Below are 56,895 nucleotides of genomic sequence, written 5' to 3'. Positions count from 1 at the left end.
CGAACCGTCCCATCGGCATCAGTCGGCGTCCACACGCACGTGCGGCGACGACACGTAACTCGAGGCGAGAGGCCTTCGACGTGGCAGCACCGCAGAACTACCTCGCAGTCATCAAGGTCGTCGGCATCGGCGGCGGTGGCGTGAACGCCATCAACCGGATGATCGAGGTCGGGCTCAAGGGCGTCGAGTTCATCGCGATCAACACCGATGCGCAGGCGCTGCTGATGAGCGACGCCGACGTCAAGCTCGACGTGGGCCGCGAAATGACGCGCGGACTCGGCGCCGGCGCCAACCCGGATGTGGGCCGCAAGGCGTCCGAGGACCACCGCGAGGAGATCGAGGAGGTCCTCAAGGGGGCCGACATGGTCTTCGTGACCGCGGGTGAGGGCGGTGGCACCGGCACCGGCGGCGCCCCCGTCGTCGCCAACATCGCCCGCTCGCTGGGCGCCCTGACGATCGGTGTGGTCACCCGGCCGTTCACCTTCGAGGGCCGCCGTCGCGCCAACCAGGCCGAGGACGGCATCGCCCAGCTGCGCGAAGAGGTCGACACCCTCATCGTGATCCCCAACGACCGGCTGCTGTCCATCTCGGACCGTCAGGTGAGCGTGCTCGACGCGTTCAAGTCCGCGGACCAGGTGCTGCTGTCGGGTGTCCAGGGCATCACCGATCTGATCACCACCCCGGGTCTGATCAACCTCGACTTCGCCGACGTCAAGTCCGTGATGTCGGAGGCCGGTTCCGCGCTCATGGGCATCGGCTCGGCACGGGGCGACGACCGCGCGGTGGCCGCCGCGGAGATGGCGATCTCCTCGCCGCTCCTGGAGGCCTCCATCGACGGCGCCCGCGGGGTGCTGCTCTCCATCTCCGGTGGTTCCGACCTCGGTCTCTTCGAGATCAACGAGGCTGCGCAGCTGGTCAGTGAGGCCGCGCACCCGGAGGCCAACATCATCTTCGGTGCGGTCATCGACGACGCGCTGGGTGACGAGGTCCGGGTGACGGTGATCGCCGCCGGCTTCGACGGCGGCCAGCCGCCGGCCCGCCGCGACGCGCAGTCCGCGCTGTCGTCCCAGAAGCGCGAGGAGCCCGCCCCGGCCCCGAGCCGTCCGGCCGCTCCGCCGGAGCCGCGTTCGTCGTCCTTCGGCGGCCTGGGTTCGGTGCCCGTACGGGACGAGGAGCCGGCCCCGGCCGAATCCTCGGCGCTGGGCGAGGTTCCGTCGCCCCCGGCGAGCGCCCCGCAGGTTCCCCCGGCCCGTCCGTACTCGGACTCGGCGGCCGAGGAACTGGACGTCCCCGACTTCCTGAAGTGACGTAAAGCACCGAAGTGATAGGGCAACAGCACCACGAGAGCGGCGCGCACTTCGCCTTCACCGACAGGTGGGGCGGGGTGAGCGCCGCTCCGTACGATCAGCTCAACCTGGGCGGCGCGGTCGGCGACGACCCGCAGGCGGTACGCGCCAACCGCGCCCGCGCCGCCGCGGAACTCGGCCTCGACCCGGCCGCGGTGGTCTGGATGAACCAGGTGCACGGCCGGGACGTCGCGGTGGTCGACGGGCCATGGCACGGCAACGACATCCCCGGTGTGGACGCGGTGGTGACGGATCGCCGCGGCCTCGCCCTCGCCGTTTTGACCGCCGACTGCACCCCGGTCCTGCTGGCCGACCCGGTCGCCGGGATCGCGGGGGCCGCGCACGCGGGCCGGCCCGGTCTGGTCGCCGGGGTCGTCCCGGCGGTCGTCGGGGCGATGGTGGAGCGGGGCGCGGTACCGGCGCGGATCGTCGCGTACACCGGACCCGCGATCTGCGGGCGGTGCTACGAGGTGCCCGAGGCGATGCGTTCCGAGGTCGCCGCGGTGGTGCCCGAGTCCCGTGCGACGACCGGCTGGGGCACCCCTTCGGTGGACGTCACCGCAGGTGTACGGGCCCAACTCGCCGCGGCGGGCGTCCCGGTGCGTGAGGATTCCCACATCTGCACCCGCGAATCCGCGGACCATTTCTCTTACCGGCGCGACCGTACGACGGGGCGGCTCGCGAGCTATGTATGGCTCGGGGACACCCCCGGCCCGCGGCTGGGGGAGGCCGACAGTGACGGATGACCGCAAGACGCAACTGGCGCAGAACATGGCGCTAGTGGAGGAACGTATCTCCGCTGCTTGTGCCAGGGCCGGCCGGCCGCGTGACGAGGTGACCCTGATCGTGGTCACCAAGACCTACCCGGCGAGCGATGTCCGGCTGCTCGCCGAGCTGGGGGTGCGCCAGGTCGCGGAGAACCGCGATCAGGAGGCGGCCCCCAAGGCTGCTGAATGCGCTGATTTGCCCCTCACTTGGCATTTCGTTGGGCAACTTCAGACGAACAAGGTGCGGTCTGTGGCCGGTTATGCCGGAATTGTTCAGTCGGTCGACCGGGCCCGGCTCGTCACCGCGCTCTCCAAGGAGGCGGTGCGTGCCGAGCGTGAACTGGGGTGCCTGATCCAGGTGGCGCTCGACGCGGAGTCGGGGGAGCGGGGTGAGCGCGGCGGGGTGGCGCCCGACGGGGTCGAGGCGCTGGCCGAGGTGATCGCCGGGGCCCAAGGGCTGCGGCTGGACGGTGTGATGACCGTTGCGCCGCTGGCCGGGCCCTATGCCGGACGTGAACTCGCCGCTTTCGAAGGGCTCATGGAAATCTCATCCGACCTGCGCGCGGCCCATCCTGCTGCCAACATGGTGTCAGCAGGCATGAGCGCGGACCTCGAAGACGCCGTGACGGCCGGGGCGACACATGTGCGCGTCGGCACTGCGGTACTCGGAGTCCGACCACGGCTCCGGTAACGTCGCCAAGCAAGTCGGACCACAGCACAAAATATGGTCATTCCCGCAAAAAGCGGGCAGGCCGCGTGGATCCAAGGCCCCTGGTGACGGAGCCGATCCACCACAGAGCGGAGGACGCAGAGAATGGCCGGCGCGATGCGCAAGATGGCGGTCTACCTCGGCCTCGTGGAGGACGATGGGTACGACGGCCGGGGGTTCGACCCCGATGACGAGTTCGAACCCGAGCTTGACCCGGAGCCCGATCGGGGACGGCGGCAACAGCACCCGGTGCAGGCCGAAACGCACCCGGAACGGGAGGAACCCGTCCGCGCCGTGACACCCCCGGCGCCACGCGAACCGGCCCCGCTCGCCGCGGAAAGCGGACGACCCGCGCGAATCGCCCCCGTGGCATCCATCACACCCGAACGTCCAAATCTGGAGAAGAACGCACCGGTGATCATGCCCAAGGTTGTGTCCGAGCGGGAGCCCTACCGCATCACCACACTCCACCCCCGGACGTACAACGAAGCCCGTACCATCGGGGAACACTTCCGTGAGGGCACTCCGGTGATCATGAATCTCACGGAGATGGACGACACCGACGCGAAGCGACTTGTCGACTTTGCGGCCGGTTTGGTGTTCGGTCTTCACGGCAGCATCGAGCGGGTGACGCAGAAGGTGTTCCTGTTGTCGCCTGCTAACGTCGATGTCACGGCGGAGGACAAGGCCCGCATCGCAGAGGGCGGGTTCTTCAACCAGAGCTGAGACGCAACACCGGGCACACCGAGGCCGTCAGGCCAACACAGGAGCAAGGCAAGGGGAGAGGGACGCGCGAGATGAGTGTCTTTGGTCAGGTGATCTACATCGCGCTGTACTGCTTCCTGATCGTGTTGATCTTCCGGCTGGTGATGGACTATGTCTTCCAGTTCGCCCGTTCATGGCAACCCGGCAAGGCGATGGTGGTCATTCTTGAGGCCGCCTACACTGTCACTGATCCGCCACTCAAGCTTCTGCGGCGGGTAATCCCGCCGCTGCGTCTCGGGGGCGTGGCGCTCGACCTGTCCTTCTTCGTATTGATGATCATCGTGTACATCCTGATCACCGTCGTGAGGTCGGTGTTGTTGGTGTGAACGATACGGTCTTGCCGATTGCCGACGACTACGTTGAGGTGAAGTAGAGATGCCGTTGACCCCCGAGGACGTGCGGAACAAGCAGTTCACGACCGTCCGCCTCCGAGAAGGCTATGACGAGGACGAGGTCGATGCCTTCCTCGATGAGGTCGAAGCCGAACTGACCCGGCTCCTGAGGGAGAACGAGGACCTTCGCGCCAAGCTGGCCGCTGCCACCCGCGCCGCCGCGCAGAACCAGCAGCAGCAGGGCATGCGCAAGGGACCGGACCAGCAGCAGGAGCAGCAGCAGAGGCCCGGGTCTCCGGTGCCCGCCGCCATATCCGGTCCGCAGCCGGTCCCGCCGCAGCAGCAGGGGATGGGTGGCCCTCCCCAACTGCCCGGCGGTGCACCGCAGCTGCCTCCTGGTCCCGGTGGCCACGGTCCCGGTCCGCAGGGTCCGCACGGCCCCGGTCCGATGGGCCCCGGCGGTCCGATGGGTGGCCCGATGGGCGGCCCCGGCGGACCGCAGCAGCTGCCTCAGGGCGGCCAGCAGGGCGGCCCCGGAGGTGACAGCGCCGCACGCGTGCTGTCGCTGGCACAGCAGACCGCCGATCAGGCGATCGCGGAGGCCCGTTCCGAGGCCAACAAGATCGTCGGCGAGGCGCGCAGCCGTGCCGAGGGCCTGGAGCGGGACGCCCGCGCCAAGGCCGATGCGCTGGAGCGGGACGCGCAGGAGAAGCACCGCGTGGCGATGGGCTCGCTGGAGTCGGCCCGCGCGACGCTGGAGCGCAAGGTCGAGGACCTGCGCGGCTTCGAGCGCGAGTACCGCACGCGGCTGAAGTCCTACCTGGAGAGCCAGCTGCGCCAGCTGGAGAACCAGGCCGACGACTCGCTGGCCCCGCCGCGGACCCCGCCGGCCGCTTCGCTGCCGCCGTCCCCGTCGATGGCCTCGGCCGGTGCGGGCAGCATGGGCGGCGGCAACCACACCATGGGCGGCGGTCAGCCGATGGGCGGCAACCACTCCATGGCCGGTCAGTCCAGCAACGGTCCGTCCTACGGCGGTCAGCAGCAGATGTCGCCGGCGATGACCCAGCCGATGGCTCCGGTGCGGCCGCAGAGCCCGCAGCCGATGCAGCAGACGCCGTCGCCGATGCGCGGCTTCCTCATCGACGAGGACGACAACTGACGTCCGCGTAGCGCGCACAGTCGGCAATCAGGGCCGGGCCCCGAGGGAACATTCCTTCGGGGCCCGGCCCTTTTGTGTGTACTTGTGCGCCGCGGGGCCGGGGCCGCGGCCGGGGAGGGCCGAGGCCACCTTCGGGGACGGCGAAGCCCCCCGGTGCGGGGTGCGCCGGGGGGCTTCGTACGCCGGGGTGAGTGCGGGTGCGGTTACGCCTTGCGCAGCTGGAACGTGAGGGCCAGGCTCTCGTCGGTGAACGCGGTGCCGTAGGAATCGTCCGCCTCGCCGGGGGTGAAGTCCTCGGCGAGCACCTCGTCGGAGATCAGGCCGGCATGGTCGGTCAGCGCCGTCCGCACCTCCTCGTCGGTGGACTGCCAGCGCAGTGCGATCCGGTCGGCGACGTCCAGGCCGCTGTTCTTACGGGCCTCCTGGATCAGCCGGATCGCGTCGCGGGCCAGGCCCGCCCGGCGCAGTTCCGGGGTGATCTCCAGATCGAGGGCGACCGTCGCACCCGCGTCGGAGGCCACCGACCAGCCCTCGCGCGGGGTCTCGGTGATGATGACCTCGTCGGGGGCGAGCGAGACGGTCTCCCCGTCGACCTCGACGCTCGCCGTGCCCTCGCGCAGGGCGAGGGAGAGCGCCGCGGCATCGGCCGCGGCGACGGCCTTGGCCACCGCCTGGACGCCCTTGCCGAACCTCTTGCCCAGGGCACGGAAGTTCGCCTTCGCGGTGGTGTCGACCAGGGAGCCGCCGACCTCCGAGAGCGAGGCCAGCGAGCTGACGTTGAGCTCCTCGGCGATCTGGGCGCGCAGGTCGTCGGGCAGACCGGCGAAGCCGTGCGCCGCGACCAGCGCACGGGACAGCGGCTGACGGGTCTTGACCCCCGACTCGGCGCGGGTGGCGCGGCCCAGCTCGACCAGCCGGCGGACCAGCTGCATCTGGCCGGACAGCGCCGGGTCGATGAACGTCCGGTCGGCGGCCGGCCAGCCGGCCAGGTGGACGGAGTCCGGGGCGTCCGGGGTGACCGGGGTGACCAGGTCCTGCCAGACCCGCTCGGTGAGGAACGGGGTGAGGGGCGCCATGAGGCGGGTGATGGTCTCGATGACGTCGTGGAGGGTGCGCAGCGCGGCCGCGTCGCCCTGCCAGAAGCGGCGGCGGGAGCGGCGGACGTACCAGTTGGAGAGGTCGTCGACGAAGGAGGACAGGAGCTTGCCGGCGCGCTGGGTGTCGTAGGTCTCCAGGGCCGCGGTGACCTGTTCGACCAGGGTGTTCAGCTCGCCGAGCAGCCAGCGGTCCAGCAGCGGCCGGCCGGCCGGGGCCGGGTCGGCGGCGGAGGGCGCCCAGTTCGACGTACGGGCGTACAGCGCCTGGAAGGCGACGGTGTTCCAGTACGTCAGCAGCGTCTTGCGGACGACTTCCTGGATCGTGGCGTGGCCCACCCGGCGGGCGGCCCACGGCGAGCCGCCGGCGGCCATGAACCAGCGGACCGCGTCGGCGCCGTGCTGGTCCATGAGCGGGATCGGCTGGAGGATGTTGCCCAGGTGCTTGGACATCTTCCGGCCGTCCTCGGCGAGGATGTGACCGAGGCAGACCACGTTTTCGTACGAGGACTTGTCGAAGACGAGCGTGCCGACGGCCATCAGGGTGTAGAACCAGCCGCGGGTCTGGTCGATGGCCTCGGAGATGAACTGCGCCGGGTAGCGCTTCTCGAACAGCTCCTTGTTGCGGTAGGGGTAGCCCCACTGCGCGAACGGCATCGAGCCCGAGTCGTACCAGGCGTCGATGACCTCGGGGACGCGGGTCGCGGTGCCCTGGCACGTCGGGCAGGCGAAGGTGATCTCGTCGATGTACGGGCGGTGCGGGTCCAGGTCCGACTGGTCGGTGCCGGTCAGCTCGGTCAGCTCGGCCAGCGAGCCGACGCAGGTGAGGTGGTTCTCCTCGCAGCGCCAGATGGGCAGCGGGGTGCCCCAGTAGCGGTTGCGGGACAGCGCCCAGTCGATGTTGTTGTTGAGCCAGTCGCCGAAGCGGCCGTGCTTGACCGACTCCGGGAACCAGTTGGTGTGCTCGTTCTCCCGCAGCAGGGCGTCCTTGACCGCGGTGGTGCGGATGTACCACGACGGCTGGGCGTAGTAGAGCAGCGCGGTGTGGCAGCGCCAGCAGTGCGGGTAGCTGTGCTCGTACGCGAGGTGCCGGAAGAGCAGGCCGCGGGCGTCGAGGTCGGCGACCAGCGCCTCGTCGGCCTTCTTGAAGAACTGGCCGCCGACCAGGGGGAGTTCTTCCTCGAAGGTGCCGTCCGGACGGACCGGGTTGATCACCGGCAGGTCGTACGCCTTGCAGGTCTTGAGGTCGTCCTCACCGAAGGCCGGGGCCTGGTGGACCAGGCCGGTGCCGTCCTCGGTGGTGACGTACTCGGCGTTGACGACGATATTGGCGCCGTCGAGTTCCACGAGGCCGAAGGGGCGCTCATAGGCCCAGCGCTCCATCTCGCGGCCGGTGAACGACTCGCCGGTGGCGGTCCAGCCCTCGCCGAGGGCCTTCTCCAGCAGGGGCTCGGCGACGACCAGCTGCTCGCTGCCGTCGGTGGCGACGACATAGGTGACGTCGGGGTGCGCGGCGACGGCGGTGTTGGAGACCAGGGTCCAGGGGGTGGTCGTCCAGATGAGGAGCCCCGCCCGGCCGGCCAGCGGACCGGAGGTCAGCGGGAGGCGGACGAAGACCGAGGGGTCGACGACGGTCTCGTAGCCCTGCGCCAGCTCGTGGTCCGACAGGCCGGTGCCGCAGCGCGGGCACCAGGGGGCGACGCGGTGGTCCTGGACCAGCAGGCCCTTGGTGAAGATCTCCTTCAGCGACCACCACACCGACTCGATGTAGTCGGGGTCCATGGTGCGGTACGGGGCGTCCAGGTCGGTCCAGTAGCCCATGCGGGTCGTGAGCTCGGCGAAGGCGTCGGTGTGGCGGGTCACCGACTCGCGGCACTTGGCGTTGAACTCGGCGATGCCGTACGCCTCGATGTCCTTCTTGCCGTTGAAGCCCAGCTCCTTCTCCACGGCCAGCTCGACCGGCAGGCCGTGGCAGTCCCAGCCGGCCTTGCGGTCGACGTGGTAGCCCTGCATCGTGCGGAACCGGGGGAAGACGTCCTTGAAGACGCGCGCCTCGATGTGGTGCGCGCCGGGCATGCCATTGGCGGTCGGGGGGCCCTCGTAGAAGACCCACTCGGGCCGGCCCTCGGACTGCTGGAGGGTGCGGGCGAAGATCTTCTGTTCCTGCCAGAACTCGAGCACGGCGTGCTCGAGGGCAGGGAGGTCTACCTGGGCGGGTACCTGGCGGTACTGGGGCTGCGGACTCATCGGGGGCTTCCTCCGGCGGACACCTGCTGTGTTTTCCGTCCGGAGGGACGAGAGCCTGCGCTCCCGCGGTACCACCCTCCTTGGCGGTGCTGCTGCACCGCCCCCTCATTGGGGTCGCGCTGCCGGTTCTACTCGCCTTGGGCGGCCCGCGGCCCGTGGGCGGAGCCCACTGTGCAAGCCCGTGGGCGGAGCCCACTGTCCAAAGCTTTCTTCCGGCGGCTCCGGGGTGATCTTCACGTCGTGCACGCCCCCGGGCTTCCACCGTCCCCGGGTCGCTGCTGGCTGCGTACGGCGCTACTCGTCCCGTCAATGCCTCTCGCTCGGCCCAGTGTACGGGGCCGGGCCGGCCGCGGCCGACCGGATTTCCGCCGGCCGGGGGGGCGGGCCGGGCAGCGGCGCCGTGCGGCAACCCCTCCTTCCGGCGTGCCCTGTCCCGGCACTCCGCCGCGCCGGGTGCGGGCTCGCGCCGTGACCCGAATGGCGAGCGGGCGGGTGCCGCGACGACGAGCGGATTACCGGCCGGGGAACAGGGCACAACCGTGACAGACCGGACGTCCGTGCGGGGTCGCAGGGCCCCCGGGGCGGTGCGTCCCGTTGCCGCGCGGCGTGTGGCGATTTATCGTTCCCGTCACGATTCGCGAACAAAGTCACCCAGGTGAAGGGGTCGCGGCCATGGTGGCGAAAAAGACCGCCGCGGAGAAGAGCACGACGCCTGCCGACGAGGCCGTCGCGAAGCAGCCTGCTCCGAAGAAGGCCGCTCCGAAGAAGGCCGCTCCGAAGAAGGCCACGGCGAAGAAGGCCACGGCGAAGAAGGCGGCCGCCAAGAAGACGGTGGCCGGGGCGACCACGCACGGGAAGACCGCGGCCGGAAAGGCGGCGCCGGCGAAGGCGGCCGCGAAGAAGACCGCGGCGAAGAAGACCGCGGCGAAGAAGACCGCGAAGAAGGCTCCGGCCGGGACGGCCGCGGTGCACGCCAAGAAGACGGGAGCCAAGACGGTGGTGGCGAAGAAGACGGCGGCCGGGGCGGCCACGGCGCACGGCGACGACTCCGCGGTGCCCCTGGCCCGGGTGGCCGCGACGCCGGGGGAACTCGCCGTACGGCCCGGTGAGGAACCCTGGACGCCCGAAGAGGTCGCCGAGGCGCGCACCGAACTCATGGAGGAGACGGCGCGGCTGCGGCTGGAGATCGTCTCGGCCGAGGACGCCATCGCCGGGCTGATGCGCGACTCCGGTGACGGAGCCGGCGACGACGAGGCCGACACCGGCACCAAGAACATCACCCGGGAACACGAGCTGGCGCTCGCCTCCAACGCCCGCGAGATGCTCCACCAGACCGAACGCGCCCTCGGCCGGCTGGACGCGGGCACCTACGGGCTGTGCGAGAACTGCGGCAACCCCATCGGCAAGGCGCGGATGCAGGCCTTCCCGCGCGCCACGCTGTGCGTGGAGTGCAAGCAGAAACAGGAGCGCCGCTGAGGCGGCCGGTACTTGTCGCGCGCGGCACCCGTACCGCCCGCGCCCGTACGCATGTGCCGTACTCTCGTGGTTCAGCCGGGCATGGCCCGGCCGTGGACCAACGGGCTGAGGGACTCACACGTGGCAGAGGCGGAACGCATCACCGGCACGCCGGAACCCGGGCCGGGTACCGGAGCGGATCCCACGACGGGCTCCGAGGGGGGAGGTCCGGTGGAGCCGGAACAGAGCGCCGGCCGCGGTAAGCGGCGGATCGGCGCGCTGCTGGTGGTCGCGCTCATCGTCTACCTGCTCGACCTGGGGAGCAAGCTCCTGGTCGTGGCGAAGCTGGAGCACCACGAGCCCATCGAGGTCATCGGGACGCTGCTGCAGTTCACCGTGATCCGTAACCGCGGTGCCGCGTTCAGCATGGGCGAGGCGCTGACGATCTTCCTCACCATCATCGCGGCGGTCGTGATCCTGGTGATCGTCCGGATCGCCCGCAAGCTCTACAGCCTGCCGTGGGCGATCGCGCTGGGGCTGCTGCTCGGCGGTGCCTTCGGCAATCTCACCGACCGGCTGTTCCGCTCGCCGGGGGTCTTCGAGGGCGCGGTGGTCGACTTCATCGCCCCGGCGCACTTCGCGGTCTTCAACCTCGCCGACTCCGGGATCGTCTGCGGCGGCATCCTGATCGTGATCCTGTCCTTCCGCGGGCTGGACCCCGACGGGACCGTCCACAAGGACTGACCGGCCGGGCAACGGCTGACCGGCCGGTCAGGGCCTGACGGGCCCCGTGTGGGCCGGCGGGCGGCCGGGGTCCGGCCGCCGGGCAGGGCACCCTGGCGGGACTGCCATACTCGTGGGGTGAGCACCGTTCCCGAGATCCGCACCCTGCCCGTACCGGACGGCCTGGAGGGCGAGCGCGTCGACGCCGCGCTGGCCCGGATGTTCGGCTTTTCCCGTACGAAGGCGGCCGAGCTGGCCTCCGCCGGCAAGGTCCGGGTCGACGGCTCCGAGGTGATGAAGTCCGAGCGGGTGAGCGGCGGCGCCTGGCTGGAAGTCGAAATGCCGCAGGCCGCACCGCCCGTGGAGATCGTCGCCGAGCCCGTCGAGGGCATGGAGATCGTGCATGACGACGATGACATCGTCGTGATCGTCAAGCCCGTCGGCGTCGCCGCACACCCCAGCCCCGGCTGGACGGGAACGACCGTCATCGGCGGCCTGGCCGCGGCCGGCTTCCGTATCTCCACCTCCGGTGCCGCCGAGCGCCAGGGCATCGTGCACCGCCTCGACGTCGGCACCTCGGGCCTGATGGTGGTTGCCAAGTCCGAGCGCGCCTACACCCTGCTCAAGCAGCAGTTCCGCGAGCGGACGGTCGACAAGCGCTACCACGCCCTGGTCCAGGGCCACCCGGACCCGATGAGCGGCACCATCGACGCCCCCATCGGCCGGCACCCGCAGCACGACTACAAGTGGGCGGTCACGGCCGAGGGCAAGCCGTCCGTCACGCACTACGACCTGATAGAGGCGTTCCGCGCGGCCAGCCTGCTCGACATCAAGCTGGAGACCGGCCGCACCCACCAGATCCGGGTGCACATGGCCGCGCACCGCCACCCCTGTGTCGGTGACCTGACCTACGGCGCCGACCCCACCCTCGGCAAGCGCCTCGGTCTCACCCGGCAGTGGCTGCACGCCATGCGGCTGGGCTTCGAGCACCCCTCCGACGGCCGCTGGGTCGAGTTCGAGAGCGCCTACCCGGACGATCTGCAGCACGCCCTCGACACCGTCCGCGACGAGAGCAGCTGACGCGGGGGGCTTCCCCACGGAGCCGACACCGCGGGCAACCGTGGGTGTCGTGGCACGCTGGGGTCGGAAAGTGATCGGATCCGACCCCGGAGCGTCGCCACCGTGGACCAGCTGGCTCTGATGTTCGTCCTGCTGCTCGGAGCCGTGGTCATGGTTCCGGTCGGCGACCGGCTGAGGCTTCCGTCACCGGTGCTGATGACTCTCGTCGGTGCCGTCCTGGCACTGCTGCCGTTCGTGCCCAACGTCGAGGTGCCGCCCGAGTTCATCCTGCCGGTGGTGCTGCCGCCGCTGCTCTACGCCGCGGTGCAGCGCACCTCCTGGCGGCAGTTCACCGCCAACCTGCGGCCGATCTTCCTGCTCGCGGTGGCACTGGTCTTCGCCACCACCGCCGCGGTCGCCGCCGTTGCCCAGGCGGTGGTGCCCGGTATGCCGGTGGCCGCCGCGGTGGTGCTCGGCGCACTGGTCGCCCCGCCCGACCCGGTGGCCGCGACCGCCGTCGCCGGCAAACTCGGACTGCCCCGCCGGATGGTCTCGATCCTGGAGGGCGAGGGGCTGTTCAACGACGTCACCGCCATCGTGCTCTACCACGTCGCGCTCGCCGCGGCGGTCAGCGGAACCTTCTCGGTGCCCGCCGCGGTCGGCTCGCTGGTGCTCTCCGCGGTGGTCGCCATAGCGGTCGGCCTGCTGCTGGGCTGGGCCACCAACAAGCTGATGGGGCTGCTCGATGACCCGACGCTGCAGATCGGTCTGACGCTGCTGGTGCCGTTCGTCGCGTACGTCCTGGCCGAGGACTTCCGGGGCTCGGGAGTGCTCGCGGTGCTGACCTGCGCGCTGTTCCTGGCCGAGTACGCGGTCGACGCCGACGATGTGATGGGCCGGCTGGCCGGCTACACCTTCTGGGAGGTCGTCGACACCCTCGTCACCGGTGTCGCCTTCGGGCTGATCGGCCTGGAGCTGCACAACATCTTCGGGGCCGCCTCTCACCGCTGGGGGCAGCTGCTCGGGGCCGGCGCAGCCGTCGTCGGGGTGGTCGTCGGGGTCCGGCTGCTGTGGCTGCTGCCCGCCGCCTGGCTGGCCAGGCGGATGCACAAGCTCCGCGACTACGACGAGGAGATCCCGATGAGCTGGCGGGAGACGCTCATCATGTGGTGGGCGGGGATGCGCGGGGTGGCCTCGGTGGCGCTGGCGCTGGCCATCCCGTACAGCATCGACGGCGGCAACGGCTTCCCGGCCCGTGACGACATCCTCTTCATCGCCTTCGCGGTGGTGCTCAGCACCCTCCTCGTCCAGGGCCTCACCCTGCCCTGGCTGGTGCGCAGGCTGCGGGTACGCGCCGACACCGATGCCGTGGACGCGCTGGAGCGGGAGCTGGCGCTCCGGGTGATCAAGGCGTCCAAGCGGCGGCTGAAGGAGATCCTGGAGGTCGAGGAGCTGTCCGATGAGGTCAGTGACCAGCTGGCCCGCCGCGCGCACGACATCGGGGCCCGGATCGCGCCGGACATCGTCGACGAGGAGCGGCGCGAGCTCTTCGAGAAGCGCATCACCCGGATGAAGAAGGTGCACCGCATCCAGGGCGAGATGCTCTCCGCCGCCCGGCACGAGGTACTGGCGGCGCGCAGTGAACCGGGCGCCGACCCGGAGATCGTCGACCGGGTGCTGCGGCATCTGGACATGCGCAGCCTGCGGGGCGCGCCGTGAGGCCGTGACGGGCGGGCTGGACCAGGGGGCTCAGCCGAGGGCGGGCCCGGCGCCCGGCTCCTCGCCCCGGCCGGGTACGGGGGTGCCCGGCGGCGCCGGCGCGGTGCTGATCCGCGGCAGCGCATAGGCGTGCTCGGCCTGCAGCCACTCCAGCATCCGTTCGCGGACCGTGCAGCGCACCGTCCAGATGGTGTCCGCGTCCCTGGCGGTGGCCAGTGCGCGCACCACGATCGTGGACGGGGTGGTGTCGGTGACCACCAGGCTCCAGGACCTGCCGTCCCACTCCGGGCACTCCTGGAGGATCTCCAGCAGCCGCTGGCGCATCTTCTCCACCGGTGCGCTGTGGTCGAGGTGGAAGAGCACCACACCGGTCATCTGCGCACCGCCGCGGGACCAGTTCTCGAACGGCTTGCCGGTGAAGTACGACACCGGCATGGTGATCCGGCGCTCGTCCCAGGTCCGTACGGTCAGAAAGGTCAGCGTGATCTCCTCGACGGTGCCCCACTCGCCGTCGACCACGACGGTGTCCCCGATCCGCACCATGTCGCCGAACGCGATCTGCAGCCCCGCGAAGAGGTTGCCCAGGGTGGACTGGGCGGCGACACCGGCGACGATGCCCAACAGCCCGGCCGACGCCAGCATCGAGGTGCCGACCGCCCGCATCTCCGGGAACGTCAGCAGCATCGAGGCGGCCGCGACGACGATCACCACGGCCGTCACCACCCGCTGGATCAGCGTCACCTGGGTCCGTACCCGCCGCACCCGCGCCGCGTCCCGGGCGCCGGCCGCATAGCGCGAGTACGACGACTCGACGATCGCCGCCGCGGCCCGGACGACCAGCCAGGCGGCGGCCGCGATCAGGATCAGGGCCAGCGCCTGGCCGATGCCCGCCGCATGCTTCTTGGCGGACGTCAGCCCGGTCTGGTCGAACGAGCCGCGCAACAGGGCCGCGCAGAGCGCCACTTGCAGGGGTATCCGGCAGCGGCGCAGCAGCCCCCACAGCGGTGTCTCCGGGTGGGCGGCATCGATCCGGCGCAGTGCCCGGTCGGTGACCCAGACCAGGATGAGGGTGAGGACGATCGAGCCGCCGATGACGGCGATCGGGCGCAGCACGGCCTCCAGGGACACGAGGTTCCTCCTTGCTGTGGTGCGGCGCGGTGTGCTCCTGCCGGTCCCCCTGACGGTAACTGGCACGATGGGGGCCAAGCGATCCAACTCCAGGGAAGTGATGTCAGTGCCGGCCTCCACCGAGCCCTCCACCGAGTCCTCGACCAGCGGACTGTCGACGATTGTCCTGATTCATTCGGTGTGCGGGCTGCGCCCCGCGGTGCACGCGGCGGCGGACCGGCTGCGCGCCGCGGGACACGAGGTGATCGTTCCCGATCTGTTCGACGGCCGGACCGCCGACTCGGTCCCGGACGGCATTCTCATCAAGGACGAGATCGGCAAGGAGGAGCTGCTCAAGCGCGCGATCACGGCCGTCGCGCCCTACTCCGAGCGCGGACTGGTCTACGCCGGCTTCTCCTTCGGCGGCTCGGTCGCCCAGAACCTCGCGCTGGGCGACGAGAAGACCCGCGGGCTGCTGCTGCTCCACGGCACCTCGGACATCGCGGAGGACACCGTCGCCGATGACCTGCCGGTGCAGCTGCACGTCGCCGACCCGGACCCGTACGAGCCGCACGACTGGCTGAACGCCTGGTATCTCCGGATGCGCCGGGCCGGCGCGGACGTAGAGGTCTTCCGCTACGCCGGCGCCGGCCACCTCTTCACCGATCCCGAGCTGCCCGACTACGACGCGGAGGCGGCGGAGCGCACCAGGAAGGTGGCGCTGGGCTTCCTCGCCGGGCTGTGAACGGCTGAGGGGGGAAGCCGCCGGGCCGCGGGGCCCTGCCGGGTCCCGGGGACGGGCCGCGGACCCTAGACGAGCGGCTGGTCCGCCCGCTCCATCTGCTGGGTGCCGGACCGGGTGCGGTACGAGCGCAGCAGTGTGCTGGTGGCGTTCGGGTCGGTTTTGTCGGAGATGCCGAAATAGTCCATCTGAGTGCGCTCGGCATTGACGTCCAGGACCCCGTAGCCGTGCGAGTCCATGTCCAGCCATTTCACATGCCGGTTGGCGGCCTTGATGGCGGCGACCCCGGCCAGGGAGACCGTGTGCGGGGCGACATGCAGGAAGTCGTCCACGTTGTCGGAGGTGACGGAGGTGACCACGAACTCCGTCGCCACCGGCCGGGTCGCGGGGTAGGTCGCCGCCTGGAGCGGCACATCGTTGGCCCACGCCATGTGGATGTCGCCGGTCAGGAACACGGTGTTGTCGATGCCGCGGTCGCTGAGGTGGCCGAGCAGCTCGTGCCGGTCGTCGGTGTAGCCGTCCCACTGGTCGGTGTTGATGGCCAGGCCCTCCTTCGGCACCCCGAGGATCTCGGCGAGCGGGCCGAGCAGCTTCGCCGGTATGGCCCCGAACGCGACCTGCGAGATCATCACCGAGGTGCCGACCAGCCGCCAGGCGGTGTCCGAGCGCTCCAGTCCGGACTTCAGCCAGTCGAGTTGGGCCCGGCCGGTGATCGTGCGGCCGGGGTCGTCGACCGCACCGCTGCCCGGCTTGGCCTGTGCGTCGCGGAACGACCGCAGATCCAGCAGATGCAGATCGGCGAGGGTGCCGAAGCGCAGTCTGCGGTAGGTGGTGCCGGCGATCGAGGGGCGCACCGGCATCCACTCGAAGTAGGCCTGCTTCGCGGCGGCCATCCGCACGGACCAGGGACCCTCGGTCTCCGGGGTGTGGTTCACCGCGCCGCCCTTCCAGGCGTTGTCGGCGAACTCGTGGTCGTCCCAGATGGCGATGACCGGGTGGGTGGCGTGCATGGCCATCGCGTCCGGGTCGGTCTTGTGGACGCCGTGCCGGATGCGGTAGTCGGCGAGCGTCAGCAGCTCGTGGGCGGGGGTGTGCGGGCGGACGACGTACGTGAAGTCCGGGTACTCGCCGGACTTGTACTCGTAGAGGTAGTCGCCGAGATGCAGCACCGCGTCCAGCTCGGTACGGGCGGCCAGATGCCGGTACGGGGAGAAGTAGCCGGACTCCCAGTTGGCGCAGGAGACCACGCCGAAGCGGACGTTGCCGGCCGCGGCGTCGTGGGCGGGGGCGGTGCGGGTGCGGCCGACGGGGGAGTGCTGTCCGCCGACGGTGAAGCGGTAGTAGTAGTGGGTGGCCGGGTGCAGGCCGCGGACGTCCGCCTTGACGGTGTGGTCGGCGGCGGCCGAGGTGGTCAGGCCGCCCCGTGCGACGACGGACGCGAAGTCCTTGTCGCTCGCCACCTCCCAGCTCACCTCGGTGGCCGGCCCCCGGCCGGAGCCCGGGGTGGCCGCGGGGGTCGGTGTGACCCGGGTCCACAGCAGGACGCCGTCCGGGAGCGGGTCCCCGGAGGCGACCCCGTGCTGGAAGAACGAGCCCTGGCCGGGCGCCCCTTGGGCGTGCGCGGTGGCGGCGCCGGCGAACGGCAGAAGGGCGGCGGTGGCGGCTACGGCCGTGACGGCAGTGCGGCGCGAGATCTGGTCATGATCGGTCACGGCCGATCACCTTACTGGCCGGTAAGCGGGCCCGGGAGGGCGAATTCCAGGTAACCCCGAGAATTCGCCCGCCCGTTGTCCGAAAGGTGCTCAGTGCGCGCCCGAGGGGTCCTTTTCGCCCTCGCGGATGCCCTTCGCGCCACCTTCGCCCGTGCTGCCGCCCTTGCCCGGGTCTCCTCCCGCGGAGCCCTTCACCGGGCCGAACTCCTTGTCGATCATCTTCTTGAAGTTGGCCTGGGCGAGCTGGTTGTACTGCGCCTGCGTCATCTGCTGCTGCGGGACGGGCGGCATCTCCAGCTTCTTGTCGCCGTGCATGAACGTGGGCGTGCCCTTGACGCCCTTGCGGCCGAACAGCGCGGTCATGTCCATCGCCCAGCGGTCGTAGGTGCCCTTCTTGACCGCCGTGGCGAACGCCTTGTCGTTCTTCAGCTCCGGCACGTCGGCGGCGACCTTGAGCAGCTCGGAGTCCTTCGCGTAGAGGTCCTCGCGCTCGTCGGGGTGGTACTTGGCGGAGTACAGCGCCGACTTGTACTTCAAGAAGGCCTCCGGGCTGACGTTCAGAGCCGCGCCGAGCGCGCTCAGCGCGTTCTTCGAGCCCTCGCCGCCGCTCGCGCCGTCGATGAAGGTGTACATGGTGAAGCGGACCCGGTACCGGCCGTCCTCGATGTCCTTGGCCAGGGCCGCTCCGCTGCTCTGCTCGAACGCCGCACACGCCGGGCAGCGGACGTCCTCGAAGACCTCCAGGGTCTGCTTGGCGTTCTTGTCACCTATCAGGATCTCGGTGCCGTTCTTGCCCTGGGTGTGCGCGGGCTTGACGAGTTCGGCCTCCTTGGCGGCTTCCCAGCCCGTGGGCTCGTTGGCCTTCATCACGGCGTAGCCGATGCCGCCGGCCACGGCCAGGACGCCGATCACCGCGCCTGCCGCGGTCAGTTGGCGGCGCAGCTTGTCCTTCTTCTTCTGGCGGTCCCGCTCGGCCCGGATGCGTTCGCGGGCGGCGGCCTTGCCGGCCTCGTTGGTGCGGTTGCTCATGGGGTTCCCCCTCAAGGGTGTGCTGGCTTCTGCGTGCTGGTCAGGCGGCGGCCGGACGGTGGGCGCACCGTCCGTGCCCGTGCGGCAACGGGGGAGGGCCGCGGCGCCGTACGCAGTGCAGGAGGAGGGGGAGCGGGCGGGCCGGCGGCAGCGGGTGCAGCGGGCGGATCCGCCGGCGGGGCGGGGTGAGCGCGGCGGTGGCCACCGCGACCGCGGTACGCAGCGGGCGGAAGGCGCCGGCCGCGGCGGCGCGCAGCAGGGCATCAAGGGCGGCATCGCCGCGGTGCAGCCAGCCGGCGGCGAGCAGGCCGACCGCGACATGGGCGGCGAGCAGCAGCCAGGGGGCCGCCGCCGGCACGGCCGGCGGCAGCGGCGAGACCGGAGGGGCGGCCACCCGGGCCAGCGGGGTGCCCCACTCGCCGGTGCGGCACAGCAGATCGACGCCGACCGAGTGCAGCGGGCCGGTGACCGGGCCGCCGGCCGGCCCGTAACAGGTGTGCTGCCCGGCGGTGAAGACGGTGTCGGCGGCCAGCTCCAGCGGCACCAGGAGCGCGGCGACGGCGGCGAAGCCGCGCTCCCGGCCGGTCAGGACATAGGCCGCGGCGAAGATGCCGGCGCAGATCGCGGCAACCGGAGCGGGCGGTAACGGGGCGTGGGAGAGCAGCACATGGGAGGCCGTGGACAGGGTGGTGCACAGGGCGGAGAACAGCGCCGCCCGCACCGCCCTGAGCTGAACCCCCGGTACGCCCGCCGGCCGGGCCGCGGGGCGCACTCCCGTCGCCTGCATGCCGGGAGTCTGCCATGTGAACGGCATGAGCCCGGGTCAAGATTCGGCATCGGCCGCGTGCGCGGAGCACGGCGGCCGAGAGGCGCGGGATGCGGCACGGCCCGGGGGCGGGGCACCGGTGTCAGCTCTTCAGCGCCTTGGCGACCATGGAGTTGAAGGCGGCCACGCTGGACGGTGCCACCTTGCCCTGCGGGCTGTCCGTGCCCAGCACCGTGTCGTTCAGCTTGATCGTCGGGGTGCTGGTGACGTCCTTGACCGCGCTGAAGGCCTTGGACATCTCCAGCGCCCACCGGTCGTACGTGCCCGACGTGACGGCCTTCTGGAAGGCCGCGTTGCCCTTGAGCGCCGGGATGGTGTCGGCGACCTTGATCAGGTAGCTGTCGTCGGCGAACTTGTCCGGGCCGGTCTCGTCCGGGTGGTACTGCTTCGAGTACAGCGCGTACTTGTACTTCAAGAAGGCGTCCGGGCTGACGTCGAGGGCGGCGCCCAGGGCGCTCAGCGCGTTCTTGGAGCCGGTGCCCTTGAGGTTGGCGTCGAGGAACGTGCCCAGGTGGTAGGACGCCTTGTACTTGCCGTCGTTGATGTCCTTCTCGACGGTGGCCCCGACGGTCTGCTCGAAGGCCGCACAGCCGGGGCAGCGCGGGTCCTCGAAGAGGTTCAGGGTGTTCTTGGCGTCCTTCTTGCCGACGACGACCGTGGTGCCGTTGGCGCCGGAGGTGTGGGCGGGCTTGACCAGCGTGGCCTTGGCGGCCTTCGCCCAGTCGGTGCCCCCGCTGCTGCCGGCGGAGCTGTCGCCGCCCATGCCGGCGACCGCCACCCCGATGCCGCCGGCTATCGCCAGGACGCCGACGATCGCACCGCCGACGATCAGCTGCCGGCGGATCCGGTCCTTCTTCGCCTGCCGCTCACGCTCGGCGCGCAGCCGCTCGCGGGCTGCCTGCTTGTTGGCCTGGTTGTTGCGGTTGCTCATGACTGTTCCTGCTCCGTGGATATCCGTGGGACGGGAGAGAGATGCGGTCTCGGGCGTACGCACGTACTTCGGGCGTACGCGGGCCGCGTGGCCGAAGGCTCACGCAGCGAGCGCGCAGGGCGGCCCACGGCGTACGACACAGTGCACGAGCAGGGGGACGGTGCGGGCAACGGGCCCGGACCGCAGACGGGCGGGCACCGGCCGGCGGGGCGCGAGGGCGGTGCCGACGACCGCGACGGCGATCAGCAGCGGGCGGAAGGCGAAGCCGGCCACCGCGCCCAGCAGCCGGCGCAGCGCGGTCTCGCCGCGGCGCAGCCAGCCCGCCGCCAGCAGCCCGACGCCCACATGGGCCGCGAGCAGCACGAGCCAGGTGGTCACGGGCGCGGCACCGTCCGGGGACAGCCGCGCCAGCGGTGCACCGACCGGGCCGCCCCCGCACAGCAGATCCACGCCCAGCGAGTGCAGCGGGCCGGCGACCGGGCCGCCGGCCTGTCCGTAACAGGTGTGCTGCCCCAGGCTGAAGACCAGATCGGCGGCCAGCTCCAGGGGGACCAGGAGGGCCGCGATCCGCCAGAAGCCGCGCTCCTGGCCGGCCAGCGCATACGCGAGGGTGAAGACGGCGGCACAGAGCGCGGCGACGGTGGCCGGCGGCAGCGGCATACGGGACAGCAGCACATGGGACGCCGAGGACAGCGTCACGCACAGCGCCGTGAAGAACGCCGCGCGCAGTGCCCGCAGGTGTGCCGCCGAGATGTCCATTGCAGCCGAGTGTGCCATGGGCCGGGATAAGCGGCGCCTAAGGGGCCCCGAAGCCGTACGCACCGGTGGATACGGTGCGTACGGCGAGGCGCCCGACGCCGCCGCGGCTCCTACAGGCCGGGGATCCGGCCGTTGCGGAAGAGGTCCACGAAGATCTGGTGGTCACCGCGGGCGCGGGCACCGTAGGAGTGCGCGAAGTCCACCAGCAGTGCCGCGAAGCCCTCCTCGTCGGCCGCGATGGCCGCGTCGATGGCACGCTCGGTCGAGAACGGCACCAGGGAGTGGCCGCTCTCGTCGTCCGCGGCGCCGTGCATGGTCGCGGTGGCCCGGCCCAGATCGGCCACCACCGCGGCGATCTCCTCCGGGTCGTCGATGTCCGACCAGTCCAGGTCGACCGCGTACGGCGAGATCTCGGCGACCAGCTGGCCGGCGCCGTCCAGTTCGGTCCAGCCCAGCCACGGGTCGGCGTGATCCTGCAGGGCGCGCTGCGAGATCACCGTGCGGTGGCCCTCGTGCTGGAAGTAGCCGCGGATCGCGGGGTCGGTGACGTGCCGGGAGACGGCCGGGGTCTGCGCCTGTTTCATGTAGATCACCACATCGTTCTCCAGGGCGTCGCTGTTGCCCTCCAGGAGGATGTTGTACGAGGGCAGACCGGCCGAGCCGATGCCGATGCCGCGCCGGCCCACCACGTCCTTGACGCGGTAGGAGTCCGGGCGGTCCAGGCTCGACTCCGGCAGTGTCTCCAGATAGCCGTCGAAGGCGGCGAGCACCTTGTAGCGGGTGGCGGCGTCCAGTTCGACGCTGCCGCCGCCCGCCGAGAAGCGGCGCTCGAAGTCGCGGATCTCGGTCATCGAGTCCAGCAGCCCGAAGCGGGTCAGCGAGCGGGCGTCGCGCAGCGCCCCCAGCAGCGGGCCCTCGGCGGTGTCGAGCGTGAAGGGCGGCAGTTCGTCCCGGTCGGAGCTCTTCGTCCCCGAGGCGAGCGCGTGGATGCGCTCCCGGTAGGCGGCGGCGTAGGTGCGCACCAGGTCGGTGATCTGCTTGTCGCTGAGCGCCTTGGCGTAGCCGATCAGCGCGACCGAGGCGGCGAACCGCTTGAGGTCCCAGGTGAACGGCCCGACGTACGCCTCGTCGAAGTCGTTGACGTTGAAGATCAGCCGGCCCGTGGAGTCCATGTACGTGCCGAAGTTCTCGGCGTGCAGATCGCCGTGGATCCACACCCGGCCGGTCCGCTCGTCCAGATACGGGCCGCTGTCCTTGCCGTCACCGTCCGCGGCGCCGGCCTCCAGGTCCCGGTAGAACAGACAGGCCGTGCCCCGGTAGAAGGCGAAGGCGGAGGCGGCCATCTTCCGGAATTTCACGCGGAAGGCCGCGGGGTCGGCGGCGAGCAGCTCTCCGAAGGCGGTGTCGAAAACGGCGAGGATCTCCTCGCCGCGCTGCTCGGCGTCCTGCGCCGGGGCGTGCTGGGACGGCATCGCTGGGTGCCTCCTGAGGTGCGGAAGGGGGGACGGTGAGCCGTGACGGAGCCCGTCGCGGCTCTGCCACTGACAACGCGCGAGGCTACTCGCCGGTGCCCGGCGATTGTCAGTCGGGAGTCGTAGACTTCGAGACCGTCTCACCCATCCGTCGCCGACTGTCCATCCGTCGTCCGACCACCGTCCCTTGCCCAGGCGCTTTGCGCCGCTTTGTTCCTTCGGAGGTCCTCCGCCGTGGCAGCCTCGTCCAGGCCCCCCTTCACACATCTGCATGTCCACACCCAGTACTCACTGCTGGACGGTGCGGCGCGGCTGTCGGACATGTTCAAGGCGTGCAACGAGATGGACATGACGCATATCGCCATGTCCGACCACGGCAACCTCCATGGCGCGTACGACTTCTTCCACTCGGCGAAGAAGGCCGGGGTGACGCCGATCATCGGCATCGAGGCGTACGTGGCGCCGGAGTCGCGGCGCAACAAGCGCAAGGTCCAGTGGGGCCAGCCGCATCAGAAGCGGGACGACGTCTCGGGCTCCGGCGGTTACACGCACAAGACGATCTGGGCGGCGAACAAGACCGGTCTGCACAACCTCTTCCGGCTGTCCTCGGACGCCTACGCCGAGGGCTGGCTGCAGAAGTGGCCGCGGATGGACAAGGAGACCATCGCCCAGTGGTCCGAGGGCCTGATCGCCTCCACCGGCTGCCCCTCCGGTGAGCTGCAGACCCGGCTGCGGCTCGGCCAGTTCGACGAGGCGCTGAAGTCCGCCTCCGAGTACCAGGACATCTTCGGCAAGGACCGGTACTTCCTGGAGCTGATGGACCACGGCATCGAGATCGAGCGCCGGGTCCGCGACGGCCTGCTGGAGGTCGGCAAGAAGCTCGGCATCCCGCCGCTGGTCACCAACGACTCGCACTACACCTACGCCCACGAGTCCACGGCGCACGACGCGCTGCTGTGCATCCAGACCGGCAAGAACCTCTCCGACCCGGACCGCTTCCGCTTCGACGGCACCGGCTACTACCTCAAGTCCACCGACGAGATGTACGCCATCGACTCCTCGGACGCCTGGCAGCAGGGCTGCGCCAACACCTTCCTGGTGGCCGAGCAGATCGACACCGACGGGATGTTCGAGAAGCGTGACCTGATGCCGAAGTTCGACATCCCGGAGGGCTTCACGGAGGTCACCTGGTTCCAGGAGGAGGTCCGGGTCGGCATGCAGCGCCGCTTCCCGGACGGGGTCCCCGAGGACCGGCAGAAGCAGGCCGAGTACGAGATGGACATCATCATCCAGATGGGGTTCCCCGGCTACTTCCTCGTGGTCGCCGACTTCATCATGTGGGCCAAGAACAACGGCATCGCGGTAGGCCCCGGCCGTGGCTCCGCGGCCGGCTCGATCGTCGCGTACGCGATGGGTATCACCGACCTCGACCCGATCACCCACGGACTGATCTTCGAGCGGTTCCTCAACCCCGAGCGCGTCTCCATGCCCGATGTCGACATCGACTTCGACGAGCGCAGGCGCGTCGAGGTCATCCGGTATGTCACGGAGAAGTACGGCGCCGACAAGGTCGCCATGATCGGCACCTACGGCAAGATCAAGGCCAAGAACGCGATCAAGGACTCCGCGCGCGTCCTCGGCTATCCGTACGCCATGGGTGACCGCCTCACCAAGGCCATGCCCGCCGACGTCCTCGGCAAGGGCATCGACCTCAGCGGCATCACCGACCCCAAGCACCCGCGCTACAGCGAAGCGGGCGAGATCCGGGGGATGTACGAGAACGAACCGGATGTGAAGAAGGTCATCGACACCGCCAAGGGCGTCGAGGGCCTGGTCCGGCAGATGGGCGTGCACGCAGCCGGCGTGATCATGTCCAGCGAGCCCATCGTCGACCACGCCCCGGTCTGGGTCCGGCACACCGACAACGTCACCATCACGCAGTGGGACTACCCCCAGTGCGAGTCGCTCGGCCTGCTCAAGATGGACTTCCTGGGCCTGCGCAACCTCACCATCATGGACGACGCCGTCAAGATGGTGCGGAAGAACAAGGGCGTCGAGCTGGAGATGCTCACCGTCCCGCTGGACGACCCCAAGACCTACGAAATGCTCTGCCGCGGTGACACGCTCGGTGTCTTCCAGTTCGACGGCGGCCCGATGCGTTCGCTGCTGCGGCTGATGAAGCCCGACAACTTCGAGGACATTTCCGCCGTATCGGCCCTGTACCGTCCCGGCCCGATGGGCATGGACTCGCACACCAACTACGCGCTGCGCAAGAACGGCCTCCAGGAGATTACCCCGATCCACCCGGAGCTGGAGGAGCCCCTCAAGGAGGTCCTCGGCCTCACCCACGGCCTGATCGTCTACCAGGAGCAGGTGCAGAAGGCCGCCCAGATCATCGCCGGGTACTCCCTCGGCGAGGCCGACATCCTCCGCCGCGTCATGGGCAAGAAGAAGCCCGAGGAGCTGGCGAAGAACTTCGTCCTCTTCCAGGAGGGCGCGAAGAAGAAGGGCTTCTCCGACCAGGCCATCCAGGCCCTGTGGGACGTCCTGGTCCCCTTCGCCGGCTACGCCTTCAACAAGGCGCACTCCTCCGCGTACGGCCTGGTCACCTACTGGACCGCCTACCTCAAGGCCAACTACCCGGCCGAGTACATGTCCGCGCTGCTGACCTCCGTGCGCGACGACAAGGACAAGTCGGCGGTCTACCTCAACGAGTGCCGCCGCATGGGCATCAAGGTGCTGCCGCCGAACGTCAACGAGTCCGAGGCGAACTTCGCCGCCCAGGGCGACGACGTGATCCTCTTCGGCCTCACCGCCGTCCGCAACGTCGGCCAGAACGTCGTCGACTCGATCATCCGCTGCCGCAAGGCCAAGGGGAAGTACTCCTCCTTCCCCGACTACCTCGACAAGGTCGACGCGGTCGTCTGCAACAAGCGCACCACCGAGTCCCTCATCAAGGCCGGCGCCTTCGACGAGATGGGCCACACCCGCAAGGGGCTGACGGCGCACTACGAACCGATGATCGACAACGTCGTCCAGGTCAAGCGCAAGGAGGCCGAGGGGCAGTTCGACCTCTTCGGCGGCATGGGCGACGCCACCGCCGACGAGGGTCCCGGCTTCGGCCTGGACATCGAGTTCTCGGACATCGAGTGGGACAAGACCTACCTCCTCGCCCAGGAGCGCGAGATGCTCGGTCTCTACGTCTCCGACCACCCGCTCTTCGGCCTGGAACACGTCCTGTCCGACAAGGCGGACGCCGCCATCGCCCAGCTGACCGGCGGTGACTACTCCGACGGTTCGATCGTCACCATCGGCGGCATCATCTCCGGTCTGCAGCGCAAGATGACCAAGCAGGGCAACGCCTGGGCCATCGCCACCGTCGAGGACCTGGCCGGCTCCATCGACTGCATGTTCTTCCCGGCGACGTACCAGCTGGTGTCCACCCAACTCGTCGAGGACACCGTGGTGTTCGTCAAGGGACGCCTCGACAAGCGGGAGGACATCCCGCGGCTGGTCGCCATGGAGATGATGGTCCCCGACCTCTCGGAGGCCGGCACCAACGCCCCCGTGACGATCACCATTCCGACGGTCAAGGTCACCCCGCCGATGGTCGAGAAGCTCGGTGAGGTGCTCAGCAGCCACCGCGGCTCCACCGAGGTGCGGATCAAGCTGCAGGGGGCGCGCAAGACGACCGTGCTCCGGCTGGACCGGCACCGGGTCACGCCCGACCCGTCACTGTTCGGCGATCTGAAGGTGCTGCTCGGCCCGTCCTGTCTGGCGGGCTGATCCGCCGGCCTTCGGCCTTTCCTGCCCCGAGGGGCGCGCCCGTAGCGGACGCGCCCCTCAACTTCTGTGCGGCGTGGATCAGTTGTGACCGAAGCGCCGCTGGTGCTTACGCGCAACATCTGCCGGGCTGCCCTGCGCCTGCGACCGCGACGGGGACTGTGCCTCCAGGCTCGACTTCTGGGCCTCCTGCCGCCCGCGCTCGGCCGCGGATGCCGTCTTCTGCTGCTGACTGTGGTCCTGCTTCTTGTCCTTGGCCATGACCGTTGCCTCCTGAGGGGGAATCTGGGATCGGGGCCGAAACCAGAGTCACATGCCGGACAGAGCGCTGCATTTCGGGCAATTACCGTGCGTGAAACGCTTGATCACGCGCTGTACTCGAAATCCCCCGCCGAATCCGCCACGCCGATGATCGAGTTCGGGCAGATAACGCCCGTGCGGTCGGGCAGACTCGAAGCACAGCAGAAGAAATCTCGTGCCACGGGCCGAGCCGGGGGGCGACCGGACATCAGCACCTCAGGGAAGAGGGTGGATCGTGGATCGCTGTGTCGTCCTGGTGGACGCCGGGTATTTGCTCGGCGCCGCGGCGAGTCTGCTCGCCGGAGAGCCCGCCCGTTCACGGATCGCGGTGGATCACGCCGCCCTCATCCAGGGTCTGCGGCAGCGCGCCGAGGCGGACACCGAGCGCCCGCTGCTGCGGATCTACTGGTTCGACGGCGCCCCTGACCGGGTCCCGCAGCCCGAGCACCGGCGGCTGCGTGTGATGCCCCGCGTCACCGTCCGGCTGGGGGCCCTGACCCGCAGCGACGGGCGCTGGGCGCAGAAGGGCGTGGACGCCGCGATGCACGCCGAGCTGACCGAACTCGCCCGTAACCGCGCCTGCGCCGACATCGTCCTGGTCACCGGCGACGGCGACCTCCTGCCCGGCCTGATGTCGGCGAAGGAGCACGGCGTCGCCGTCCATCTGTGGGCCGTCCAGGCCGCGGACGGCGACTACAACCAGTCCGAGGACCTGGTCGCCGAGGCCGATGAGCGGCGGGTGCTGGACCGGACCTGGATCACCCGCGCGGTACGCGCCAAGGAGCTCGGCGGCCCCTGCGCCCCGCCGCCCGTCCCGCGCCCCGAGATCGCCGCGATCCTCTCCGCCCCGCTGCCCGAGTCCGCCGTTGCCGCCGCGGCCGCCGCGGCGGCCGCCGCCTCCGGCCCGGAAGCCGCCGAGCACGCCCATGAGCGCAGCGGCGCCAACGGCGTCGCGCGCCCGCCGGCCGGTGCCGAGGGCGCACCGACCGCCGGCGACGAGCCCGGCGCCGCGGGCTCCAAGGTCGTGCCCACCCCCAAGGACCTGGCCGGGCTCGGCCGGGCCCACGCCGCGGGTGCCGCCGGCTCCGCCCCGCAGACGCCCGCGGCCGGCGCCACCCTGCGCTGGTCGTCCGACAAGGGCTGGGTCGAGCGCGGCGGCCCGGCCGGCGAACCCTCCGAGACCGCGGCACTGCCCACCCTCGCCCAGCTCACCAGCGCCGAGCAGCGCTGGGCCGACCGCGAGGAGGACATCACCGCCGTCAGCGGCGACCCCTTCGAGGTCGGCCAGGTCTTCGCCCGCCGCTGGACCGACCGGCTCTTTGACACCGCACATCTGCCCCAGCTGTCGACGGAGTACCCGCGCATCCCGCACCGCATCGACGGCGAACTGCTGCGCTACGCCGCCCGGTTCGGGCTGCTCGCCCACAAGGACGATCAGATCGACGAGCACGACCGCTATGCGATCCGGGCCGGTTTCTGGCGGGAGGTCGATCTGCGGTCGGCCGCCGAGCACGCGCCCGCCGGGGACTGACCGGCCGGGCGGCTCCCCGCCCCGTCCCGCCCGCCGGTGCCCCGCGGCCCGGCGGCGGGCCGGGGACGCGTACCCTCATAGCTCGTGAGGACGGGCGCAAAACAGGTGGAGCGCGGTGTGCCGGTGTGCGCCGTGCGGGACCTGGTCAAGACGTACCCCGCGATGCGCGGGCGCCGTGGGGCGGCACGGCCGTCCGCCGTACGCGCCAACGACGGCATCACCCTGGACGTACACCGCGGGGAGATCTTCGGGCTGCTCGGCCCCAACGGCGCCGGCAAGTCCACCCTGGTCCGCCAGCTGACCGGACTGCTGCGCCCGGACTGCGGCAGCATCTCCGTACTGGGCCACGACCTGGTGCGGCACCCGGAGCGGGCCGCCCGGCTGCTCGGCTACCTGGGCCAGGAGTCCACCGCCCTGGACGAGATGACCGTCGCGCTGGCCGTGGAGACCACCGGCCGGCTGCGCGGCCTCGGTGCCCGCGAGGCGCGTGCCGAGCGGGACGCCGTGATCGGCGAGCTGGGTCTCGACGGCATCACGGGACGGGCGCTGAAGAAGCTGTCCGGCGGGCAGCGGCGGCTGGCCTGCCTGGCCACCGCGCTGATCGGCGAGCGGCCGCTGCTGGTGCTGGACGAGCCGACCACCGGCATGGACCCGGTCGCCCGCCGCGCCGTGTGGGCCGCGGTGGACCGGCGCCGGGCCGAGCGCGGCGCCACGGTGGTGCTGGTGACCCATAACGTCCTGGAGGCCGAGAGCGTGCTCGACCGGGTCGCGGTGATCGACCGGGGCCGCGTCATCGCCTGCGACACGCCCGGCGGACTGAAGGAAATGGTGAGTGAGGAGGTCCGGCTGGAGCTGGTGTGGCGCGACCGCCCGCCGCTGGACGTGCCCGAGGTCGCCGCCCTCGAAGCCGACGCGCACACCTCCGGCCGCCGCTGGACCCTCCGCCTGCCCGCCGACCGGGCCCGCGCCGCGGTCGCCGCCGTCACCGCGGGCCCCGCCTTCGCCGCCCTGGACGATTTCACGCTGGCCACGCCCAGCCTGGAGGATGTGTACCTGGCCCTGGGGGGCCGGGCGGACGGACTGGTCAAGGCGTGAACGCGGGCCGGTACGGCGAACGTATGGAGTACCGCGGGGGCAGCGAGGAAGGCGTGGTGGCAGCGTGAGTGTGGTTCCCGTGCAGGCGGTGGCCGGGGTGGTCCCGGGGGCCGGGGCGCAGCCCGGCCAGGCCGCCCCGCTGGCGCCGCGCGCCCGCCTGGTGCCCGCGCTGGGCGCCGTCTACCGCGCCCAGCTCTCCCGGGCCCGGGTCGCCCGGATCCCGCTGCTGTTCGTCGCCACCTTCCAGTCCATCGGGATCATGGTCCTGCTGCGCGGGGTGGTCGACGGCGGCGACCCGGCCCGGTCCGTGGTGTCCGGCTCCAGCGTGCTGGTCGTCGCCTTCGTCGCGCTCAACCTCCTCGCCCAGTACTTCGGGCAGCTGCGGGCCGGCGGCGGACTCGACCACTACGCCACGCTGCCGGTGCCGCCGGCCGCCGTGGTGCTCGGCGCCGCCGCCGCGTACGCCTCGTTCACCGTGCCGGGCACGGTGGTCACCGCGGTCACCGGCTGTGTGCTCTTCCAGCTGCCGATGGCCCATCTGTGGGTGCTGGCCGCCGTGCTCCCGCTCGCCGGAGCGGCGCTGGCCGGCCTCGGCGCGGCCCTCGGCCTGCTCGCCCCCCGTCCCGAACTGGCCACGCTCTGCGGCCAGTTGGGTATGTCGGCGGCGCTGCTGCTGGGCGTGCTGCCGGCCGGACGGATGCCCGCGGTGATCGGCTGGGCCCGCGATCTGCTGCCCTCGACCTACGGGGTGGAGGCGCTGGCACGCAGCTTCGACCCGCACCCCGACTGGGTCGCGGTCGGCGCCGACCTGGGCGTCTGTGCGGCCGTCGGAGTGCTCTCGCTGGCCGTCGCCACCTGGGCATACCGCCGGGCGGCGGCCCGGTGAGCGGTGCCACCACACCGAACGGCCGTCCTGCTTCCGGTCCCACCAGCCCCACCTGGCACGATGACGGGGTGACCGCACCGCTGACGCCATCCGAGAACCAACCGCCCGACGAGCCGCAGCACCCCGAGGCCGCGCCCGTCGCCGACCACGGTGGCCTCGGCGGCCCCGAGCTGGCCCGTGAGCTGCGCGAGGGCGCGCTGATCGCGCTCGTGGTCGCGGTGAGCGGCGTGCTGCTCGGCGTGCTGTGGAACTGGCTCGCGCCGCATATCCCGCTGATCGCGGACACCCGCAACGTCTACCTCAAGAACACCGAGGGCGAGGAGGCGATCGGCGCGGACGGCACCTTCGTGCTGCTGGCCCTCGGCTTCGGTGTGCTCAGCGCTGCCGTGGTCTTCCTCTTCCGCCGCTGTGGCGGGATTCCGCTGGTCGTGGCGCTGGTCGTGGGCGGGCTGCTGGGCGCGGTGCTGGGCTGGGTGACGGGCATGTGGCTGGGACCCACCCCGGACGTGGCCGCGCACGCCAAGCAGGCCGGCCCCGGGGTGACCTTCAACGGCCCGCTGCGGCTGCAGGCCAAGGGCGCGCTGCTGGCCTGGCCGATCGCCGCGATGCTCACCCAGCTGGCGCTGACCGGGCTGTTCGGGCCGCGTGACCCGGAGCCGGAGCTGCACTGGCACGAGGACCCGCACGGGCACCCGGACGAGGAGCAGCCGCCCGCCGCGGGCTGACCGGCGCAGATTCCGGGGCGGCCGGTCCACCGGCCGCCCCGCCGTGCGTTCAGCCGCGGGCGATCGGCGCGAGCTGCGCCCCGGTGAGCGCCACCAGATCCTGCGGCGACAGCTCGATCTCCAGCCCCCGCCGCCCGGCCGAGACACAGACCGTCGGCCGGCCCTCGGCCGAGGCGTCCACGACCGTGCGCAGCCGTTTGCGCTGCCCCAGCGGCGAGATCCCGCCCAGGACATAGCCCGTGCTGCGCTCGGCCGCCGCCGGATCGGCCATCGTGGCCCGCTTGCCGCCCACCGCGGCCGCCAGCGCCTTGAGGTCCAAGGACCCCGACACCGGGACCACGGCGACCGTCAGGGCGCCGTCGACATCCGCCAGCAGGGTCTTGAACACCTGGCCGGGCGCGACGCCGAGGGCCTCGGCGGCCTCCTCGCCGTACGACGGGGCGGCCGGGTCGTGCGCGTAGGAGTGTGTGGTGAAGGGGACGCCGGCCGCGGTGAGGGCGACCGTCGCCGGGGTGCCGACGGACTTCTTGGGCTTCTTCGCCACCGTTGTCGTGCCTCGCGTCGCTCGGGCCGGTCGTCCGGCCGGCCGTTCAGTTGGGGCTGGTCGGCTGCCGGGTCAGATCCACGGCCGGCAGCGACGGGAGCTTACCGAGCAGCGCCGACTCCTGGCGAAGGAGTTTCAGCTCCTGCCCCAGCCGCGACGCGGTGTCCGGCGCCTCCAGCAGCCGCTGCTTGGCGGGGACGTCCAGCACGGCCGCCGCGGCGACCAGGTACGACAGCACCGAGGGGTCGGCCGGCAGGTCCTGCCCGCTCGACAGGGTCCGCTCGTTCGCCCAGGCCAGCCGTTTCTGGTAGGTGCGAAAGGCCCGCACGACGCCCGAGGCGAGCACGCCCGCGCCCTCTCCCTCGCCGTCCTCCAGCTCCTCCAGCTCGCCGGTGAGATACGGCCCCGAGGCGTCCACGGACAGCAGCCGGAAGCGGGTGGTGCCGGTGGCGAGGATCTCGTAGCCGGTGTCGTCGTCGGACGACTTCTCCCGGATGGTCGCCGCGTCGGCGATACAGCCCACGGTGTGGAACGCCTGCACCGGGTCGTCGCCGAAGCCCGCTGCGGGGCCGTCCGCGGCCGGCAGCGTGGCGTCCGGCATGCCCTGCGCGGTGGCGGCGACCTCGCGGCCGTCCCGGATCGCGATCACCGCGAAGCGGCGGTCGTCCTCGGGCAGCGCGCTCAGATCGCGCATCATCGCCCGGTACCGCGCTTCGAAGACGTTCAGCGGGAGCACGAGTCCCGGGAACAGCACCGAGTTCAGTGGGAAGAGCGGTAGGCGCACGGAGGTCACAGCCGGTAAGCCTAGACGCTGCGCTTCGCTGTGCCCCCACGCGGGCGGTGATCCCGTCGTGGTGGGTGTGCTTCGGCCGCGCGGCGTCCGGTGCGTGGCCGGCCGTCCCGCCGTGGTGCGGGCGGCGAGAAGCCCCACGGCGAGAAGCCCCACGCCGAGAAGTCCCACGGCGAGAAGCCCCACGCCGAGAAGTCCCACGCCGAGAAGCCCCACGGCGAAAGGCCCCACGGCGGGAGAGCCGGCACCATGGCAGCTACTGCCGCCGCAGCAGGCGCGACGCGCCCGCCGCGACCGTCGTGGCGAGCACCCAGCCCGCCAGGATCAGAAGGGCGGCCGCCCACTGCGCGGCGCCGCCCGGCTTCCACGCGCCGCCCTGATTGAGGTCGATCACCGGCAGCAGCAGGTCCAGGGAGTAGAGATACGGATTCCAGGGCGGCGCCTCGCCCGCCTTGAGGGGTGGTGGCGGGGACATCGAGAAGTAGACCGTGCCGATGGCCCACAGGATGGCCATCCACACCGCGGCCCGTCCGGGGCGGTAGCCGTAGGCCACCGTCCAGTCCTGCAGGAACCCCCAGGCCTTGGCCGCCAGCGGCAGCGTCTCGCGGCGCCGCCGCTGCTTGGCCAGCAGCACCTCGCGGGCATCGGAGTCCTCACCGGTGCTGCGCAGCGAGGCGGCCAGCATCTCGTACGGCTCGGGCGCGTACTCGGGGGTCGCCGCGGCCACCCACTGCAGCCGCAGCGCCAGCGGGAAGTGGCCGCGCGGGATCAGCGTCTCGTACGCGAAGCCGGCCATCCACAGCCCGCCGAGCCCCGGCCAGCTCGCCGACTTGTCGATGAGATTGACGACCCGGGCACCGGAGAGGATCACCCGGCCGCGCTGCGGGCGCTCGCCGAGGAACCGCAGCTCGGGCGTCTGGATGCGGCGCAGCGACAGCTCCTGGTCGGACTCCATGATGAACCGGGCGTGCTCGAAGTCGACCGCGTCGCCGAACCGCCCGTCGTCCAGCCGTATCCCGCCCTCGCACTCGAAGCGCTGCATACGGGTGCCGCGCGAGGGCGTGTGCGCGATGCCGTACGGGGGAGTGGCGCCGCTGGAGAACGGGGAGTTCGCCAGGCCCGCGGCGGTCAGATAGAGGGTGCGCTCGACGGTCAGCTGCGGGGCGTTCAGCGCCCGGCGGCCGAACGGGTTGCTCAGCCGGCTGCCGCGCAGGCTCAGCGACACGCCGATGGTGGCGCCGCGCAGCGACAGCTCGCCGTAGGACTCCATCATCTCGGCCTGCAGGTCCTGGGCGACGGTCATCCCGTCCGCCATGACCGACCGGCCCTGCCGGTCCTTGTGCACCACGGCCTGATTGAGCATCAGGTCCGTGCCGATGTGCGCGTCGGTGAGCCGGATGCCGGAGTGCACCACACAGCGCGGCAGATGGAGATCGCCCTCGGTGTGCAGCCGGGCCGCCTCCACCCGGGGTATCGCGCAGTTCACCAGCCGCAGCGTGGTGAACCGGCTCTCCGGCAGCACCACCTCGGCCTCGAAGCGGCAGTCCCGCAGCTCCACGAATGGCTTGATCGTGCCGCCCGCAAGGTCGAGCGTGTCCGTGATGTACGCCCCGGTGAGCTGGAGCGCGGAGACCCGGCCGGGCTGCGGCGGCGGCCCGTCGAGCAGCAGCAGCGCCACCACCCGGGCCCGCACCCGGCGCTCCGGGCCCCACAGATGCTGCCCGTGCGGATCGTCACGGGCCGGATCGCCGAGGTGCAGGTCGCAGGTGCTGCCGTTGCGGAAGGCCTGCCACATGCTCCATTCCGCCGATGTCAGCTGCAGGTCGGCGGGCGCGTCGCCGTCCGCGGGCTCGGTCACAGTGCTCCCCCTTGCTCTCCCGTGGTGTGCCGCAACCTGTTCGGACGCATGTCGTGCACCGGTCGTGAGGCGTCCCACAGGCGTCCCCCGTACGCCGTCACCTGGCCCTTGCCCGTCCCGTGACTGCTTGAACACGCATGGTCAGGGCCAACTCCGGTCAACTTCCGGCGGCCGGGTCACGGGGTGTCCGGAGCGTGTGCCGCTGTGTATCACTGAGTGATACGGCCGCTCGGGGCCGGGAACGGGTCTGAGACACTGGGAGGGTGATCTCCCGAATCGATCTGCGCGGTGACGCCCTCCCCGAGGGCGGCGCCCTGCGCGACCTGCTGCCCCGTGCCGAGTTCGACGTGGAAGCCGCCCTGGAGAAGGTGCGGCCCATCTGCGAGGACGTACGCCATCGCGGCACCGCGGCGCTGATCGATTACGCGCGGCGGTTCGACGGCGTCGGGATCGAGCGGGTGCGGGTGCCCGTCGAGGCCCTGCGCGAGGCCCTCGACGGGCTGGACCCGGCCGTGCGGGCCGCCCTGGAGGAGTCCATCCGGCGCGCCCGGATCGTCCACCGCGAGCAGCGCCGCACCGACGTCACGACCAAGGTCGTCCCCGGCGGCACGGTCACCGAACGCTGGGTGCCCGTCGAGCGGGTGGGCCTCTACGTCCCCGGCGGCCTGGCGGTCTACCCGTCCTCCGTCGTCATGAACGTCGTCCCGGCCCAGGAGGCCGGCGTCGAGGGCATCGCCGTCACCTCCCCGCCGCAGAAGGAGTTCGGCGGCCGGCCGCACCCGACCATCCTCGCCGCCTGCGCCCTGCTCGGCGTCGACGAGGTCTACGCCGCCGGCGGCGCCCAGGCCATCGCGATGTTCGCGTACGGCACCGAGGAGTGCCTGCCGGTCAATCTCGTCACGGGCCCCGGCAACATCTACGTCGCTTCCGCCAAGCGGCTGCTCAAGGGCCGTATCGGCATCGACGCCGAGGCCGGCCCCACCGAGATCGCGGTGCTGGCGGACGCCACCGCCGACCCCGGGCACGTCGCCGCCGACCTGATCAGCCAGGCCGAGCACGACACCCTCGCCGCCGCCGTGCTGGTCACCGACTCCACCGAACTCGCCGACGCCGTCGAGGACGCGCTCAAGGTGCAGGTCGCGGCCACCAAGCACACCGAGCGGATCACCGCGGCGCTGGCCGGACGGCAGTCCGCGGTCGTCCTCGTCGACGGCATCGACGAGGGCCTCAGGGTCGTGGACGCCTACGGCGCCGAACACCTGGAGATCCAGACCGCCGACGCCTCCGCCGTCGCCGCCCGGGTCCGCAACGCCGGCGCGGTCTTCGTCGGCCCCTGGTCCCCGGTCTCGCTCGGCGACTACTGCGCCGGCTCCAACCACGTCCTGCCCACCGGCGGCTGCGCCTGCCACTCCTCGGGGCTGTCCGTGCAGTCCTTCCTGCGCGGCATCCATGTCGTGGACTACTCGCGCGATGCGCTGGCCGAGGTCACCCACCATGTGGTGACCCTCGCCGAGGCCGAGGACCTCCCGGCCCACGGCGCCGCGCTGAAGGCCAGGTTCGACTGGAAGGTCCCGCAGAGCAAGTGAGCAGGCACGTGACCCGTAACTCCGCTGCGTCCCGTATGGACCAGCTCCCGATCCGTGACGAGCTGCGCGGCAAATCCCCCTACGGCGCGCCGCAGCTGGACGTCCCGGTGCGGCTGAACACCAACGAGAACCCCTATCCGCTGCCCGAGCCGCTGGTCCGCCGGATCGCCGAGCGGGTGACCGAGGCCGCCCGGCAGCTCAACCGCTACCCCGACCGGGACGCGGTCGAGCTGCGCACCGAGCTGGCCCGCTACCTCACCCGCACCGCCGGCCACGAGGTCACCGCCGCGCAGGTCTGGGCCGCCAACGGTTCCAACGAGGTCATCCAGCAGCTGCTGCAGACCTTCGGCGGCCCCGGCCGCAGCGCCATGGGCTTCGAGCCGTCGTACTCCATGCACGGGCTGATCTCCCGCGGCACGGGCACCGGCTGGCTCTCCGGCCCGCGCAACGACGACTTCACCATCGACGTCGAGGCGGCGCAGCGGGCCATCGCCGGGCAGCGGCCCGACGTCGTCTTCATCTGCTCGCCGAACAACCCCACCGGCACCGCCGTCGGGGAGGCGACGGTGCTCGCGCTGTACGAGGCGGCGCAGGCGGCCCGCTCCGACGGTGCCGGCGCCCTGGTGGTGGTCGACGAGGCCTACGGCGAGTTCAGCCACCGCCCCTCGCTGCTGCCGCTGATCGAGGGCCGGCCGAATCTGGTCGTCTCCCGGACCATGTCCAAGGCGTTCGGCGCCGCCGGACTGCGGCTGGGCTATCTCGCCGCCGACCCCGCCGTGGTCGACGCGGTGCAGCTGGTCCGGCTCCCGTACCACCTCTCGTCCGTCACCCAGGCCACCGCGCTCGCCGCGCTGGAGCACACCGACACACTCCTGAAGTACGTCGAGCAGCTCAAGACCGAGCGGGACCGCCTGGTCACCGAGCTGCGGGCGGCCGGCTGCCAGGTCGTCGCCTCCGACGCCAACTTCGTGCAGTTCGGCCTCTTCGACGACGCCCACGCCACCTGGCAGGCGATCCTCGACCACGGCGTGCTGGTCCGTGACAACGGCGTACCGGGCTGGCTGCGGGTCACCGCCGGCACCCCGGCCGAGAACGACGCGTTCCTCGACGCGGTTCGCGCAGTACTGAAGGAGAGCAAGCGATGACCCGCGTAGGACGCGTGGAGCGCACGACCAAGGAAACGTCCGTGCTCGTCGAGATCGATCTCGACGGCAGGGGCGAGGTGGACGTCTCGACCGGTGTGGGCTTCTACGACCACATGCTCGACCAGCTCGGCCGGCACGGTCTGTTCGACCTCAAGGTCAAGACCGACGGCGATCTGCACATCGACACCCACCACACCATCGAGGACACCGCCCTCGCCCTGGGCGCCGCCTTCAAGCAGGCCCTCGGCGACAAGACCGGCATCTACCGCTTCGGCAACTGCACCGTCCCCCTGGACGAGTCGCTGGCCCAGGTGACCGTCGACCTCTCCGGACGCCCCTACCTGGTGCACACCGAGCCGGAGAACATGGCGCCGATGATCGGCTCCTACGACACGACGATGACCCGGCACATCTTCGAGTCCTTCGTCGCCCAGGCCCAGATAGCGCTGCACATCCACGTCCCGTACGGCCGCAACGCCCACCACATCGTGGAGTGCCAGTTCAAGGCGCTGGCCCGCGCGCTGCGCTACGCCGCCGAACGCGACCCGCGCGCGGCCGGGATCATCCCCTCCACCAAGGGAGCCCTGTAGCCCGTGAATGGTCTCTCCACCGTCTTCATCCTCCTCGGGCTCTTCCTTCTCGGCGGTGTCTACTCGTTCTACAAGCAGCAGCTGCCCAAGAGCCTGATCGTGCTGTTGTCCATCGGCTCGGCGCTGTGCCTGGCCGCCGGCGTGCTCCGGCTGGAGGTGTGGAATTGACCGCCCCGGCATCCCGTAAGAAGGTCGTCGTCCTTGACTACGGCTTCGGCAATGTCCGCTCCGCCGAACGCGCCCTGGCGCACGTCGGCGCCGAGGTGGAGATCACCCGCGACTTCGACCGGGCGATGAACGCCGAGGGGCTGCTGGTCCCCGGCGTCGGCGCGTTCGCCGCCTGCATGGCCGGGCTCAAGGAGGCCCGCGGCGAGTGGCTCATCGGCCGCCGGCTGGCCGGCGGACGCCCCGTCATGGGCATCTGCGTCGGTATGCAGGTCCTCTTCGGCCGCGGCATCGAGCACGGTGTACAGACCGAGGGCCTGGACGAGTGGCCCGGCACGGTCGGCCCGCTCAAGGCCGATGTCGTCCCGCACATGGGCTGGAACACCGTCGACGCCGCCGAGGGCTCGCGGCTCTTCGCCGGGCTGCCCGCCGACGCCCGCTACTACTTCGTGCACTCCTACGCGGTGCACGACTGGGAGCTGGAGGTCGGCAACCCGCACCTCGCCGCGCCGAAGGTCACCTGGGCCACGCACGGCGAGCGGTTCGTGGCCGCCGTCGAGAACGGCCCGCTGTGGGCCACCCAGTTCCACCCCGAGAAGTCCGGCGACGCCGGTGCCCAGCTCCTGACCAATTGGATCGAGACCCTGTAATGCCGAACGCATCGAAGCTCGAACTCCTCCCCGCCGTCGATGTCCGCGACGGCCAGGCCGTCCGCCTCGTGCACGGCGAGTCCGGCTCCGAGACCTCCTACGGCGACCCGCTGGAGGCGGCCCTCGCCTGGCAGCGGGCCGGCGCCGAATGGCTGCACCTCGTCGACCTCGACGCGGCCTTCGGTACCGGTGACAACCGGGCGCAGATCGCCGAGGTCGCCCGGTCCATGGACATCAAGGTCGAGCTGTCCGGCGGCATCCGCGACGACGACACGCTCGCCGCGGCCCTGGCCACCGGCTGCCGCCGGGTCAACCTCGGCACCGCCGCGCTGGAGACCCCCGAGTGGGTCGCCAAGGTCATCGCCGAGCACGGCGACAAGATCGCGGTCGGTCTGGACGTGCGCGGGACGACGCTGCGCGGCCGCGGCTGGACCCGCGACGGCGGCGACCTCTACGAGACCCTGGCCCGCCTCGACTCCGAGGGCTGCGCCCGCTACGTCGTCACCGACATCAACAAGGACGGCACCCTCCAGGGCCCCAACGTCGAGCTGCTCCGGAACGTCTGCGCGGCCACCGACCGGCCCGTGATCGCCTCCGGCGGTGTCTCCTCGCTCGACGACCTGCGGGTGCTCGCCACACTGGTACCGGAAGGTGTCGAGGGCGCGATCGTCGGCAAGGCGCTCTATGCGAAGGCATTCACCCTCGAAGAGGCGCTGGCAGCAGTGTCGTAACGGCGAACGAAAGGCCGCATGATGACCATCGAGCGCGTACGGACCGACAGTCCCTGGGAAGAGAAGATCGGCTTCGCACGCGCCGTGGCGGCCGGCGACCGGGTCCTGGTCGCCGGCACGATGCCACTGGTCGACGGCGTCCTGCAGGGTGAGGGCGACCCCTACGTACAGACCAAGGTCGCCTTCACCAACGCGCTGGCGGCGCTCAAGCCCTTCGGCCTCGGCGCCGACGCGATCCTGCGCACCCGGATGTACCTCACCCACCTGCGCGACGTGGATGCGGCCGGACGCGCCCACCGGGAGCTGTTCGAGGCCGCGCCACCCGCCTCGACCCTGGTCGTGGTGTCCGGCTTCGTCGACTCCCGCGTCCTGGTCGAAGTAGAACTAGAAGCCTTCCGAGAGCTGTCAGAGAGGCCTGAACCGACATGACCCTGGCGGTCCGAGTCATCCCTTGCCTGGACGTCGACAACGGCCGGGTCGTCAAGGGCGTCAACTTCCAGAACCTGCGGGACGCGGGCGACCCCGTCGAGATGGCGAAGATCTACGGCGAGGAGGGCGCCGACGAACTGACCTTCCTCGACATCACCGCCTCCTCCGGCAACCGCGAGACCACCTACGACGTGGTCCGCCGCACCGCCGAGCAGGTCTTCATCCCCCTCACGGTAGGCGGCGGCGTCCGCACCCCCGAGGACGTCGACAAGCTGCTGCGGGCCGGTGCCGACAAGGTCGGCGTCAACACCGCCGCCCTCGCCCGCCCCGAGGTGATCCGCGAAATCGCCGAACGCTTCGGCAGCCAGGTCCTGGTGCTGTCGGTCGACGCCCGCCGTACCGACGCCGGCACCCCCTCCGGCTACGAGGTCACCACCCACGGCGGCCGCCGCGGCACCGGTATCGACGCCGTGGAATGGGCCCACCGCGCCACCGAGCTGGGCGCCGGCGAGATCCTCCTCAACTCCATGGACGCCGACGGCACCAAGGACGGCTACGACGTGGAGATGATCGAGGCGGTCCGCCGGCACGTCACCGTCCCGGTGATCGCCTCCGGCGGGGCCGGCAAGCCGGCCGACTTCGCCCCGGCCGTCGAGGCCGGCGCCGACGCGGTCCTGGCCGCCTCCGTCTTCCACTTCGGGGATCTGCGCATCTGCCAGGTCAAGGACGCCCTTCGGGGGGCGGGACACGCGGTGCGCTGACCGGAGCACACCCGTCGGCGCGGCCGCGGCCCGGCTCGTGGGGGAGACCAGCCGCGGCGCGGCCCCGTGGCAGGGCTCGGCGGCCGGTCGTAGGCTGGCCGCATGTCGACCCATGCGAAGCGTGAACGGCTCCTTCTCGCCGACCTGTTGGAGAGCGCCGGCCCCGAGGCGCCGACGCTGTGTGAGAACTGGAGCGCGCGGGAGCTGGCCGCGCACGTGGTGGTGCGCGAGCGGCGCGCCGACGCGGCCGGCGGGATCCTCGTCAGGCCGCTGGCCGCACGGCTGGAGCGGGTGCAGGCGGAGTTCGCCGGCAAGCCGTACGAGGAGCTGATCCGGCTGATCAGGACCGGGCCGCCGCGGATGTCGCCGTTCGCCCTGAAACAGATCGACGAGGCGTCCAACACCGTTGAGTTCTACGTCCACGCCGAGGACGTACGGCGCGCGCAGCCCGACTGGGCCGCCCGGGAGCTGGACCCCGTGTTCGCGGACGCCCTGTGGTCCAGGATCGAGCGGATGGCCCGGGTCCTGGGCCGGAAATCGCCGGTGGGCCTGGTGCTGCGGCGGCCGGACGGGCGGACGGCGGTGGCCCACCGCGGCACCCCGGTGGTCACGGTCGTCGGCGAGCCCGGCGAGCTGACGATGTTCGCCTTCGGCCGGCAGGAGAGCGCCGATGTGCAGCTGGACGGCGACAAGGACGCGGTCGACCGGCTGAGGGCGGCGAAGCTGGGGGTGTGAGCCCGCTGGGCCCGCCGGCTCAGGAGTGGAACACCACCACCACGACGACCACGGCCACCACCACCGCCGCCACGAACACCACCCCCAGCACCCGCGCCGCCACCCGCGCGGCGCGGTGCGGGTCCGGCGGCGGTGGCGGCACGGGCGGCTGCTGATGATGCATCTCTGCAGGATGCCGCACGGCACAATGGACACCATGAACAGCCGCGCCGCCACCCCGGACATCACCCCCGCCCTGGACCCCGCCATCGCCGCCCGCCTCAAGCGCGGCGCCGACGGCCTGGTCCCCGCCATCGCCCAGCAGTACGACACCGGCGAGGTGCTGATGCTCGGCTGGATGGACGACGAGGCGCTGCACCGCACCCTCACCACCGGCCGCTGCACCTACTGGTCCCGCAGCCGCCAGGAGTACTGGGTCAAGGGCGACACCTCCGGCCATGTCCAGCACGTCAAGTCGGTGGCGCTGGACTGTGACGCCGACACCGTCCTGGTCCGGGTCGACCAGGTCGGCGCCGCCTGCCACACCGGCGACCGCACCTGCTTCGACGCGGACGTACTGGCCACCGAGGCCGGTCAGGACCAGTAGGCTCCGCTGCCATGACCACGGGAACCACCGGCACCGCCACACCGGACCTCGACAGCTTCCGCACCCTCGCCAAGGACCGGCGGGTCATCCCCGTCACCCGGCGCCTGCTCGCGGACGGCGACACACCCGTCGGGCTCTACCGCAAACTCGCCGCCGAACGCCCCGGCACCTTCCTCCTGGAGTCTGCCGAGAACGGCCGTACGTGGTCGCGCTACTCCTTCGTCGGCGTCCGCAGCGCCGCCACCCTCACCACCCGCGACGGGCAGGCGCACTGGCTCGGCACCCCGCCCGTCGGCATGCCCACCGACGGCGACCCGCTCGCCGCGCTGCGCGCCACCGTCGAGGCGCTGCACACCCCCCGGGACCTCATCGAGGGCGAGGGCCTGCCGCCCTTCACCGGCGGGATGGTCGGCTACCTGGGCTACGACATCGTGCGCCGCCTGGAGAAGATCGGCGAGCAGACCACCGACGACCTCCGGCTGCCCGAACTGACCATGCTGCTCACCTCCGACCTCGCCGTCCTCGACCACTGGAACGGCACGGTCTGGCTGATCGCCAACGCGATCAACCACAACGACCTCGACACCGGCATCGACGAGGCCTACGCGGACGCGGTGGCCCGCCTGGACACCATGGCCGACGACCTCGCCCGGCCCGCGCCCGCCAGTGCCGCCGCACTGCCGCCGTCCGAGGTCCCGCCGTACACCGCCGAGTGGGGCGGCTCCTCCTACCAGGAGGCCGTCGAGGACATCAAGGAACGCATCCGGGCCGGCGAGGCCTTCCAGGTCGTGCCCTCCCAGCGCTTCGAAACCCCCTGCACGGCCAGTGCGCTGGACGTCTACCGGGTGCTGCGGGCCACCAACCCCAGCCCGTACATGTACCTCTTCCGCTTCGAGGGCGGCGCGGGCGACGGGGAGGGGGGCTTCGACGTCGTCGGCTCCAGCCCCGAGGCGCTGGTGAAGGTCGAGGGCGGCCGGGCCATGGTGCACCCCATCGCCGGTACCCGCCCCCGCGGCTCGTCCGTCCAGGAGGACCAGGCCCTGGCCGACGATCTGATGGCCGACCCCAAGGAGCGCGCCGAGCATCTGATGCTGGTCGACCTGGGCCGCAACGACCTGGGCCGGGTCTGCGAACCGGGCAGCGTCGAGGTCGTCGACTTCATGTCCGTCGAGCGCTACAGCCATGTGATGCACATCGTCTCGACGGTCACCGGCCGGGTGGCCGAGGGCCGTACCGCCTTCGACGTGCTCACTGCCTGCTTCCCCGCGGGCACCCTCTCCGGCGCCCCCAAGCCGCGCGCCCTGCAGATCATCGAGGAGCTGGAGCCGACCCGGCGCGGCCTGTACGGCGGCTGTGTCGGCTACCTCGACTTCGCCGGCGACTCCGACACCGCCATCGCGATCCGCACGGCCCTGCTCCGCGGCGGCACCGCCTACGTCCAGGCGGGTGCCGGGGTGGTCGCCGACTCCGATCCGGTGGCCGAGGACACCGAGTGCCGCAACAAGGCGGCCGCAGTACTGCGCGCCGTGCACACCGCGAATCACCTGGGCAGATAGCCGGTCCGCACCCCGCGCGCCGGTCCCCGTCGGCCGGTGCGCGATAGTGGTACGTGTGAGTGCCGCACCCCAGACCCCTGCCGAGACCGAGCCCCCGGGCGAGACCGAGCCCCCGGGCGGGCCCGTGCCCACGCCGGCCGGGCCCGCCTCCGGCGCGAAACGCAGTCTCGCCCTGGCGCTGTCGGCCGGTGCGGCCGGCGCCGCCCTGGCGCTGCTGGCCTCCGGCCGTACCTGGGCCGAGGGCTCCGCTGTGCTGGCCCAGGGCGAGCTGCCGCGCAGCGTGACCGGCGCCGATGTGACCGGGGTGCCCGGCGCACTGGCCGTCGTCGGGCTGGCCGCGCTGGTCGCCGTCTTCGCGGTGCGCCGGGCCGGCCGGGTCGCGGTCGCGGCTCTGCTCGCGCTCAGCGGCGCGGGCATCATCGTCGCCGCGGTGCGGGGCAACTCCGACAACTCGGCGCTGCGCGAGAAGGCGGCCACCGCGGTCGGGCTGACCGGAGCCGATGTGCATCACGTCACGCACACCGGATGGCCGTGGGTGGCCGTGGCCGGCGGTCTGCTGCTGCTGGCCGCCGGGCTGCTGGCACTGGTCCGCGGACGCCACTGGCCTGCAATGTCGGGCCGTTACGAGCGCACGCCCGGTGGCGCCCGTGGCCCGCGGCGGGCGCCGGCCACGCCGGATCTGGACCGCCCTGAGGAGATCTGGAAGTCCCTGGACCGCGGTGAGGACCCCACCCGGTAACGGTGCCTCCCCGGGCATCGGTGACAATGGGCGAAGAGGATCACCGCGCCCCGACCCCGGCGCGAGAGAGCAACGAGGAGCATTCATGTCGAGCAGTGGCCACGGACACACCCCCGCCGCCTGGACCGGCGTCATCATCTCGTTCATCGGCTTCTGCGTCTCCGGAGCCTTCATCGTGCTGGCGAATGTGCCCGGCTTCTGGGCGGGCATCGTGCTGACCTGCCTCGGTGCCGTGGTGGGCGGACTGATGCGCGCGGCCGGCCTGGGCCAGGAGCCCAAGCGCTCGGCCAAGCCGCGCCCCCAGGCCCAGGCGCAGCCGCAGGAGGGCTGAACTCCCGCTCCCGTGGCGCCGCGGCCCGGCGCCACCCTCGTGGCACCCCTCGAAGGCGCCGCTTCCCGGCCCGTGGGCACCCCAGGTGCCGTACCCGCCGTCCGTGCCCGTTCCGGGCGGCGGCCGAGAAGCTGCGCCTTTGCGCGTACGACCGCACAATCGGCACGTGAGCGAACCCGCGGCGCAGCCCCGGCCCGACACCCCACTGCCCGGCGGCCTGCCACGCCGTCTCGCGGCACCCCTGGGCGTCGTGGCCGCCGCCACGGCCGCCTTCGCCTTCCTCGGTGCGGTCGACCCGAACGAGCCGGGCCACTACCCCGTGTGCCCGCTGCTGCACCTCACCGGCCTCTACTGCCCGGCCTGCGGCGGGCTGCGCAGCGCCCATGCCGTCGCCCACGGCGATCTCGCCGCGGCGCTGGGCGCCAATGCCCTCGCGGTGGCCGGATACGCCGCCTGTGCGGCCTTCTGGGTGCTCTGGCTGAGCCGTGCGGTGCGCGGACGGCGTACGGCGGGGCCGCGCCCGCGAGCCGCCCACTGGTGGGCGCTGGGCGGTCTGCTGCTGGTCTTCACGGTCGTCCGCAATCTCCCCTTCGGCAGCGGGCTGGCCCCGTGACCGCCGGACGTCCGTGCGGGGGTGCGCAACCCCGTCAGCAGCCCCGTCCGCGCCCCGGAAATGCCCAGGTCGTGGGACCGCGGTCCACCGGATGTGAGACCTGCCTGCCATGGCGGATACCATCGGAGTGCCGGACAGGACAGTGCGTCCCCCGGCCCACTGTTCACCTCCACCGCTCCAGAAGGAGGCCGCTCGCGTGAGTGTGCTCGACGAGATCATCGACGGCGTCCGCGCCGACCTCGCAGAGCGGCAGGCGCGCGTCGGCCTCGACGAGCTCAAGGAGCGGGCCCGGAAGGCGCGCCCCGCCAAGGACGGCGTCGCCGCCCTCAAGGGCGAGAGCGTCACGGTGATCTGCGAGGTCAAGCGCTCCAGCCCCTCCAAGGGCGCGCTCGCCGCGATCGCCGACCCGGCCGGTCTGGCCGCCGATTACGAGGCGGGCGGCGCGGCGGTCATCTCCGTCCTGACCGAGCAGCGCAAGTTCGGCGGTTCGCTGGCCGACCTGGAGGCCGTCCGTGCGAAGGTCGACATCCCCGTCCTGCGCAAGGACTTCATCGTCACCGCCTACCAGCTCTGGGAGGCCCGTGCCTACGGCGCCGACCTCGCGCTGCTGATCGTCTCCGCGCTGGAGCAGGAGGCCCTGGTCTCGCTGATCGAGCGGGCCGAGTCGATCGGGCTGACGCCGCTGATCGAGGTGCACGACGAGGAAGAGGTCGCCCGCGCGGTGGACGCCGGCGCGAAGATCATCGGGGTCAACGCCCGCAATCTGAAGACCCTCGAGGTCGACCGCGGCAACTTCGCCCGGATCGCGCCCGAGATCCCCGGCCACATCGTCAAGATCGCCGAGTCCGGGGTGCGCGGACCGCACGACCTGATCGCCTACGCCAATGACGGCGCGGACGCGGTACTGGTCGGTGAGTCCCTGGTGACCGGCAAGGACCCCAGGACCGCGGTCGCCGATCTGGTCGCCGCCGGCTCCCACCCCGCGATCCGGCACGGCCGGTCCTGAGCGGCCGGGGACGGCACACACCGACATGACCGCCACCGCCGCAGACTGCCGCCGCCAGGTCCGGGTTCCGTACCCGGGCCCGGCCGGTGTGTGCGTCGCGGCACGGGCACCCCGCCTGCCCGCCCCGGCGCCGGGCCGGGGCTTCCCGCCCGTCCCCCGCCGCCCCGAGGCGAAGCGCTGCGCGCTGCCCCCGTGGCATCGCGGCTGCCGGGCGCCCGCACGGCGGGTCCACGGGCGCAGGGTCAGGTATCACATTGGATCGGAGCCGGGACAGATCAACGGCAGGCGATGGCGACCGGGGCCCGCGCGCTGACGCGTCGGCCCCGTGCCGGCGCCGGGGTGCACAGGGACCGGGCGGTCGTCTGACCGCCTGCTCGCTCCCCCCACCCCCGAACCCACCCCCCGCCCCCTCCCCCGAAGGGGGAGAGGGGGAGGGGGCGGGGGGGCGCTGCGGCCGCGTTCCACGGCATCGGCCGGCCCCGCGCAACCGCCCCTGCGGCTCCGCGGCGGCAGTGGTCCCTCGCCGTGCGCGCCGCCTACCGTGATGCCTGAATCCCGAATATCTCCGACACAACCGGACTTCCGGGGCAGTTGCCCCGGCAGAGGAGTGCGTCTGATGTCCTCCGATTTCTTCCTTCCCGACCCCGAGGGACGCGTGCCGAGCCCCGAAGGCTATTTCGGTGCCTTCGGCGGCAAGTTCATCCCCGAGGCGCTCGTCGCCGCGGTCGACGAGGTCGCCGCCGAGTACGAGAAGGCCAAGGCGGACCCCGCGTTCGCGGCCGAACTGAACGACCTGATGGTCAACTACACCGGGCGCCCCAGCGCACTGACCGAGGTACCGCGGTTCGCCGAACACGCCGGCGGGGCGCGGGTGTTCCTCAAGCGCGAGGACCTCAACCACACCGGCTCACACAAGATCAACAACGTGCTGGGCCAGGCGCTGCTCACCAAGCGGATGGGCAAGACCCGCGTCATCGCCGAGACCGGCGCCGGCCAGCACGGCGTCGCCACCGCCACCGCCTGCGCCCTCTTCGGCCTCGAATGCACCGTCTACATGGGCGAGATCGACACCGAGCGCCAGGCCCTCAACGTCGCCCGGATGCGGATGCTCGGCGCCGAGGTCATCGCCGTGAAGTCCGGCAGCCGCACCCTCAAGGACGCCATCAACGAGGCATTCCGCGACTGGGTCGCCAACGTCGACCGCACCCACTACCTCTTCGGGACCGTCGCCGGACCGCACCCGTTCCCCGCGATGGTCCGCGACTTCCACCGCGTCATCGGCGTCGAGGCGCGCCGCCAGATCCTGGAGCGCGCGGGCCGGCTGCCCGACGCGGCCGTCGCCTGTGTCGGCGGCGGCTCCAACGCCATCGGGCTCTTCCACGCCTTCATCCCGGACGCCGGCGTCCGGCTCATCGGCTGCGAGCCCGCAGGCCACGGCATCGAGACCGGTGAGCACGCCGCCACACTGAGCGCCGGTGAGCCGGGCATCCTGCACGGGTCCCGCAGTTACGTCCTCCAGGACGAGGAGGGCCAGATCACCGAGCCCTACTCCATCTCGGCGGGTCTCGACTACCCGGGCATCGGGCCCGAGCACGCCTTCCTCAAGGACAGCGGCCGCGGTGAGTACCGTGCAGTCACCGACGACGCCGCGATGCAGGCGCTGCGCCTCCTGTCGCAGACCGAGGGCATCATCCCGGCCATCGAGAGCGCCCACGCCCTGGCCGGGGCGCTGGACCTCGGCAAGGAGCTCGGCACGGACGGGCTGATCGTCGTCAACCTGTCCGGGCGCGGCGACAAGGACATGGACACCGCCGCCCGTTACTTCAGCCTGTACGACACGGACGCCGCCGTCGAGGCGGACACCGACACCGCGGACGCGGAGATCGAGGGGGACGTCAAGTGAGCGGGAACATCAAGCTGTTGAGTGACACCCTCGCCGCCACGAAGGCCGAGGGCCGGTCCGCCCTCATCGCCTATCTGCCGGCCGGGTTCCCGACCGTCGACGGCGGCATCGAGGCGGCCAAGGCCGTCTTCGACGGCGGCGCGGACATCGTGGAGATCGGGCTGCCGCACAGCGACCCGGTCCTCGACGGACCGGTCATCCAGACCGCCGACGACATCGCCCTGCGCGGGGGAGTCAAGATCGCGGATGTGATGCGCACGGTGCGCGAGGCGCACGAGGCCACCGGCAAGCCCGTCCTCGTCATGACGTACTGGAACCCGATCGACCGTTACGGCATCGAGCGCTTCACCGCCGAGCTCGCCGAGGCGGGCGGCGCGGGCTGCATCCTGCCCGACCTGCCCGTCCAGGAGTCCGCCACCTGGCGCGAGCACGCCGACAAGCACGGTCTCGCCACCGTCTTCGTCGTCGCCCCCAGCAGCAAGGACGCGCGGCTCGCCGAGATCACGGCGGCGGGCTCCGGCTTCGTCTACGCCGCCTCGCTGATGGGCGTCACGGGCACCCGCGAGTCGGTGGGCGCACAGGCGCAGGACCTCGTACGGCGCACCAAGGCGACCACCGGGCTGCCGGTCTGCGTCGGCCTCGGCGTCTCCAACCCCGAACAGGCCGCCGAGGTGGCCCGGTTCGCGGACGGTGTGATCGTCGGCTCGGCGTTCGTCAAGCGGATGCTGGCCGCGGACGGTGACCTGGCGGCCGGGCTCGCCGGGGTCCGCGCCCTGGCGGGCGAGCTGGCCGAGGGCGTGCGCAAGCGGGACTAGGGCCAAGTCTGCTGGATCTGGAGTCGCAGTCGCCGCTTGATGTGGTGGTGGCGCGCTTCGGCTTGGTGCTCGCGGCGCGAGTTTGACCAGTGAATTCCCTGGTCAAACTGGCGCCGCGGGCGGAGCCGGTCAAGGTGAACGGGCGGCGGACCCCAGCCGGGCCGGACCGACAGGGATCTCGACCGGACACACCGCGGCGGCGTCACGAGGTGCTGAGAGAGTCCGCGACCTGAAGTTCGGCCGCTGTCCTTTGTTTCACGTCGGCCACGCTTACGCCCGGGGCGGTCTCCGTGAGCAGCAGCCCGTGGACCGTTATGTCGAGCACGGCCAAATCGGTGATCACGCGCTGCACACATCGCCGGCCCGTCAGAGGCAGCGAGCATTCCTTGACGATCTTCGGGGTGCCGTCCTTGGCAACATGTTCCATCAGGGCGACGACGTGACGGGCACCGTGCACGAGGTCCATAGCTCCTCCCATCCCCTTGATCATCTTGCCGGGGATCGTCCAGTTGGCAAGATCTCCCTCGGCCGAGACCTGCATGGCGCCCAAAATGGCCACGTCGATGTGACCGCCGCGGATCATGCCGAAGGACAGGGCGGAATCGAAGAATGAGGAGCCGGGAGTGACGGTCACGGTCTCTTTGCCGGCGTTGATGAGGTTCGCGTCCAGCTCATCAGGAGTGGGGTAGGGCCCGAGGCCCAAGATGCCATTTTCGGACTGCAGGACTACGTGTATGCCGGGAGGAAGATGGTTGGGGACCAGCGTCGGCAGCCCGATACCCAAATTCACATAGGCGCCGTCCGAGAGTTCCCGAGCTGCCCGTGCCGCCATTTCGTCTCTCGACCAGGTCATCAGTGCTGCGCTCCCCTCGTGGTGGCATGCGCCCGGCGCACGGTCTTCTTCTCGATGCGCTTGTCGGTGGCCTGTGCGGGAGTCAGCACGAGTACCGACTGTACGAACACTCCGGGGAGATGGATGCTGTCCGGGTCGAGGTCGCCGGGTTCGACGAGTTCTTCGACTTCCGCGATGGTGACGTGACCGGCCATTGCGGCCGGCGGATTGAAGTTCCGGGCGGACTTGTCGAAGACGAGGTTCCCGTGCCGGTCTCCTCTGGCTGCCCGGACGAGGGCGAAGTCTGTGGTGATGGCTTCCTCGAGTACGTATTCCCTCCCGTTGTACGCGCGCACTTCCTTCTTGGGCGAGGCGACTGCGACTTTTCCACTCGGGTCATACCGCCAGGGCAGCCCGCCTTCGGCGACCTGGGTACCGACACCTGCTGGTGTGAAGAAGGCAGGGATCCCGCAGCCGCCGGCCCGCAGTCGTTCGGCGAGAGTTCCTTGCGGTACGAGCTCCAGTTCCATTTCTCCGCCCAGGTACTGGCGAGCAAATTCCTTGTTCTCGCCGACGTATGAGCACGTCGCCCGAGAGATGCGCCGAGCGCTGAGCAGCAATCCCAAACCCCAGTCGTCCACACCGCAGTTGTTGGATACGACTGTCAGGTCTGTTGTGCCGCGTTCGAGTAGAGCCTGTATGAGTACCGAGGGGATGCCGCAAAGTCCGAAGCCTCCGACGGCGAGCGAAGCTCCATGGGGGATCTCCGCGACCGCATCGGTGGCCGAAGTGACGATTTTGTCCATCGGTGCCTCCGGTTGGGGTGCGACGGCGGACGGTGCTGATGCGCCACCGGCGCAGGGACTGCCAGCTGGAACGGAATCGACGCCAACAGGCGAAATGCGGCTGCAGAATGTGGCGAGCCGGGCTGAGGCCGGCCACCAACAGGCGCCATCCGGGGTTAACAGGCGTTAACGCGCTGGAGGGGTACGTTAGCGGTCGTTCCCCTGTGTGTCCATGGAGCGTGGTTCGCCGCCTCGCCGCCTCGCCGCCTCGCCGCCTCGCTGCCGCGGGGCGGCAGGGCGGCAGGGTGTGGGGCGCTCCGCCGTGCCCCTGTGCGACTACGGGCGGCTGCTCAGGCCTGCGTGGTGGGCGGCGTCGGCCGGCGCTTGCCGGCCTGCAACACCAGCGGCAGCGTGCGTCGTCGCATGCGCTCGCTGAGAACGACCTCGGTCTTCGTGCGAACGACGCCGGGAAGCTTGATCAATTGCTGGATCACGTCCTCCAGGTGGCCGTTCTCCCGGGCCACGACGCGGCACACCAAGTCGCCTTCGCCGGTGACGCTGTGCGCCTCGATGACCTCGGGTATGGCGTGCAACGCCGCAGTGACCTCGTCCAGCCTGCCCTGCGCGAGGTGCAGGTGGACGAAGGCGAGGACGGGGTACCCCATCGTGGCAACGCTCAGCTGTGGGGCGTGGTCGGCGATCACTCCTGTGCTCTCCAGACGGTTGAGCCGGGCCTGCACAGTGCCCCTGGCCACTCCCAGGATGCGCGCGTACTCGCGCATCCCGGCCCGTGGTTCCTCGAGCAGGAGGCGCAAAAGGGAAGCGTCAAGGTCGTCCATGGCTGTACCGATGTCCTTTCCTTTGACCTGCTGCGCAGTCAAACAGCAGGCCATTGGCCCAGTCAATGGCCAGCTTCATTGACCTACATGCCCCCCTTGTTTCTAGTATCTGGGCCAATTGAACATCCGGCCTGCTCAGCTGGGAGCTAGGTGATCGCATGACTGTTGTGGACGATTCAACGGAGACGTCTGGCGGCTTCACGCTGGAGGACCGATACCTGCGAGACGAGGGCAGGGTCTACCTGACCGGAGTCCAGGCCCTGGTGCGCTTGCTGTTCAGCCGCATCAGGCAAGATCGGCGTACCGGGCTGCGCAATGCCGCCTTTGTCTCCGGCTACGAAGGCTCGCCGCTGGCCGGCTTCGATCTTGAACTGATGCGCCATACGCCCTTGCTCACGGAACATGACGTGGTGCACCGTCCCGGCCTCAACGAGGAACTGGCCGCCACCTCCGTCATGGGCAGTCAACTGGCTGCCGGGGTAGGGAAACTGCGCGCCGACGGCGTGATCGGGCTCTGGTACGGAAAGGCCCCTGGTCTGGACCGGGCCACCGACGCCCTGCGCCACGCCAACCTCGTCGGGACTTCTGCCCGAGGGGGCGCACTCGCCCTCGTCGGGGACGACCCTGCGGCGAAATCTTCGTCGGTGCCCTGCGCCTCGGAACTCGCCTTGGCCGACCTCGCCATGCCGGTCTTCTCTCCGTCCGACCCGCAGGACATCTTGGACTACGGGATGCACGCCATCGAGCTGTCCCGGGCCAGCGGCGTGTGGGCCGCGATGAAGGTCGTCACCGATGTCGCGGACGCGGCAGGCACTGCGATCGTGCATCCCGCCTGGCAGCCGCCGGCACTGCCGTCCGGTGCCTACACCCACCGGCCCCATGGGCATCTGCTGGGCAGCAGCCTTGCCGCTCTGGAACAGAGCCTCTACACCGTGCGCCTTCCGTTGGTCCTGGACTACCTCCGGGCCGGCAACCTCAACCGGATCCTCAACCGCACACCGGCGGACCGGATCGGCATCATCACCGCAGGCAAAACCCACCTCGACGTCCAGCAGGCCCTGCGAAGTCTGGGCCTGGACGAAGAAGCCCTCGCCCGCGTCGGGGTCCGTCAGCTCAAGCTGGCCGCCATCCACCCCCTTGAGCCGACCATCGTGCGTGATTTCGCCTCGGGCCTGCGTGAAGTCATCGTGGTGGAAGAGAAGCGTTCGTTCATCGAGGCGGCCGTCAAGGAGGCCCTTTACGGCGGCACCGGGGGACCGGCCGTCTACGGCAAGTACGGTCCGAAGGGGACGACGCTGTTCAGCGCGGTCGGGGAGCTCGGTCCCGAGGCGATCGCCATCGGCCTCGGCAATCGCCTTGCAGATCACGGGTACCTCGCTCCTGCGGAAGCCCGTCGCCCGCGCGAGCGCATCTCGCTGCCGCTGCTGACACGAACGCCGTACTTCTGTTCGGGGTGCCCGCACAACTCCTCGACCAAGGTCCCCGACGGATCCTTGGTCGGTGCGGGCATCGGCTGTCACACGATGGCCGTGTTCATGGAGCCCGAGCAGGTGGGCAACGTCGTCGGCATGACGCAAATGGGAGGCGAGGGCGCCCAGTGGATAGGCATGGCTCCGTTCCTGGACGACGACCACTTCGTGCAGAACATCGGTGACGGCACCTTCATGCACTCAGGGAGCCTCGCGGTCAGGGCCGCAGTCGCTGCCGGCGTCAACATCACCTACAAGCTGCTGTACAACTCCGCCGTGGCCATGACCGGTGGGCAGAAGGCCGTCGGAGCCCTGCCTGTCGACCGCGTCGCCGCCCTTTTGCTCCTCGAAGGTGCCGCCAAGGTGATCATCACCAGTGAGGCCCCCGAACGCCTGCGCAAAGCCGCGCTTCCCAAGGGCGTCGTGGTCCGCCACCGTGATCAGCTCATCAGCAGTCAGGAAGAACTCGCAGCGACGCCTGGCGTCACGGTACTCATCCACGACCAGGAGTGCGCCGCCGAGAAACGCCGCAAGCGCCGACGCGGCAAGGCGGCTGCGCCTACGACCAGGGTCGTGATCAACGAGAGGATCTGCGAGGGCTGCGGGGACTGCGGAACCAAGTCCAACTGCCTGTCCGTTCAACCGGTGACCACCGAGTACGGTCGCAAGACCGCCATCGACCAGTCCTCCTGCAACCTCGACTTCTCCTGCCTCGACGGCGACTGCCCCTCGTTCGTCGCCGTGACACCAAGCGGCCGAAAGGCCCGGCGGGAAGCACCGGCGCTGTCCGCGGCCGACCTGCCCGAGCCTGTGCGCAGCGGTGATCAGGACACCTTCACCCTGCGCATCGCCGGCATCGGCGGCACCGGTGTCGTCACCGTTGCCCAGATCCTCGCCACCGCCGCAGTGCTCGACGGCAAACACGTGCGCTCCCTCGACCAGACCGGACTTGCGCAGAAGGGCGGGGCTGTCGTCTCCGACGTAAAGATCACTTCGACAGTCCTGGAGCAGGCTGCCAGGCTGGCTGCCTCGGAGTGCGATCTCTATCTGGCCTGCGACATCCTCGTCGGTGCCGACCCGAAGTACCTCTCCGCGGCAGACGCCGAACGCACCACCTCAGTGGTCTCCACGACCGAAGTGCCCACCGGCCGTATGGTCGTCGACACCGACGTCGCCTTCCCCGATCAAGACCGGATCAGGGATGCCATCCGCGCGGCGAGCGCCCGTGCCATCTACCTGGACGCCCGAGCCCAGGCCGAAGCCCTCTTCGGCGAGGACCAGTTCGCGAACGTTCTGCAGGTCGGCGTGGCCTACCAGAGTGGAGCCCTGCCGCTGTCCGCCGCAGCGATTGAGCGGGCCATCACGTTGAACGGCGTCGCCGTGCAAACCAACCTGCAGGCTTTCCGCAGGGGGCGCCAGCTGATTGCCGACCCCCAGGGGGCCAGTGCTGCCGCCACGCCGGTGCGCCGTCCCCTCGCTGCCCGTCCTGCCCCGCCCGCCGCTGCGCGGGTACGGTCTCTGGTCGCGGCAGAGCCCGGAACGGAACTGGCCCGGCTGCTCGATATTCGTATCCCGGACCTCATCCAGTATCAGAACGAGCGGTACGCACGCAGTTATGCGCTCTACGTCGAGCAGATCCGCAGTATCGAAGCGGGTTCCACCGCCATCACCGAGGCGGTCGCCCGCAACCTGTGCAAACTCATGACGTACAAGGATGAGTACGAGGTCGCCCGTCTAGCACTCGACGACACCCTGCAGCACCAGATCGAGTCGCAGTTCGGCGTGGGTTCACGCTTCTCCTACCGGCTCCACCCACCTGTCCTGAGAGCTGTGGGCATCGAGCGCAAGGTCAGCCTGGGACGCTGGTTCCGGCCGGCATTCCGGCTGCTGCACGCCATGCGAACCCTTCGGGGAACGCCCCTGGACCCCTTCGGGTATGCGCACGTCCGCCGCGTCGAGCGTTCCCTCGTCGAGGACTATCGACGCACCGTCCTGCGCGCGCTGTCGGCGAGCGGGTCGGACCCTCAGCTCGTCCAGGAGCTCGCCGAACTGCCCGACCGGGTGCGCGGTTACGAACAGCTCAAACTGCGCAACGTGGCCGACTACAGGAGCCGCCAGGCCGTGCTCCTCAGCTCGCTGCACTTGACGCCGTCCGGCGCACTTCCCGCCCCCTGACACTCCTGCTCCTCGCAGCGGCGCATTCCGCCACCAACGGCTTTGCCAGGGGGGAAGGGCCGCGGATGACCCTCTCGGGTTCGGGTCACCTCGGCACACGGCTCGCCCGACGTCCGGTGACCACGTGGGAGGCGGCTCGTTCCGTGGCCCGCGAGCGGCTCGGCGATGCGCCCTGACGCCATGGCCACACCCCGGCAATCCAAGATCTGAGAGCACCTATCTGGGATCACTGGTGCCATCATGGTGGTGTGACATACCTGCCGGCCATTCTCAGCACCGATCACGCCAGTGCAAACGCTACCGAGCGCGCCTACCTTGCGATCAAGCGACGGATCATCGAGCTCGAACTGGAGCCGGGCGCGCACGTCACCAAAACTGAGCTTTCGCGCCTGGCGGAGGCGGGCACCATGCCCGTCAGGGAGGCTCTGACCCGTCTCCAGCGTGACGGTCTGGTCCAGGTGCTGCCCCGATCGGGGTACCGGATCCTCCCGGTGACCCTGAAGCGCACTCGGGACCTGTGTGCGTTCCGTCAGCTCCTGGAGACGGAGGCGGCCGGCTTGACCGCGCAGCTCGGCCGCCCCGAGTCGAGCCTCGCCCGCCTTGAAGAGCTGCTCGGTGCGACCTACGAATTGGGCGACGTCGCCAGCGTCGAAGCCTTCCTCCGGGCCAACTTCGAGTTCGACACGATCATCGCGAACGGTTGCGGCAACGACATGCTGGCGCAGTCGATCACGCGGGTCTTCGACGAGCTGGAACGCGTCCTGCGGATCACTCTGAAGTCGCTGCCGTTCTCGGCGTCGGCGGCGCATGGGCGGCGCGTGGTCCTTGAGGCCATTCGGCGGCGGGATCCCGTCGCCGCCCGTGCGGCCATGGCCGCACGGATGGCGGGCTCGCAGAGCCAGATCATCGACACCCTCCTGTCGAGCGATTCGATCACGCAGGCCAGCATCCAGGTGTCCTGAGATGCGCCCGGGAGTTCTTTCCGGTGGTACGGAACGATTGACAGGGGGGTATCGGAATGGTGAACTGAGATCTCAGATTGCTTGTTAGGGATCTCGCCAAAAGTGCGGTTCGGCCACCCTCCCCGAAACGTCCGCTCACCTGTCAGTGAGCAAGGTGCTCCGGCTCGGAATTCGCGACAACGACAAGAGCCGCCCTGCAGTGGCGGGGCTTTCGCGGCCCGCCCGATGCCTTCGAAGGGAATCATCATGGCTCTGAGACGATTGCCCGCTCTTGAGCTCGCCGAACGGACGCTCGGCGAGTCAGGGCCGTGCGCTGATCTGATCCCCATGGGCGGCGTGCCGGTATTGCCGATGCCGCGTCATGTCGTCGAGGCTGCCCGGATCGCGGCGGGTCAGCTCTTTCCCCGTCGAAGCCGTGGTTCCGCCGAACTGCGCCGAACGATCTCCTGTCACCTGGAATCCACCTTCGGGCTGGACGTGGATCCGGAGAGCGAACTCCTGATCACCCATGGTGCGCAACACGGAATGAGTGTCGCCATCCGGGCCCTGCTGGAGCCCGGTGACGAGATCGTCGTACCGGCCCCCACCTACTTCTTCGACGGCATGATCCGCATGGCCGGAGTCCGTCCGGTCTATGTGCCCTTGGAGGAAAGCCTCGGATGGGAATACGACCCCGAGGCGGTAGAGGCTGCCGTGACCCCCGCGACCAAGGCGCTGCTGATCTGCAATCCCAGCAATCCCACCGGCTACGTCCCCGGTCGCCGGCGGCTCGTGGAACTTCTTGACGTGGCGGCACGTCACGGGATGGTCGTGCTCGCCGACGAGTCCTACGAGCGTTATGTGTGGGACGGCCCCGGCTACACGCCCCAGATGCTCCTACGGGAGCGCCATCCCGATCTGGTCACGGTGACCAGCCTCAGCAAGAACTACGCCTTCACCAGCTGGCGGGTGGGGTACGTGAATGCTCCCGCCCACTTGCTGCAACCGATACACCGCGCGTTCGAATGGGACTCCATCAATGTCGGCGACGTGGCGCAGGCCGCTGCGGAGGCTGTCATCGCCGGGCCGCAAGAGTGGATCGAGTCGTCCTTTGCGACGTTGCGCTTCCGTCGTGACGTGCAACTGGCAGGGTTTGCACAAGCAGGCCTGAAAGCCGTGCGGCCCGACGCCGGCGTCTTCACCTTCGCCGACTTCGCTTCCCTTGGAGTCACGGGCCGCGACCTGGAGAACCTTCTCCTGTCACACGGCGTCACCGCCATTGCCGGGGACGCCTTCGCGGGCCCTCCCACCCATGCCCGCGTGCTGTACGGCGGGAGCGTTGACTCTCTGGCTGAAGTGGGCAGGCGCCTGACTTCTCTGGCCGGGCAAGCCCCCTACGCCTGACACCACCGCACCCCGAGCGGCCACGTCGGCTGCCCAGGTGCCGTACGCAGAGTCAACGCTCAACCCACGAAAAGATCTCAGATGAGTTGGTTTGAGATCTGAGATCTCATTCCCTTCCTGTTGTCGACGCATCCGTCTGTGCGGCGTCTGCGTCCCCAGCCCCTTCGAAGGAGCCGAACGTGCCAGCAGCGCCCAGGACCAATGCCGACGAAGGCTGGTGCGTCAGCGCCGACATCGGCGGCACCTTCACCGACGTCATCGCCCTCGGACCGGGTGGCCGCGTCGTGCCGGTCAAGGTTCTTTCGACCCCGCCCGACTTCGGCACCGCAGTCGTCACAGGCGCAACTACCGCGCTGTCCGACGCCGGCGTCGGAGCCCATCAGGTTCACGCGATGCTGCACGCCACCACGGTGGCGACCAACGCCATCCTGGAAATGCGTGGCGCACGCACCGCACTGGTCACCACCAAGGGCTTCCGGGACGTTCTGGAACTCGGCCGCCTGCGCCGCCCCCTGTTGTACGACCTGTCCTGGCAGAAGCCCGTCCCCCTGGCGCCGCGGCGCCACCGCTACGAGCTGCACCAGCGCATTGCCTCCAGCGGCGCTCTTGAGCTTGCTGTGGACATCGCCGAGGTGGCCGACCTG

At 70.7% G+C, this 56,895-nt stretch carries 54 protein-coding genes (1 of these 54 running past the window's edge); 38 read left to right on the top strand and 16 right to left on the bottom strand.

Annotated features, from left to right (window positions below):
* Positions 1-80: 80 nt before the first annotated feature.
* The 6 genes from ftsZ to ACWGJY_RS07520 all read left to right on the top strand — a co-directional run bounded on the left by ftsZ (position 81) and on the right by ACWGJY_RS07520 (position 5,078).
* Positions 81-1,307, top strand: a complete 1,227-nt coding sequence (ftsZ, locus tag ACWGJY_RS07545) for a cell division protein FtsZ (RefSeq protein ID WP_453259837.1) — start codon at positions 81-83, stop codon at positions 1,305-1,307.
* Positions 1,308-1,321: 14 nt separating this feature from the next.
* Entirely contained in the window at positions 1,322-2,092 is a 771-nt protein-coding gene (gene pgeF / locus ACWGJY_RS07540) for a peptidoglycan editing factor PgeF (protein ID WP_453259836.1), read from the top strand.
* A complete protein-coding gene (locus ACWGJY_RS07535; protein WP_453259835.1) occupies positions 2,034-2,804 on the top strand; it encodes a YggS family pyridoxal phosphate-dependent enzyme in 771 nt (256 codons plus the stop codon). Before pgeF ends, ACWGJY_RS07535 begins: the two co-directional genes overlap by 59 nt.
* A gap of 123 nt (positions 2,805-2,927) precedes the next feature.
* A complete protein-coding gene (locus tag ACWGJY_RS07530) occupies positions 2,928-3,548 on the top strand; it encodes a cell division protein SepF (RefSeq protein ID WP_453259834.1) in 621 nt (206 codons plus the stop codon).
* Positions 3,549-3,619: 71 nt separating this feature from the next.
* The gene (locus ACWGJY_RS07525) at positions 3,620-3,913 is read left to right on the top strand and encodes a YggT family protein (protein WP_042162056.1); all 294 of its coding nucleotides are present in this window, start codon (positions 3,620-3,622) and stop codon (positions 3,911-3,913) included.
* 49 nt (positions 3,914-3,962) lie between these two features.
* Complete coding sequence (locus tag ACWGJY_RS07520; protein WP_453259833.1) at positions 3,963-5,078, top strand: DivIVA domain-containing protein; 1,116 nt, start codon at positions 3,963-3,965, stop codon at positions 5,076-5,078.
* Positions 5,079-5,281: 203 nt separating this feature from the next.
* Here the strand turns inward: ACWGJY_RS07520 and ileS are convergent, their stop codons facing one another.
* The gene (gene ileS, locus ACWGJY_RS07515; RefSeq protein ID WP_453259832.1) at positions 5,282-8,419 is read right to left on the bottom strand and encodes an isoleucine--tRNA ligase; all 3,138 of its coding nucleotides are present in this window, start codon (positions 8,417-8,419) and stop codon (positions 5,282-5,284) included.
* Positions 8,420-9,091: 672 nt separating this feature from the next.
* Between ileS and ACWGJY_RS07510 the strand changes: the two genes are divergently transcribed.
* From ACWGJY_RS07510 to ACWGJY_RS07495, 4 genes are all read left to right on the top strand, one after another.
* On the top strand, positions 9,092-9,895 hold the full coding sequence (locus tag ACWGJY_RS07510; RefSeq protein WP_453259831.1) for a TraR/DksA family transcriptional regulator: 804 nt from the start codon (positions 9,092-9,094) through the stop codon (positions 9,893-9,895).
* 120 nt (positions 9,896-10,015) lie between these two features.
* Complete coding sequence (lspA, locus tag ACWGJY_RS07505; protein WP_453259830.1) at positions 10,016-10,618, top strand: signal peptidase II; 603 nt, start codon at positions 10,016-10,018, stop codon at positions 10,616-10,618.
* Between the two features lie 117 nt (positions 10,619-10,735).
* Positions 10,736-11,677: an RluA family pseudouridine synthase gene (locus ACWGJY_RS07500; RefSeq protein WP_453259829.1), complete on the top strand. Its 942-nt coding sequence runs from the start codon at positions 10,736-10,738 to the stop codon at positions 11,675-11,677.
* A 102-nt stretch (positions 11,678-11,779) separates the two neighbouring features.
* Positions 11,780-13,375: a Na+/H+ antiporter gene (locus tag ACWGJY_RS07495; RefSeq protein WP_453259828.1), complete on the top strand. Its 1,596-nt coding sequence runs from the start codon at positions 11,780-11,782 to the stop codon at positions 13,373-13,375.
* A 30-nt stretch (positions 13,376-13,405) separates the two neighbouring features.
* Here ACWGJY_RS07495 and ACWGJY_RS07490 read toward each other — a convergent pair whose 3' ends face one another.
* Positions 13,406-14,497 (bottom strand): mechanosensitive ion channel family protein, encoded by a 1,092-nt coding sequence (locus ACWGJY_RS07490; RefSeq protein ID WP_453259852.1) that lies wholly within the window; start codon positions 14,495-14,497, stop codon positions 13,406-13,408.
* A gap of 106 nt (positions 14,498-14,603) precedes the next feature.
* Here ACWGJY_RS07490 and ACWGJY_RS07485 point away from each other — a divergent pair, with 106 nt between their 5' ends.
* Positions 14,604-15,227, top strand: a complete 624-nt coding sequence (locus tag ACWGJY_RS07485) for a dienelactone hydrolase family protein (RefSeq protein ID WP_453259851.1) — start codon at positions 14,604-14,606, stop codon at positions 15,225-15,227.
* A 65-nt stretch (positions 15,228-15,292) separates the two neighbouring features.
* Here ACWGJY_RS07485 and ACWGJY_RS07480 read toward each other — a convergent pair whose 3' ends face one another.
* The 6 genes from ACWGJY_RS07480 to ACWGJY_RS07455 form a co-directional block, all read right to left on the bottom strand.
* A complete protein-coding gene (locus tag ACWGJY_RS07480) occupies positions 15,293-16,936 on the bottom strand; it encodes an alkaline phosphatase D family protein (protein WP_453259827.1) in 1,644 nt (547 codons plus the stop codon).
* A gap of 90 nt (positions 16,937-17,026) precedes the next feature.
* On the bottom strand, positions 17,027-17,965 hold the full coding sequence (locus ACWGJY_RS07475) for a thioredoxin domain-containing protein (protein ID WP_453259826.1): 939 nt from the start codon (positions 17,963-17,965) through the stop codon (positions 17,027-17,029).
* 40 nt (positions 17,966-18,005) lie between these two features.
* Positions 18,006-18,752 carry a hypothetical protein gene (locus ACWGJY_RS07470; protein ID WP_453259825.1) on the bottom strand — a complete coding sequence of 249 codons (747 nt, stop codon included), beginning with the start codon at positions 18,750-18,752 and terminating at the stop codon, positions 18,006-18,008.
* A gap of 121 nt (positions 18,753-18,873) precedes the next feature.
* Positions 18,874-19,722, bottom strand: coding sequence for a thioredoxin domain-containing protein (locus ACWGJY_RS07465; protein ID WP_453259824.1), 849 nt, complete (start codon positions 19,720-19,722; stop codon positions 18,874-18,876).
* Positions 19,723-19,821: 99 nt separating this feature from the next.
* Positions 19,822-20,481 (bottom strand): hypothetical protein, encoded by a 660-nt coding sequence (locus ACWGJY_RS07460; protein WP_453259823.1) that lies wholly within the window; start codon positions 20,479-20,481, stop codon positions 19,822-19,824.
* A 110-nt stretch (positions 20,482-20,591) separates the two neighbouring features.
* Entirely contained in the window at positions 20,592-21,953 is a 1,362-nt protein-coding gene (locus ACWGJY_RS07455; protein ID WP_453259822.1) for a DUF2252 domain-containing protein, read from the bottom strand.
* Between the two features lie 234 nt (positions 21,954-22,187).
* Between ACWGJY_RS07455 and dnaE the strand changes: the two genes are divergently transcribed.
* Positions 22,188-25,739, top strand: a complete 3,552-nt coding sequence (gene dnaE / locus ACWGJY_RS07450; protein ID WP_453259821.1) for a DNA polymerase III subunit alpha — start codon at positions 22,188-22,190, stop codon at positions 25,737-25,739.
* Positions 25,740-25,817: 78 nt separating this feature from the next.
* Here dnaE and ACWGJY_RS07445 read toward each other — a convergent pair whose 3' ends face one another.
* A complete protein-coding gene (locus ACWGJY_RS07445) occupies positions 25,818-25,997 on the bottom strand; it encodes a hypothetical protein (protein WP_453259820.1) in 180 nt (59 codons plus the stop codon).
* A 274-nt stretch (positions 25,998-26,271) separates the two neighbouring features.
* Here ACWGJY_RS07445 and ACWGJY_RS07440 point away from each other — a divergent pair, with 274 nt between their 5' ends.
* The 4 genes from ACWGJY_RS07440 (at position 26,272) to ACWGJY_RS07425 (ending at position 30,273) form a co-directional block, all read left to right on the top strand.
* Complete coding sequence (locus ACWGJY_RS07440; protein WP_453259819.1) at positions 26,272-27,567, top strand: NYN domain-containing protein; 1,296 nt, start codon at positions 26,272-26,274, stop codon at positions 27,565-27,567.
* 162 nt (positions 27,568-27,729) lie between these two features.
* Complete coding sequence (locus ACWGJY_RS07435) at positions 27,730-28,662, top strand: ABC transporter ATP-binding protein (RefSeq protein WP_453259850.1); 933 nt, start codon at positions 27,730-27,732, stop codon at positions 28,660-28,662.
* A 64-nt stretch (positions 28,663-28,726) separates the two neighbouring features.
* Positions 28,727-29,548, top strand: coding sequence for an ABC transporter permease (locus ACWGJY_RS07430; protein WP_453259818.1), 822 nt, complete (start codon positions 28,727-28,729; stop codon positions 29,546-29,548).
* Between the two features lie 68 nt (positions 29,549-29,616).
* The gene (locus tag ACWGJY_RS07425) at positions 29,617-30,273 is read left to right on the top strand and encodes an ABC transporter permease (RefSeq protein WP_453259817.1); all 657 of its coding nucleotides are present in this window, start codon (positions 29,617-29,619) and stop codon (positions 30,271-30,273) included.
* A gap of 49 nt (positions 30,274-30,322) precedes the next feature.
* On the opposite strand, the gene ybaK is transcribed toward ACWGJY_RS07425, so the two are convergent.
* The 3 genes from ybaK to ACWGJY_RS07410 form a co-directional block, all read right to left on the bottom strand.
* Entirely contained in the window at positions 30,323-30,817 is a 495-nt protein-coding gene (gene ybaK, locus ACWGJY_RS07420) for a Cys-tRNA(Pro) deacylase (protein ID WP_453259816.1), read from the bottom strand.
* A gap of 46 nt (positions 30,818-30,863) precedes the next feature.
* Entirely contained in the window at positions 30,864-31,610 is a 747-nt protein-coding gene (locus ACWGJY_RS07415) for an LON peptidase substrate-binding domain-containing protein (RefSeq protein ID WP_453259815.1), read from the bottom strand.
* Between the two features lie 253 nt (positions 31,611-31,863).
* On the bottom strand, positions 31,864-33,465 hold the full coding sequence (locus ACWGJY_RS07410) for an oxidoreductase (RefSeq protein ID WP_453259814.1): 1,602 nt from the start codon (positions 33,463-33,465) through the stop codon (positions 31,864-31,866).
* 263 nt (positions 33,466-33,728) lie between these two features.
* Between ACWGJY_RS07410 and hisD the strand changes: the two genes are divergently transcribed.
* The 9 genes from hisD (at position 33,729) to ACWGJY_RS07365 (ending at position 40,257) form a co-directional block, all read left to right on the top strand.
* Positions 33,729-35,051 carry a histidinol dehydrogenase gene (gene hisD / locus ACWGJY_RS07405; protein ID WP_453259813.1) on the top strand — a complete coding sequence of 441 codons (1,323 nt, stop codon included), beginning with the start codon at positions 33,729-33,731 and terminating at the stop codon, positions 35,049-35,051.
* Entirely contained in the window at positions 35,048-36,196 is a 1,149-nt protein-coding gene (locus ACWGJY_RS07400; RefSeq protein ID WP_453259812.1) for a histidinol-phosphate transaminase, read from the top strand. Before hisD ends, ACWGJY_RS07400 begins: the two co-directional genes overlap by 4 nt.
* A complete protein-coding gene (gene hisB / locus ACWGJY_RS07395) occupies positions 36,193-36,786 on the top strand; it encodes an imidazoleglycerol-phosphate dehydratase HisB (RefSeq protein WP_453259811.1) in 594 nt (197 codons plus the stop codon). The genes ACWGJY_RS07400 and hisB overlap by 4 nt, the downstream gene beginning before the upstream one ends.
* A gap of 3 nt (positions 36,787-36,789) precedes the next feature.
* The gene (locus tag ACWGJY_RS07390; RefSeq protein WP_453259810.1) at positions 36,790-36,954 is read left to right on the top strand and encodes a hypothetical protein; all 165 of its coding nucleotides are present in this window, start codon (positions 36,790-36,792) and stop codon (positions 36,952-36,954) included.
* Positions 36,951-37,601: an imidazole glycerol phosphate synthase subunit HisH gene (gene hisH, locus ACWGJY_RS07385; RefSeq protein WP_453259809.1), complete on the top strand. Its 651-nt coding sequence runs from the start codon at positions 36,951-36,953 to the stop codon at positions 37,599-37,601. Before ACWGJY_RS07390 ends, hisH begins: the two co-directional genes overlap by 4 nt.
* Positions 37,601-38,332, top strand: coding sequence for a bifunctional 1-(5-phosphoribosyl)-5-((5-phosphoribosylamino)methylideneamino)imidazole-4-carboxamide isomerase/phosphoribosylanthranilate isomerase PriA (priA, locus tag ACWGJY_RS07380; RefSeq protein ID WP_453259808.1), 732 nt, complete (start codon positions 37,601-37,603; stop codon positions 38,330-38,332). The genes hisH and priA overlap by 1 nt, the downstream gene beginning before the upstream one ends.
* A gap of 21 nt (positions 38,333-38,353) precedes the next feature.
* Positions 38,354-38,761, top strand: coding sequence for a Rid family hydrolase (locus ACWGJY_RS07375; protein ID WP_453259849.1), 408 nt, complete (start codon positions 38,354-38,356; stop codon positions 38,759-38,761).
* A complete protein-coding gene (gene hisF / locus ACWGJY_RS07370) occupies positions 38,758-39,522 on the top strand; it encodes an imidazole glycerol phosphate synthase subunit HisF (protein ID WP_453259807.1) in 765 nt (254 codons plus the stop codon). Before ACWGJY_RS07375 ends, hisF begins: the two co-directional genes overlap by 4 nt.
* Before the next feature lie 102 nt (positions 39,523-39,624).
* Complete coding sequence (locus ACWGJY_RS07365) at positions 39,625-40,257, top strand: TIGR03085 family metal-binding protein (RefSeq protein ID WP_453259806.1); 633 nt, start codon at positions 39,625-39,627, stop codon at positions 40,255-40,257.
* 19 nt (positions 40,258-40,276) lie between these two features.
* Here ACWGJY_RS07365 and ACWGJY_RS07360 read toward each other — a convergent pair whose 3' ends face one another.
* The gene (locus ACWGJY_RS07360) at positions 40,277-40,420 is read right to left on the bottom strand and encodes a hypothetical protein (RefSeq protein ID WP_453259805.1); all 144 of its coding nucleotides are present in this window, start codon (positions 40,418-40,420) and stop codon (positions 40,277-40,279) included.
* Positions 40,421-40,453: 33 nt separating this feature from the next.
* On the opposite strand from ACWGJY_RS07360, the gene hisI reads away from it, so the two are divergent.
* The 9 genes from hisI to trpA all read left to right on the top strand — a co-directional run bounded on the left by hisI (position 40,454) and on the right by trpA (position 47,806).
* Positions 40,454-40,843: a phosphoribosyl-AMP cyclohydrolase gene (hisI, locus tag ACWGJY_RS07355; protein WP_453259804.1), complete on the top strand. Its 390-nt coding sequence runs from the start codon at positions 40,454-40,456 to the stop codon at positions 40,841-40,843.
* Between the two features lie 11 nt (positions 40,844-40,854).
* The gene (locus tag ACWGJY_RS07350) at positions 40,855-42,399 is read left to right on the top strand and encodes an anthranilate synthase component I (protein ID WP_453259803.1); all 1,545 of its coding nucleotides are present in this window, start codon (positions 40,855-40,857) and stop codon (positions 42,397-42,399) included.
* Positions 42,400-42,454: 55 nt separating this feature from the next.
* The gene (locus ACWGJY_RS07345) at positions 42,455-43,138 is read left to right on the top strand and encodes a TIGR02234 family membrane protein (RefSeq protein ID WP_453259802.1); all 684 of its coding nucleotides are present in this window, start codon (positions 42,455-42,457) and stop codon (positions 43,136-43,138) included.
* Positions 43,139-43,223: 85 nt separating this feature from the next.
* Positions 43,224-43,469 (top strand): HGxxPAAW family protein, encoded by a 246-nt coding sequence (locus ACWGJY_RS07340; RefSeq protein ID WP_453259801.1) that lies wholly within the window; start codon positions 43,224-43,226, stop codon positions 43,467-43,469.
* 166 nt (positions 43,470-43,635) lie between these two features.
* Positions 43,636-44,082 carry a DUF2752 domain-containing protein gene (locus ACWGJY_RS07335; RefSeq protein ID WP_453259800.1) on the top strand — a complete coding sequence of 149 codons (447 nt, stop codon included), beginning with the start codon at positions 43,636-43,638 and terminating at the stop codon, positions 44,080-44,082.
* A 196-nt stretch (positions 44,083-44,278) separates the two neighbouring features.
* Positions 44,279-45,088: an indole-3-glycerol phosphate synthase TrpC gene (gene trpC / locus ACWGJY_RS07330; protein ID WP_453259799.1), complete on the top strand. Its 810-nt coding sequence runs from the start codon at positions 44,279-44,281 to the stop codon at positions 45,086-45,088.
* Between the two features lie 25 nt (positions 45,089-45,113).
* Positions 45,114-45,401: a tryptophan biosynthesis modulator TrpM gene (gene trpM / locus ACWGJY_RS07325; RefSeq protein ID WP_453259798.1), complete on the top strand. Its 288-nt coding sequence runs from the start codon at positions 45,114-45,116 to the stop codon at positions 45,399-45,401.
* A gap of 303 nt (positions 45,402-45,704) precedes the next feature.
* Entirely contained in the window at positions 45,705-46,991 is a 1,287-nt protein-coding gene (gene trpB, locus ACWGJY_RS07320; RefSeq protein WP_453259797.1) for a tryptophan synthase subunit beta, read from the top strand.
* On the top strand, positions 46,988-47,806 hold the full coding sequence (gene trpA / locus ACWGJY_RS07315; protein ID WP_453259796.1) for a tryptophan synthase subunit alpha: 819 nt from the start codon (positions 46,988-46,990) through the stop codon (positions 47,804-47,806). The genes trpB and trpA overlap by 4 nt, the downstream gene beginning before the upstream one ends.
* A gap of 202 nt (positions 47,807-48,008) precedes the next feature.
* On the opposite strand, the gene ACWGJY_RS07310 is transcribed toward trpA, so the two are convergent.
* The 3 genes from ACWGJY_RS07310 to ACWGJY_RS07300 all read right to left on the bottom strand — a co-directional run bounded on the left by ACWGJY_RS07310 (position 48,009) and on the right by ACWGJY_RS07300 (position 50,262).
* Positions 48,009-48,659, bottom strand: coding sequence for a CoA transferase subunit B (locus ACWGJY_RS07310; RefSeq protein ID WP_453259795.1), 651 nt, complete (start codon positions 48,657-48,659; stop codon positions 48,009-48,011).
* Positions 48,659-49,444 carry a CoA transferase subunit A gene (locus tag ACWGJY_RS07305; protein WP_453259794.1) on the bottom strand — a complete coding sequence of 262 codons (786 nt, stop codon included), beginning with the start codon at positions 49,442-49,444 and terminating at the stop codon, positions 48,659-48,661. Before ACWGJY_RS07305 ends, ACWGJY_RS07310 begins: the two co-directional genes overlap by 1 nt.
* A gap of 329 nt (positions 49,445-49,773) precedes the next feature.
* Positions 49,774-50,262, bottom strand: coding sequence for an Lrp/AsnC family transcriptional regulator (locus tag ACWGJY_RS07300; protein WP_453259793.1), 489 nt, complete (start codon positions 50,260-50,262; stop codon positions 49,774-49,776).
* A 158-nt stretch (positions 50,263-50,420) separates the two neighbouring features.
* Here ACWGJY_RS07300 and ACWGJY_RS07295 point away from each other — a divergent pair, with 158 nt between their 5' ends.
* The 4 genes from ACWGJY_RS07295 to ACWGJY_RS07280 form a co-directional block, all read left to right on the top strand.
* Positions 50,421-53,906, top strand: a complete 3,486-nt coding sequence (locus tag ACWGJY_RS07295) for an indolepyruvate ferredoxin oxidoreductase family protein (RefSeq protein WP_453259792.1) — start codon at positions 50,421-50,423, stop codon at positions 53,904-53,906.
* 248 nt (positions 53,907-54,154) lie between these two features.
* A complete protein-coding gene (locus ACWGJY_RS07290; protein ID WP_453259791.1) occupies positions 54,155-54,868 on the top strand; it encodes a GntR family transcriptional regulator in 714 nt (237 codons plus the stop codon).
* A 246-nt stretch (positions 54,869-55,114) separates the two neighbouring features.
* The gene (locus ACWGJY_RS07285; protein ID WP_453259790.1) at positions 55,115-56,251 is read left to right on the top strand and encodes a pyridoxal phosphate-dependent aminotransferase; all 1,137 of its coding nucleotides are present in this window, start codon (positions 55,115-55,117) and stop codon (positions 56,249-56,251) included.
* 179 nt (positions 56,252-56,430) lie between these two features.
* Positions 56,431-56,895 carry the start of a hydantoinase/oxoprolinase family protein gene (locus ACWGJY_RS07280; protein WP_453259789.1) on the top strand. Its footprint extends 1,647 nt past the window's final position, so the window shows 465 of its 2,112 coding nt (coding positions 1-465); the start codon lies at positions 56,431-56,433; the stop codon falls past the right edge of the window.

The organism is Streptomyces sp. NPDC054765 (assembly GCF_053612065.1).
The sequence above is the reverse complement of the archived record's forward strand: the minus strand, read 5'-3'. Positions and strand labels throughout refer to the sequence as shown.

What these genes read in the sequence shown, in the direction of transcription:
- ACWGJY_RS07535 (WP_453259835.1), top strand. Translation starts at nt 2,034, where the DNA reads ATGTATGGCTCGGGGACACCCCCGGCCCGCGGCTGGGGGAGGCCGACA.
- ACWGJY_RS07530 (WP_453259834.1), top strand. Translation starts at nt 2,928, where the DNA reads ATGGCCGGCGCGATGCGCAAGATGGCGGTCTACCTCGGCCTCGTGGAG.
- ACWGJY_RS07525 (WP_042162056.1), top strand. Translation starts at nt 3,620, where the DNA reads ATGAGTGTCTTTGGTCAGGTGATCTACATCGCGCTGTACTGCTTCCTG.
- ACWGJY_RS07520 (WP_453259833.1), top strand. Translation starts at nt 3,963, where the DNA reads ATGCCGTTGACCCCCGAGGACGTGCGGAACAAGCAGTTCACGACCGTC.
- ileS (WP_453259832.1), bottom strand. Translation starts at nt 8,419, where the DNA reads ATGAGTCCGCAGCCCCAGTACCGCCAGGTACCCGCCCAGGTAGACCTC.
- ACWGJY_RS07510 (WP_453259831.1), top strand. Translation starts at nt 9,092, where the DNA reads ATGGTGGCGAAAAAGACCGCCGCGGAGAAGAGCACGACGCCTGCCGAC.
- ACWGJY_RS07485 (WP_453259851.1), top strand. Translation starts at nt 14,604, where the DNA reads ATGTCAGTGCCGGCCTCCACCGAGCCCTCCACCGAGTCCTCGACCAGC.
- ACWGJY_RS07475 (WP_453259826.1), bottom strand. Translation starts at nt 17,965, where the DNA reads ATGAGCAACCGCACCAACGAGGCCGGCAAGGCCGCCGCCCGCGAACGC.
- ACWGJY_RS07470 (WP_453259825.1), bottom strand. Translation starts at nt 18,752, where the DNA reads ATGCAGGCGACGGGAGTGCGCCCCGCGGCCCGGCCGGCGGGCGTACCG.
- ACWGJY_RS07465 (WP_453259824.1), bottom strand. Translation starts at nt 19,722, where the DNA reads ATGAGCAACCGCAACAACCAGGCCAACAAGCAGGCAGCCCGCGAGCGG.
- ACWGJY_RS07460 (WP_453259823.1), bottom strand. Translation starts at nt 20,481, where the DNA reads ATGGACATCTCGGCGGCACACCTGCGGGCACTGCGCGCGGCGTTCTTC.
- ACWGJY_RS07455 (WP_453259822.1), bottom strand. Translation starts at nt 21,953, where the DNA reads ATGCCGTCCCAGCACGCCCCGGCGCAGGACGCCGAGCAGCGCGGCGAG.
- ACWGJY_RS07445 (WP_453259820.1), bottom strand. Translation starts at nt 25,997, where the DNA reads ATGGCCAAGGACAAGAAGCAGGACCACAGTCAGCAGCAGAAGACGGCA.
- ACWGJY_RS07435 (WP_453259850.1), top strand. Translation starts at nt 27,730, where the DNA reads ATGCGCGGGCGCCGTGGGGCGGCACGGCCGTCCGCCGTACGCGCCAAC.
- hisB (WP_453259811.1), top strand. Translation starts at nt 36,193, where the DNA reads ATGACCCGCGTAGGACGCGTGGAGCGCACGACCAAGGAAACGTCCGTG.
- priA (WP_453259808.1), top strand. Translation starts at nt 37,601, where the DNA reads ATGCCGAACGCATCGAAGCTCGAACTCCTCCCCGCCGTCGATGTCCGC.
- ACWGJY_RS07375 (WP_453259849.1), top strand. Translation starts at nt 38,354, where the DNA reads ATGACCATCGAGCGCGTACGGACCGACAGTCCCTGGGAAGAGAAGATC.
- hisF (WP_453259807.1), top strand. Translation starts at nt 38,758, where the DNA reads ATGACCCTGGCGGTCCGAGTCATCCCTTGCCTGGACGTCGACAACGGC.
- ACWGJY_RS07365 (WP_453259806.1), top strand. Translation starts at nt 39,625, where the DNA reads ATGTCGACCCATGCGAAGCGTGAACGGCTCCTTCTCGCCGACCTGTTG.
- ACWGJY_RS07360 (WP_453259805.1), bottom strand. Translation starts at nt 40,420, where the DNA reads ATGCATCATCAGCAGCCGCCCGTGCCGCCACCGCCGCCGGACCCGCAC.
- hisI (WP_453259804.1), top strand. Translation starts at nt 40,454, where the DNA reads ATGAACAGCCGCGCCGCCACCCCGGACATCACCCCCGCCCTGGACCCC.
- ACWGJY_RS07350 (WP_453259803.1), top strand. Translation starts at nt 40,855, where the DNA reads ATGACCACGGGAACCACCGGCACCGCCACACCGGACCTCGACAGCTTC.
- ACWGJY_RS07340 (WP_453259801.1), top strand. Translation starts at nt 43,224, where the DNA reads ATGTCGAGCAGTGGCCACGGACACACCCCCGCCGCCTGGACCGGCGTC.
- trpM (WP_453259798.1), top strand. Translation starts at nt 45,114, where the DNA reads ATGACCGCCACCGCCGCAGACTGCCGCCGCCAGGTCCGGGTTCCGTAC.
- trpB (WP_453259797.1), top strand. Translation starts at nt 45,705, where the DNA reads ATGTCCTCCGATTTCTTCCTTCCCGACCCCGAGGGACGCGTGCCGAGC.
- ACWGJY_RS07310 (WP_453259795.1), bottom strand. Translation starts at nt 48,659, where the DNA reads ATGACCTGGTCGAGAGACGAAATGGCGGCACGGGCAGCTCGGGAACTC.
- ACWGJY_RS07305 (WP_453259794.1), bottom strand. Translation starts at nt 49,444, where the DNA reads ATGGACAAAATCGTCACTTCGGCCACCGATGCGGTCGCGGAGATCCCC.
- ACWGJY_RS07300 (WP_453259793.1), bottom strand. Translation starts at nt 50,262, where the DNA reads ATGGACGACCTTGACGCTTCCCTTTTGCGCCTCCTGCTCGAGGAACCA.
- ACWGJY_RS07295 (WP_453259792.1), top strand. Translation starts at nt 50,421, where the DNA reads ATGACTGTTGTGGACGATTCAACGGAGACGTCTGGCGGCTTCACGCTG.
- ACWGJY_RS07285 (WP_453259790.1), top strand. Translation starts at nt 55,115, where the DNA reads ATGGCTCTGAGACGATTGCCCGCTCTTGAGCTCGCCGAACGGACGCTC.